The 57671-nt window shown below is 70.7% G+C and carries 49 protein-coding genes and 2 pseudogenes (2 of these 51 cut by a window edge); 18 read left to right on the top strand and 33 right to left on the bottom strand.

The features are described from left to right. The 10 genes in view from OG524_RS21620 to OG524_RS21575 are tightly spaced (at most 27 nt apart) and all read right to left on the bottom strand, a layout consistent with a single transcriptional unit that may run on beyond the window. Positions 1–1085, bottom strand: the 5' portion of a protein-coding gene (locus OG524_RS21620; protein WP_405389196.1) for an NADH-quinone oxidoreductase subunit N. It extends 448 nt beyond the left edge of the window; the window shows 1085 of its 1533 coding nt (coding positions 1–1085); it begins with the start codon at positions 1083–1085; the stop codon falls past the left edge of the window. Continuing rightward, positions 1082–2632 (bottom strand): NuoM family protein, encoded by a 1551-nt coding sequence (locus OG524_RS21615; protein ID WP_405393131.1) that lies wholly within the window; start codon positions 2630–2632, stop codon positions 1082–1084. Before OG524_RS21615 ends, OG524_RS21620 begins: the two co-directional genes overlap by 4 nt. A gap of 27 nt (positions 2633–2659) precedes the next feature. Continuing rightward, positions 2660–4660 carry an NADH-quinone oxidoreductase subunit L gene (locus OG524_RS21610; RefSeq protein WP_405389198.1) on the bottom strand — a complete coding sequence of 667 codons (2001 nt, stop codon included), beginning with the start codon at positions 4658–4660 and terminating at the stop codon, positions 2660–2662. Then, a complete protein-coding gene (gene nuoK / locus OG524_RS21605; RefSeq protein WP_405389199.1) occupies positions 4657–5076 on the bottom strand; it encodes an NADH-quinone oxidoreductase subunit NuoK in 420 nt (139 codons plus the stop codon). Before nuoK (OG524_RS21605) ends, OG524_RS21610 begins: the two co-directional genes overlap by 4 nt. Continuing rightward, positions 5076–5627, bottom strand: coding sequence for an NADH-quinone oxidoreductase subunit J (locus OG524_RS21600; protein ID WP_405389200.1), 552 nt, complete (start codon positions 5625–5627; stop codon positions 5076–5078). The genes nuoK (OG524_RS21605) and OG524_RS21600 overlap by 1 nt, the downstream gene beginning before the upstream one ends. Next, complete coding sequence (locus OG524_RS21595) at positions 5624–6223, bottom strand: NuoI/complex I 23 kDa subunit family protein (protein ID WP_405389201.1); 600 nt, start codon at positions 6221–6223, stop codon at positions 5624–5626. The genes OG524_RS21600 and OG524_RS21595 overlap by 4 nt, the downstream gene beginning before the upstream one ends. Then, positions 6223–7191 carry an NADH-quinone oxidoreductase subunit H gene (locus OG524_RS21590; protein WP_405389202.1) on the bottom strand — a complete coding sequence of 323 codons (969 nt, stop codon included), beginning with the start codon at positions 7189–7191 and terminating at the stop codon, positions 6223–6225. Before OG524_RS21590 ends, OG524_RS21595 begins: the two co-directional genes overlap by 1 nt. Beyond that, positions 7188–9005: an NADH-quinone oxidoreductase subunit C gene (locus OG524_RS21585; protein ID WP_405811529.1), complete on the bottom strand. Its 1818-nt coding sequence runs from the start codon at positions 9003–9005 to the stop codon at positions 7188–7190. Before OG524_RS21585 ends, OG524_RS21590 begins: the two co-directional genes overlap by 4 nt. After that, complete coding sequence (locus OG524_RS21580; protein WP_405389204.1) at positions 9002–9637, bottom strand: NADH-quinone oxidoreductase subunit B; 636 nt, start codon at positions 9635–9637, stop codon at positions 9002–9004. Before OG524_RS21580 ends, OG524_RS21585 begins: the two co-directional genes overlap by 4 nt. Then, entirely contained in the window at positions 9628–10029 is a 402-nt protein-coding gene (locus tag OG524_RS21575) for an NADH-quinone oxidoreductase subunit A (protein WP_405389205.1), read from the bottom strand. Before OG524_RS21575 ends, OG524_RS21580 begins: the two co-directional genes overlap by 10 nt. 169 nt (positions 10030–10198) lie before the next feature. Here OG524_RS21575 and OG524_RS21570 point away from each other — a divergent pair, with 169 nt between their 5' ends. From OG524_RS21570 to OG524_RS21550, 5 genes are all read left to right on the top strand, one after another. After that, complete coding sequence (locus OG524_RS21570; protein ID WP_405389206.1) at positions 10199–11389, top strand: sensor histidine kinase; 1191 nt, start codon at positions 10199–10201, stop codon at positions 11387–11389. A 301-nt stretch (positions 11390–11690) separates the two neighbouring features. Then, the gene (locus OG524_RS21565) at positions 11691–13055 is read left to right on the top strand and encodes a sensor histidine kinase (protein ID WP_405811528.1); all 1365 of its coding nucleotides are present in this window, start codon (positions 11691–11693) and stop codon (positions 13053–13055) included. 294 nt (positions 13056–13349) lie between these two features. Further along, positions 13350–14009: a LuxR C-terminal-related transcriptional regulator gene (locus tag OG524_RS21560; RefSeq protein ID WP_405393132.1), complete on the top strand. Its 660-nt coding sequence runs from the start codon at positions 13350–13352 to the stop codon at positions 14007–14009. Between the two features lie 248 nt (positions 14010–14257). Then, complete coding sequence (locus OG524_RS21555; RefSeq protein ID WP_405389208.1) at positions 14258–16213, top strand: 2-oxoacid:acceptor oxidoreductase subunit alpha; 1956 nt, start codon at positions 14258–14260, stop codon at positions 16211–16213. After that, positions 16206–17264, top strand: a complete 1059-nt coding sequence (locus OG524_RS21550; protein ID WP_405389209.1) for a 2-oxoacid:ferredoxin oxidoreductase subunit beta — start codon at positions 16206–16208, stop codon at positions 17262–17264. Before OG524_RS21555 ends, OG524_RS21550 begins: the two co-directional genes overlap by 8 nt. A gap of 69 nt (positions 17265–17333) precedes the next feature. Here OG524_RS21550 and OG524_RS21545 read toward each other — a convergent pair whose 3' ends face one another. Continuing rightward, positions 17334–17711, bottom strand: coding sequence for a winged helix-turn-helix transcriptional regulator (locus OG524_RS21545; RefSeq protein ID WP_384494085.1), 378 nt, complete (start codon positions 17709–17711; stop codon positions 17334–17336). Positions 17712–17816: 105 nt separating this feature from the next. Here OG524_RS21545 and OG524_RS21540 point away from each other — a divergent pair, with 105 nt between their 5' ends. The 7 genes from OG524_RS21540 to OG524_RS21510 all read left to right on the top strand — a co-directional run bounded on the left by OG524_RS21540 (position 17817) and on the right by OG524_RS21510 (position 24259). Beyond that, on the top strand, positions 17817–18677 hold the full coding sequence (locus OG524_RS21540; RefSeq protein ID WP_405811527.1) for an SDR family oxidoreductase: 861 nt from the start codon (positions 17817–17819) through the stop codon (positions 18675–18677). A gap of 114 nt (positions 18678–18791) precedes the next feature. After that, positions 18792–19844 (top strand): EamA family transporter RarD, encoded by a 1053-nt coding sequence (rarD, locus tag OG524_RS21535; RefSeq protein WP_405389211.1) that lies wholly within the window; start codon positions 18792–18794, stop codon positions 19842–19844. Positions 19845–20169: 325 nt separating this feature from the next. Further along, positions 20170–21759, top strand: coding sequence for an FAD-dependent monooxygenase (locus OG524_RS21530; protein WP_405811526.1), 1590 nt, complete (start codon positions 20170–20172; stop codon positions 21757–21759). 12 nt (positions 21760–21771) lie between these two features. Next, positions 21772–22221 (top strand): hypothetical protein, encoded by a 450-nt coding sequence (locus OG524_RS21525; protein WP_405389213.1) that lies wholly within the window; start codon positions 21772–21774, stop codon positions 22219–22221. An 82-nt stretch (positions 22222–22303) separates the two neighbouring features. Next, entirely contained in the window at positions 22304–22753 is a 450-nt protein-coding gene (locus tag OG524_RS21520) for a VOC family protein (RefSeq protein WP_405389215.1), read from the top strand. A 65-nt stretch (positions 22754–22818) separates the two neighbouring features. Continuing rightward, positions 22819–23628: an HAD family hydrolase gene (locus tag OG524_RS21515; protein WP_405389216.1), complete on the top strand. Its 810-nt coding sequence runs from the start codon at positions 22819–22821 to the stop codon at positions 23626–23628. An 82-nt stretch (positions 23629–23710) separates the two neighbouring features. Beyond that, positions 23711–24259: a flavodoxin family protein gene (locus tag OG524_RS21510; RefSeq protein WP_405811525.1), complete on the top strand. Its 549-nt coding sequence runs from the start codon at positions 23711–23713 to the stop codon at positions 24257–24259. Here the strand turns inward: OG524_RS21510 and OG524_RS21505 are convergent. The 5 genes from OG524_RS21505 to OG524_RS21485 all read right to left on the bottom strand — a co-directional run bounded on the left by OG524_RS21505 (position 24252) and on the right by OG524_RS21485 (position 29517). After that, positions 24252–24872 carry a TetR/AcrR family transcriptional regulator gene (locus tag OG524_RS21505; protein ID WP_405811524.1) on the bottom strand — a complete coding sequence of 207 codons (621 nt, stop codon included), beginning with the start codon at positions 24870–24872 and terminating at the stop codon, positions 24252–24254. The genes OG524_RS21510 and OG524_RS21505 overlap by 8 nt on opposite strands. Before the next feature lie 207 nt (positions 24873–25079). Next, positions 25080–25967: an ABC transporter permease gene (locus tag OG524_RS21500; RefSeq protein WP_405389219.1), complete on the bottom strand. Its 888-nt coding sequence runs from the start codon at positions 25965–25967 to the stop codon at positions 25080–25082. Beyond that, on the bottom strand, positions 25954–26943 hold the full coding sequence (locus OG524_RS21495) for an ABC transporter ATP-binding protein (RefSeq protein ID WP_405811523.1): 990 nt from the start codon (positions 26941–26943) through the stop codon (positions 25954–25956). The genes OG524_RS21500 and OG524_RS21495 overlap by 14 nt, the downstream gene beginning before the upstream one ends. 79 nt (positions 26944–27022) lie before the next feature. After that, complete coding sequence (locus tag OG524_RS21490) at positions 27023–28255, bottom strand: LolA family protein (RefSeq protein ID WP_405389221.1); 1233 nt, start codon at positions 28253–28255, stop codon at positions 27023–27025. Between the two features lie 251 nt (positions 28256–28506). Continuing rightward, positions 28507–29517, bottom strand: a complete 1011-nt coding sequence (locus OG524_RS21485; RefSeq protein WP_405389222.1) for a polyprenyl synthetase family protein — start codon at positions 29515–29517, stop codon at positions 28507–28509. A gap of 339 nt (positions 29518–29856) precedes the next feature. Here OG524_RS21485 and OG524_RS21480 point away from each other — a divergent pair. The 4 genes and pseudogenes from OG524_RS21480 to OG524_RS21465 form a co-directional block, all read left to right on the top strand. Continuing rightward, a pseudogene (locus OG524_RS21480) lies at positions 29857–30276 on the top strand (MFS transporter); the annotation flags it as partial. A gap of 9 nt (positions 30277–30285) precedes the next feature. Next, positions 30286–32280 carry a CocE/NonD family hydrolase gene (locus OG524_RS21475; RefSeq protein ID WP_405389223.1) on the top strand — a complete coding sequence of 665 codons (1995 nt, stop codon included), beginning with the start codon at positions 30286–30288 and terminating at the stop codon, positions 32278–32280. A gap of 125 nt (positions 32281–32405) precedes the next feature. Beyond that, positions 32406–33635, top strand: a complete 1230-nt coding sequence (gene fahA / locus OG524_RS21470) for a fumarylacetoacetase (RefSeq protein ID WP_405811522.1) — start codon at positions 32406–32408, stop codon at positions 33633–33635. Positions 33636–34076: 441 nt separating this feature from the next. Then, positions 34077–34496, top strand: a pseudogene (locus OG524_RS21465) (Uma2 family endonuclease); the annotation flags it as partial. Positions 34497–34519: 23 nt separating this feature from the next. Here OG524_RS21465 and recQ read toward each other — a convergent pair. From recQ to OG524_RS21390, 15 genes are all read right to left on the bottom strand, one after another. Continuing rightward, positions 34520–36556 carry a DNA helicase RecQ gene (gene recQ / locus OG524_RS21460; protein ID WP_405389225.1) on the bottom strand — a complete coding sequence of 679 codons (2037 nt, stop codon included), beginning with the start codon at positions 36554–36556 and terminating at the stop codon, positions 34520–34522. Positions 36557–36690: 134 nt separating this feature from the next. Beyond that, positions 36691–38355: an NADH-quinone oxidoreductase subunit NuoN gene (gene nuoN, locus OG524_RS21455; RefSeq protein WP_405389227.1), complete on the bottom strand. Its 1665-nt coding sequence runs from the start codon at positions 38353–38355 to the stop codon at positions 36691–36693. After that, on the bottom strand, positions 38352–39923 hold the full coding sequence (locus OG524_RS21450; RefSeq protein WP_405389228.1) for an NADH-quinone oxidoreductase subunit M: 1572 nt from the start codon (positions 39921–39923) through the stop codon (positions 38352–38354). Before OG524_RS21450 ends, nuoN begins: the two co-directional genes overlap by 4 nt. Before the next feature lie 4 nt (positions 39924–39927). Continuing rightward, positions 39928–41823: an NADH-quinone oxidoreductase subunit L gene (gene nuoL / locus OG524_RS21445; RefSeq protein WP_405811521.1), complete on the bottom strand. Its 1896-nt coding sequence runs from the start codon at positions 41821–41823 to the stop codon at positions 39928–39930. A gap of 12 nt (positions 41824–41835) precedes the next feature. Next, entirely contained in the window at positions 41836–42135 is a 300-nt protein-coding gene (gene nuoK, locus OG524_RS21440) for an NADH-quinone oxidoreductase subunit NuoK (protein WP_099173920.1), read from the bottom strand. Then, the gene (locus OG524_RS21435) at positions 42132–43064 is read right to left on the bottom strand and encodes an NADH-quinone oxidoreductase subunit J (RefSeq protein WP_405389230.1); all 933 of its coding nucleotides are present in this window, start codon (positions 43062–43064) and stop codon (positions 42132–42134) included. Before OG524_RS21435 ends, nuoK (OG524_RS21440) begins: the two co-directional genes overlap by 4 nt. Continuing rightward, the gene (gene nuoI / locus OG524_RS21430) at positions 43061–43666 is read right to left on the bottom strand and encodes an NADH-quinone oxidoreductase subunit NuoI (protein ID WP_405811520.1); all 606 of its coding nucleotides are present in this window, start codon (positions 43664–43666) and stop codon (positions 43061–43063) included. The genes OG524_RS21435 and nuoI overlap by 4 nt, the downstream gene beginning before the upstream one ends. Next, a complete protein-coding gene (gene nuoH / locus OG524_RS21425; protein ID WP_405389232.1) occupies positions 43659–45059 on the bottom strand; it encodes an NADH-quinone oxidoreductase subunit NuoH in 1401 nt (466 codons plus the stop codon). Before nuoH ends, nuoI begins: the two co-directional genes overlap by 8 nt. Next, positions 45056–47563, bottom strand: coding sequence for an NADH-quinone oxidoreductase subunit G (locus OG524_RS21420; protein WP_405389233.1), 2508 nt, complete (start codon positions 47561–47563; stop codon positions 45056–45058). Before OG524_RS21420 ends, nuoH begins: the two co-directional genes overlap by 4 nt. Next, positions 47560–48933: an NADH-quinone oxidoreductase subunit NuoF gene (nuoF, locus tag OG524_RS21415; RefSeq protein ID WP_405389234.1), complete on the bottom strand. Its 1374-nt coding sequence runs from the start codon at positions 48931–48933 to the stop codon at positions 47560–47562. Before nuoF ends, OG524_RS21420 begins: the two co-directional genes overlap by 4 nt. Further along, positions 48933–49748, bottom strand: a complete 816-nt coding sequence (nuoE, locus tag OG524_RS21410; protein ID WP_405393133.1) for an NADH-quinone oxidoreductase subunit NuoE — start codon at positions 49746–49748, stop codon at positions 48933–48935. Before nuoE ends, nuoF begins: the two co-directional genes overlap by 1 nt. 29 nt (positions 49749–49777) lie before the next feature. Continuing rightward, on the bottom strand, positions 49778–51100 hold the full coding sequence (locus tag OG524_RS21405; protein WP_405389235.1) for an NADH-quinone oxidoreductase subunit D: 1323 nt from the start codon (positions 51098–51100) through the stop codon (positions 49778–49780). After that, on the bottom strand, positions 51100–51816 hold the full coding sequence (locus OG524_RS21400) for an NADH-quinone oxidoreductase subunit C (protein WP_405389236.1): 717 nt from the start codon (positions 51814–51816) through the stop codon (positions 51100–51102). Before OG524_RS21400 ends, OG524_RS21405 begins: the two co-directional genes overlap by 1 nt. Next, positions 51813–52367: an NADH-quinone oxidoreductase subunit B family protein gene (locus OG524_RS21395; protein WP_014154689.1), complete on the bottom strand. Its 555-nt coding sequence runs from the start codon at positions 52365–52367 to the stop codon at positions 51813–51815. Before OG524_RS21395 ends, OG524_RS21400 begins: the two co-directional genes overlap by 4 nt. Before the next feature lie 18 nt (positions 52368–52385). Then, the gene (locus tag OG524_RS21390; RefSeq protein WP_003992243.1) at positions 52386–52745 is read right to left on the bottom strand and encodes an NADH-quinone oxidoreductase subunit A; all 360 of its coding nucleotides are present in this window, start codon (positions 52743–52745) and stop codon (positions 52386–52388) included. Positions 52746–53749: 1004 nt separating this feature from the next. Between OG524_RS21390 and OG524_RS21385 the strand changes: the two genes are divergently transcribed. Then, positions 53750–54571 (top strand): C40 family peptidase, encoded by an 822-nt coding sequence (locus OG524_RS21385; RefSeq protein WP_405389237.1) that lies wholly within the window; start codon positions 53750–53752, stop codon positions 54569–54571. Positions 54572–54659: 88 nt separating this feature from the next. Here the strand turns inward: OG524_RS21385 and mptB are convergent, their stop codons facing one another. Both mptB and OG524_RS21375 read right to left on the bottom strand, forming a co-directional pair. Continuing rightward, the gene (gene mptB, locus OG524_RS21380; protein WP_405811519.1) at positions 54660–56177 is read right to left on the bottom strand and encodes a polyprenol phosphomannose-dependent alpha 1,6 mannosyltransferase MptB; all 1518 of its coding nucleotides are present in this window, start codon (positions 56175–56177) and stop codon (positions 54660–54662) included. A 55-nt stretch (positions 56178–56232) separates the two neighbouring features. After that, the gene (locus OG524_RS21375; protein ID WP_405389239.1) at positions 56233–57516 is read right to left on the bottom strand and encodes a geranylgeranyl reductase family protein; all 1284 of its coding nucleotides are present in this window, start codon (positions 57514–57516) and stop codon (positions 56233–56235) included. A gap of 97 nt (positions 57517–57613) precedes the next feature. Between OG524_RS21375 and OG524_RS21370 the strand changes: the two genes are divergently transcribed. Beyond that, a protein-coding gene (locus OG524_RS21370) for a GNAT family N-acetyltransferase (protein ID WP_405389241.1) crosses the window boundary here: on the top strand, positions 57614–57671 show its beginning. 461 nt of this gene lie beyond the right edge of the window; 58 of the gene's 519 nt are visible here — the first part of the coding sequence; it begins with the start codon at positions 57614–57616; its stop codon lies beyond the right edge, outside the window.

Genomic DNA, 57671 nt, shown 5'->3' with positions numbered 1-57671 from the left:
ACGACGGCGTACATGAGGGCGTAGGCGACCGTGGAGCCGATCTGTTCGTCGCTGGAGTACGCGGCGGCGGCGATCGGGACGAGGAGGTAGCCGGCCTGGCCGACGGACGACCACGCGAGGAGGCGTACGGCGCTGCGCGCGCGGGTGGCGGTCTGCCGGAGCGCGGCGACGTTGCCGACGGTCATGGTGAGGGCGGCGAGGACGGCGAGGGCGGGGCCCCAGACGTCCGCGTACGACGGGAAGCCGATCACCGTGACGAGGATGAGGCCGGAGAAGCCGACCGCCTTGCCGACGACCGAGAGGTAGGCGGCGATGGGGAGCGGGGCTCCGACGTAGGTGTCGGGGACCCAGAAGTGGAAGGGTGCGGCGGCGGTCTTGAACGCGAAGCCGACGAGGGTGAGGGCGACCCCGGCCTTGGCGAGGGTGTCGAACCGGCCGGGTACGTCGTCGAGGTGTGCGGCGATCTCCGTGAGGTGCAGGGTGCCGGTGGTCGCGTAGACGAAGCTGACGCCGAGGAGCATGACGGCGGTGGCGACGACGGAGGAGAGGAAGAACTTCAGGGCCGCTTCGGAGGACCGCCGGTCGCCACGCTTGATGCCGACAAGGGCGAAGGCGGGGAGCGAGGCGACTTCGAGGGCCACGACGAGCGTGGCGAGGTCGCGGGCCGCCGGCAGGAGCGCGGCTCCCGCCGCGGAGCACAACAGCAGGAACCAGAACTCGCCCGCGGGGAGCTTACGCGTGTCGCCGATGGAGAGCAGTGCGGTGAGCAGTGCGCCGCCGAGCACGAGGGCCTGGATGACGAGGGCGAAGTGGTCGGCGGTGTAGCTGCAGGCCTGAACGGGGCCGGTGAGGCAGAAGGTGGAGCGGTCCCCGGCGCGCAGGGGGATGAGGAGGGCGAGCGCGGCGACGAGTCCGGCGACGGCGCCGTAGCCGAGGAGCGGCTTGTGCCGTTCGGCGACGAAGAGGTCGGCGACCAGGATGAGGAGGGCCACCGTGGCGGCGGTGACGGGTGGTGCGATCGCGAGCCAGTCGACGGACTGGACGAGGCTCGCCGCCCCGGTTGCGCTGTCGGCTGCCACGGTCACGACTTGCCTCCTGCGAGGAGCTTCTGCACGGCCGGGTCGGTGAGGCCGAGGAGGACGGCGGGCCAGAGGCCGGCGAGGACGGTGAGGGCTGCGAGGGGGGTCCAGGCGGCGAGTTCGTAGCTCTGGATGTCGGCGACCGGGTGCGGCTCCTCGCGCTTCTCACCCATGCAGACGCGGCGTACGACGATCAGCATGTAGGCGGCGGTGAGCAGGGTGCCGAACGCGCCGATGGACATGAAGGTGAGGAAGGCGGGGCGGCTGAGGCCCTCGGCGGGGTCGAAGGCGCCGAACAGGGTGAGCATCTCGCCCCAGAATCCGGCGAGGCCGGGAAGTCCGAGCGAGGCGATCGCGGCGAAGGCGAGGAGGCCGCCGAGTCGGGGGGTGCGGCCGTAGAGGGCCGCTCCGGTGGCTCCGGCGAGGGTGTCGAGGTCCGCCGTGCCGTAGCGGTCCTTGACGGCGCCCACCAGGAAGAACAGCAGGCCGGTGATGAGGCCGTGGGCGATGTTGGCGAAGAGCGCGCCGTTGACGCCGGTGGGGGTCATGGTCGCGATGCCGAGGAGCACGAAGCCCATGTGGCCGACGGAGGAGTACGCGATGAGGCGCTTGAGGTCGCCCTTGGCGCCGGGGCGGGCGAGGGCGAGGCAGGCCAGGGATCCGTAGATGATGCCGACGACGGCGAACGCGGCGAGGTAGGGCGCGAAGGTCCGCATCCCGTCGGGGGTGATGGGGAGCAGGATGCGGACGAATCCGTACGTCCCCATCTTCAGCATGACGCCGGCGAGGAGTACGGAGCCGACGGTCGGGGCCGCGGTGTGGGCGTCGGGGAGCCAGCTGTGGAGCGGCCACATCGGGGTCTTCACGGCGAGGCCGATCCCGATCGCGAGTACGGCGATGACCTGCACGGACGCGGTGAGGCCACGGCCGTTGTCAGTGGCGAGTGCCACCATGTCGAAGGTGCCGCTCTTCAGTCCGATGAGGAGCAGTCCCAGCAGCATGACGACGGAGCCGAGCAGGGTGTAGAGGATGAACTTCCAGGCGGCGGGCTGCTTCCGGTCGCCGCCCCAGCGTGCGATGAGGAAGTACATCGGGATGAGGACCATCTCGAAGGCGAGGAAGAACAGCAGCAGGTCGAGGACGGCGAAGGTCGCGAGGGTGCCGGACTCCAGGACGAGGACGAGTGCGACGAATGCCTTCGGGGACGGGCCCGCGGGCAGCTTGAAGTAGCTGTAGAGCGCGCAGAGGAAGGTCAGCAGCGCGGTCAGTACGAGAAGGGGGAGCGAGATGCCGTCGGTGCCGAGGTGGATCCGGACGTCGAGTGCCGGGATCCAGCTGATGTCGGTGGTGGCCTGCATTCTCGACGGGTGGTCGTGGTCGAAGCCGGCGGCCAGGACGAGTGCGGCGATGAGCACGGCGCCGGTGACGGTCACGCCGTGGCGGAGCACGGCCTGGTCGGGGTTCCTGCCCTTGAGCCCGGGCGGGGCGGGCAGGAGCGCGGCGACGGCGCCCAGGAGCGGGGCGACGACGATGAACGCCAGAAGGAACTGCATCACGGATGCGCTGATATCGATCACGGTTCACGCCCCGGCGTTGACGTTGGCGAAGACGACGGCGGCGATCGCCAGGACAAGGGTTCCGGCGAGCAGCGCGCCGAGGTAGGTCTGCACGTTGCCGGTCTGGGCGCGGCGGACCGCGGTGCCGAGTCCGCGGGCGAGGCTGCCCGAGCCGCGGACGTACGTGTCGACGACCTCACGGTCCAGGAAGCGGACGAGGCGGGCGGCGGCCTGGACGGGGCTGACGAAGAGCTTCGTGTACAGGGCGTCGAGGTGGAAGCCGGTGACCGCGTGGCGGTGGAGGGGGCCGAGGAGGAGCCGGCCGGGGTCGGACGGGTCGGGGGCGTCCGCGATGGTGCCGTACGCGGCGGTGTGTGACGTCATCGCCTCGACCTCGACGAGGGCGGGTTCGGCGTCGGGGTGGGCGGCGACCGCGCCGACCGGGGGGCGGTCGGCGAGTGCCGCGGTGTGGCGCCAGGCCCCGTAGGTGACGAGTCCGCCGACGAGGCACACGCCGGTGGAGAGGACCGCGGTCGTGAGGGTCGGGGTGAGGCTGTGTCCGTCGAACCAGTCGGTGATGACGCCGGCGGTGAGGCCGAAGGCGATCGTGGGGACGGCGAGGACCCAGAGGACGGAGGTCATCGCGACGGGCTGTTTGCCGTGGTCGGGTGCCTCCGGGCCGCGCCCGCGGAACGCGAGGAGCCAGAGGCGGGTGGCGTAGGCGGCGGTGAGGACCGCAGCGAGGAGTCCGGCGACGAGGATCGTCCAGCCGGCGGCGGCCGGGGCGAGGTCGCGGTCGCCGAGGGCGGTGTGCTCGGCGGCGACGAGGACGGCTTCCTTGGAGAAGAAGCCGGCGAACGGGGGGATCGCGGCGAGTGCCAGGAGGGCGACGGTCATCGTCCAGTAGGCGTCGGGGATCCGCTTGGTGAGGCCGCCCATGCGGGACATGGCGGCGAGTGAGTTGGTTCCCGCGGCGTGGATGACGACGCCGGCCGCCAGGAAGAGCACGGCCTTGAAGGCTCCGTGGGAGATGAGGTGGAAGACGGCGGCCCCGCGGTCGCCGACGGCCAGGGCGCCGGACATGTAGCCGAGCTGGCCGATGGTCGAGTACGCGAGGACGCGTTTGATGTCGTCCTGGGCCAGGGCGGCGAGTCCGGAGCCGATCATCGTGACGGCCGCCATCACGGCGAGGACGACGAGGGCCGCACCGGAGGCGGCGAACACGGGGAGGAGCCGGGCCACGAAGTAGATACCGGCGGCGACCATCGTCGCGGCGTGGATGAGCGCGGAGACGGGGGTCGGGCCGGCCATCGCGTCGGGCAGCCAGGTGTGCAGGGGGAACTGCGCGGATTTTCCGGCGACGCCCGCGAGGAGCAGCAGGGCGATGAGGGTGGGGTGGTCGAGTCCGCCGTTCGTGACGGCGGCCAGGATGCCGGTGATGCGGAATGTGCCGGTGTCGGCGGCGAGGGCGAACAGTCCGATGAGGAAGGGGACGTCGCCGAGCTTGGTGACGAGGAACGCCTTGAGGGAGGCGGCGCGGGCCTCGGGCGTCTCCCAGTAGTGGCCGACGAGGAAGTACGAGCAGATGCCCATGATCTCCCAGCCGACCAGGAGCACCATCAGGTCGCCGGAGTAGACGACGAGCAGCATCGCGGAGGTGAAGAGGGAGACGAGGGCCGCGTACGAGATGTAGCGGGTGTCGTCGCGCAGGTAGGCCGTCGAGTAGATCTGCACGCAGGTGGCGACGAGTCCGACGACGACGGCCACGAGGACGGCGAAGCCGTCGAGGTACAGGGCGAGGTCGATGGGGACCGAGCCGGTGGGGGTGAGCCGGGTCGCGGCGTCGATGGCCGGGCCGCCGCCCTGGCGTACCGCGACGACGACGGCGATGACGGCCGCGGCGAGGGTGGGCAGGACGGCGAGGGGGCGGGCGAAGCCGGGGGCGGTCCTGCCGAGGAGGAGTCCGGCTGCGGCGCCCAGGAAGGGGAGGAGGGGGACGAGGACGGCGAGGGTCGTGGTGGTCACGCGGTGGCCTCTGCCTTCTTTGCCTTCCCTGCCGGAGCAGTGGCCTGGTCTGCGGTGCCGTGGGCGGTGTCTTCGGTGTCCTCGTCGCCGGGGAGCGTTTCGGCCTCGTCGGTCTCCGCGGTGTCGCGGAGGCGGTCGATGTCCGAGCTGCCCCGGTTGCGGTAGACGGAGAGGACGATCGCGAGGCCGATGCCGATCTCGGCTGCGGCAATGGCGATGGTGAAGAGGGTGAGCGCCTGGCCGGAGTGGAGTGCGTCGCGGAGCCAGACGTCGAAGGCGACCAGGTTGAGGTTGACGGCGTTGAGCATCAGCTCGACGGACATCAGGACGAGGATCGCGTTGCGGCGGGCGAGTACGCCGTACAGGCCGGTGCAGAAGAGGAGGGCGGCGAGCACGGCGGGATAGGCGAGGTGCATCAGCTCTTGTCCTCTCGGCCCTTGCGGGACAGGACGATCGCGCCGACGAGGGCGGCGAGCAGCAGGACGGAGAGCGCCTCGAAGGGCAGCACCCAGTGCCGGAAGAGGAATGCGCCGGTGGCTTCAGTGGAGCCCTGGGCAGGCCCGTCCAGGTCGATCCAGGTCGTACGGAAGGCGTCCACGACGACCCAGACGAGGGCGGCCGCCGAGGCGCCGGCCACGCCGAGGGCGATCCATCGGTTCTCCGAGTCGGCGTCCGGGGAACGGCCGATGGGTGCTCTGGTGAGCATCAGCCCGAAGAGGAGGAGGACGACGATGGAACCGACGTAGATCAGGACCTGCACCCAGGCGATGAACTCGGCCGTGAGCAGGAGGTATTCGACGGCCAGACCGCCGAGCGCGACGACGAGCCAGAGGGCCGCGTGCACCAGTTGTCTGGTCGTGACGGTGATGAAAGCCGCGCCGAGGGTGGCGATGCCGACGAGGAGGAAGGCGATCTCGACGCCGGTCGGGGAGAGGAAGCCGGGGTGGCCGGCGGCTGCCAGGGTCATGCCTGTCCTCCCTGTCCGGCGTCGCCTTCGGCGGCCTGTTCCGCGTTCCGTTCCGCTGCCTGTTCGGCGTCCTGGGCCGTCTGGAGCTTCTCCGCCGTCTTGCGGGCGGCCGCGATCTCCTTCGGCTCCTCGGCTCCCGGGTCGAGCGCGGGCGGCTCGGGCACGGTCCACATCCATTCACGGAGCTTGTCGCGCTCATGGGTGAGCTCGTGGATGTCCGTCTCGGCGTACTCGAACTCCGGCGACCAGAACAGCGCGTCGAAGGGGCACACCTCGATGCAGATACCGCAGTACATGCAGAGGGCGAAGTCGATCGCGAAGCGGTCCAGGACGTTGCGGCTGCGCTCGCGGCCACCGGGGGCGGCCGCGGGCGTCGTTTCCTTGTGGGAGTCGATGTAGATGCACCAGTCGGGGCACTCGCGGGCGCAGAGCATGCAGACCGTGCAGTTCTCCTCGAACAGCCCGATGACGCCGCGGGTCCTGGGCGGCAGTTCGGGCTGGACGTCCGGGTACTGGGCGGTGACTGTGCGCTTCGTCATGGTCCGCAGGGTGACGGCGAGGCCCTTGGCCAGGCCTGCGCCGGGGATCGGAGGCACTAGTTGATCGCCACCTTCACGATGCCGGTGAGCGCGATCTGCGCGAGGGCGAGGGGGATGAGCGTGGTCCAGGCGAGCTTCTGCAGCTGGTCCTCGCGCAGTCGGGGATAGGTGACGCGGAGCCAGATGACGACGAAGGCGAGGATGCCTGTCTTGAGCAGGGTCCAGACCCAGCCGAGCCCGTCGGCGCCGAGCGGGCCGTGCCAGCCGCCGAGGAAGAGGACGGTGGTCAGCGCGCACAGGACGACGATCCCGGCGTACTCGGCGAGCAGGAACAGGGCGAACCGGAGGCCCGTGTACTCGGTGTACGCACCGAAGATGATCTCCGAGTCGGCGACCGGCATGTCGAAGGGCGGGCGCTGGAGTTCGGCGAGCCCTGCCACGAAGAAGACGAGGGCGCCGACGATCTGCCAGGGCAGCCACCACCACTCGAAGGCGTTGAGGATGCCGGGAAGCGAGACGGTACCGGCCGCCATGGCCACCGAGGCGGCGGCGAGCAGCATCGGAAGTTCGTACGCGAGCAGTTGCGCGGCGGTACGGAGGCCTCCGAGCAGGGAGAACTTGTTGGCCGAGGCCCAGCCCGCCATCAGCGAGCCGAGCACGCCGACGCCCATGACGGCGAGGACGAAGAAGATGCCCGCGTCGACGACCTGACCGACCGCGCCCTCGCCGGGGCCGATCGGGATGGCGACGATCACGAGGAGGTACGGGAGGAGGGCGACGGCGGGGGCCAGTTGGAAGATACGGCGGTCCGCGTCTGCCGGGACGACGTCTTCCTTCTGTACGAACTTCACCCCGTCCGCGACGAGCTGGGCCCAGCCGTGGAACCCGCCCGCGTACATGGGGCCGAGGCGGCCCTGCATGTGAGCCATCACCTTGTGTTCGGCCTGCCCCACGATCAGCGGGACGACCATGAACACGGCAAAGACGATGAGGAGCCGGAGGGCGACGTCGAGTACGTCGTTCACGCGGTATCGCCTCCGGCGGGACGGTCGGTTCGGGGCGCGGGGTCGGGGGCCGCGTCGGGGGCCGGATCGGCGTCGGGGTCGACCGCAGGGTCTGGCACGGCACCGGGATCGGGCGCGGGGTCCGGCCTGGTATCAGCGCGGGGTGCGGGTGCGGGCGCGGGGTCGGGTGCGGCTTCAAAGTCGGGCGCGGCGTCGGGTGCGGCTTCAAAGTCAGGCGCGGCGTCGGGCGCGGCGTCAGACGCCGAGGCGGGGGCGGGCGCGCCGTCAAAATCGGCCGCAGGGGCCGGATCGGCATCGGCGTCGGGCGCGGCTTCAGAGTCAGGCGCGGCGTCAGACGCCGCGGCGGGGGCGGCCGTGGTTCCGGCGGCGTCCTGGGGCTCCGGTGTCGGTGCGGCCTCGGGCTCGCTTCCGGCTTCCGCCTGCCGTCCTTCGGGCTCGGCGGCCCGGTCCTCGCTCGGCGGGGCAGGCTTCGCGGACGTCGGCTCCTCGGGCCGTGACCCCGACTCCGTTTCGGCGGACCCCGCCTGATGTTCGGCGGGGCGGGACTTCGGCTCGGTGGGCCCTGGCCTCTGCTCGGTGTGCCCTGGCCTCTGCTCCGTGTGCCCGGGCTTCGGCTCGGTGGCCTCAGTCTGCGGCTCGGTTGCGGGGCCGGGTTCCGGGACGGGCGTTGCGGCGCCGCCGCCCGGAGTACCGGCATCACGAGCACCGGCATCACGAGCACCGGAATCCCGGGTGCCGGAATCCCGGGTGCCGGAATCCCGGGTGCCGGAATCCCGGGTGCCGGAATCCCGGGCGCCGGGCTCCGGGGCCGGGGCGCCGGGCTCCGGGGCCGGGGCGCCGGGCTCCGGGGCCGGGGCGCCGTCGAAAGCGGGGCGGGCGTGGTGCCAGGGTGCGTCCGTGCTGCGGACTACGCGAGGCTGCCGCGAGCCCGTGGACGGGGTGTCCGCCGGTGCCCCGGTGGCGGACGCCTCCGCCGGCCGGGACGGCGCGGCGTCGGACTGGGCAGGCGGCGATGCCGGGTCCGTGGTCCGGGAGGCCGAGCCCTGGGACGCGCTGCGGGCGCGGCGCGGCGCGGCGACCGGCGGGGTGGCCGCGGCGTCCGTACCCGCATCCGCCGCCGCGTCCGCCGCGGGCCGCTGGGCCGCCGAGCCCTCGGCCACGCTGCGGGCCCGGCGTACCGGCCGGTCGCCCGCCGCGCGGGCTGCCCTGGCGGGGCGGGCCGGGGCGGGCGGGAGCTGCCCCTTGAGCGGGCCCCACTCGTTCGGGTCGGGCACGCCCGGCGGCAGCATCGTGCGCCGCTTGGGCCCGCCGTGTTCGGACTCGCCCGGTTCCTTCGCGCCCGGCCAGGCCTTGGCGACCCGGGCCGCCAGGACGAAGTCCTTCCGCAGCGGGTGGCCTTCGAAGCCCTCGGGCAGCAGCAGCGGGACCATGTGCGGGTGGCCCTCGAAGCCGATGCCGAACATCTCGTGCGTCTCGCGCTCGTGCCATTCCGCTCCCGCGTACACGCCGATGGCGCTGGGCAGGGTGGCGGCCTCGTGCGGCACGGTCGTGCGGACGAGCAGGCGCCGGACCGTACCGTCGCCCAGCGCCGCGACATGGGCGCAGACGCGGAAGGCGGTGCCCTCGTCGACCGCGCTCAGCCAGTCGAAGTAGCTGCAGCCCAGTGCGTCACGGGCCGTTTCGAGGGCGTCGGTCCAGGCGGCGGCGGGTACGTCGACGGTGAGCAGGTCGTACGCGTACGCGGCGGTGGCGTCCGCGCCGAAGATGTCGGTGACAGCGTCCGGCAGCCGGTCGTAGGTGTCGGCGGCAGTCACTTCGGCTCCTCCCCCGGCGTCTGCGGGGCGGCGACGAGGCCGCTGCGCAGGGCGGCGGCCGAGGGGCGGGCCGTGCCCCCCGTGGCGTACCGGTCGGCGAGCGACTCGCGGGCGATCTTCTCCTGGAGCTTGAGAACGCCCTGGAGCAGCGCCTCCGGCCGGGGCGGGCAGCCGGGTACGTACACGTCGACGGGGATGATCTGGTCGACGCCCTTCGTCACCGAGTACGAGTCCCAGTACGGGCCGCCGCAGTTGGAGCAGGCGCCGAAGGAGATGACGTACTTCGGTTCGGGCATCTGCTCGTACAGCCGCTTCACGGCCGGGGCCATCTTGTCCGTCACCGTGCCGGACACGATCATGAGGTCGGCCTGCCGGGGGCCGGGCGCGAAGGGGATCACGCCGAGCCGGATGAAGTCGTGGCGCGCCATGGAGGCGGCGATGAACTCGATGGCGCAGCAGGCGAGTCCGAAGTTGAAGACCCAGAGGCTGTAGCGGCGGCCCCAGTTGAGGACCACCTTCATCGGTTCGGGCGCGAGCCGGGACAGCACGCCGAGCCTCTGTGGCTCGGGCAGCGTCGTCGGGTCGGGCAGCGAAACGGGGGGTTCGGGGTTCGGCCGGCTCGTCACGCCCATTCGAGGACGCCCTTCTTCCATGCGTAGAGCAGTCCCACGGCCAGGAAGCCGAGGAAGATGAACATCTCCACCAGCGTCGTCGCACCGTATCCGGGCGCCGCGAACACCGTCGCCCACGGGAACAGGAAGATCGAGTCGACGGCGAAGATCACGTACAGGAAGGCGTACACGTAATAGCGAACCTGGGTATGGGCCCAGCCCTCCCCCACGGGGTCCACGCCGCACTCGTACGTGAGGAGTTTCTCCGGCGTCGGGACCACGGGCCTGAGCAGTCGGCCGGCCCCGAAGGCGACGGCGACGAACAGCACGCCGATCACGGCGAGCAGCCCGACGACTGAGTAGCTCTGGAAGTAGTCCGACGCGAGAACGGTCGGTCCCGGCACGTCCGCCACGTCCGCCCCTCGCTCCCTCAGCCTGTTCGACGGTCTGTACGCACGGGAGTCTAGGCCCTGTTAAAGGGAGGGTAAGCAGCCGCGTCACACAACTGGTGGGGTTATCCCTACTTCGCCCCCACCCATGAACCCCATGGCGTGGGCGCCCCCGGCCCGGCAGGCTTGCCGTATGACCATGAGCCCCGCCATGCCGGACAACGACCTCCCCCCACGCGCCCGCTTCGCTTTCGACGGGTGGACGTGGAAGGAGATCGCCTATCTCCTGGCCAACCTCCCGATGGCGATCGCCGGCTTCGTCTACGCCGTGTTCCTCGTCGGTGTGGGTGTGGGGCTTTCGGTCACCGTGGTCGGACTGCCGCTGCTCGCCCTCGGGCTGCAGGGGGCCCGGGGTCTGGGCCGGGCCGAGCGGGGCCGGGCGCGGGGCATGCTCGGGGTGCGGATCGACGAGCCGAGCCCGATGGCGCTCAGCCGCCGGGACGCGGGCTTCTTCGCCTGGCTGTGGTCGGCGCTGAAGGACCCGGTGGCCTGGCGGGCGTTGCTGTATTCGTTCATGCGGCTGCCGTGGGGCGTGGTGACGTTCGCCGTGACGATGGTGAGCCTGTTCGTGCTCTGGCCGGTGCTCCCCTTCATCGCGCGGGGGCTGACGAACGCGGACCGTGCGATGGCGCGCGGGCTGCTGTCGCCCTCGGACGAGCTGGAACGCAGGATCGCGGAGCTGGAGTCGGACCGGGGTGTGGTCGTGGACACGGCCGCCGCCGACCTGCGCCGCATCGAACGCGACCTCCACGACGGCGCACAGGCCCGCCTCGTCGCCCTCGCCATGGGCCTCGGTCTGGCGAAGGAAAAACTCACCGCCGACCCCGAAGCCGCCGCCCGCATGGTCGACGAAGCCCACGGAGAGGTCAAAGTCGCCCTCCAGGAACTCCGCGACCTCGCCCGAGGCATCCACCCCGCCGTCCTCACCGACCGAGGACTCGACGCCGCACTCTCCGCCATCGCCTCCCGCTGCACCGTCCCCGTCAACGTCTCCGTCGACCTCGGCTCAAGGCCCGCACAGGCCATCGAAGGCATCGCGTACTTCACCGTCTCGGAACTCCTCCAGAACGTCAGCAAGCACAGCCGTGCCCGGTCGGCCTCGGTCGAGGTCTGGCGCTCGGGGGACCGGCTGCTGATCCAGGTCCAGGACGACGGGGCCGGCGGTGCGCGGCTGGACGGCGGTACGGGTATGGCGGGGCTGGCGGAGCGGCTGGGGGCGGTCGACGGACTGTTCGTCCTGGACTCCCCGGAGGGCGGGCCCACCATGGTCACCGCGGAACTGCCCTGGCGGGACCGTACGGACGCCACGGTGAAGCCCGCCTGACCCTCGGCCACGTACGGGCCCCGAGGCCCGGCAGGTCCCGCAGGCGCCCGGGAGACCCCGCAGGCCCGGCAGGTCCCGCAGGCCCCGGGGAGACCCCGCAGACCCCGCAGGCCCGGCAGGCCCCCCGGGAGACCCCGCAGGCCCGGAAGACCCCCAGGTCCCCGGGGTGGGGAAAACCCCCGGCCGGATACGGAGACCGCCCTCATGGTGCGGCGCCGCCCGGCACAGCAGTCTTGAGCTATCAGCCGAAGTACAGGCCCGCGGGGAGTTCCCGCTCGGAAGAATCGGACGGACGCCACTCATGGCCACGGCATACGGACCGGACACGCGGGACCATCACAGGACCGGTGCCGGATCGGGCGACCACTCGCCGGCACCGCGGACGAAGCACTTCCTCCCGGCAGCGCTCCGCGCGCCCGTCGAGGCACGGACCTGGCGCGAGCTGGGCTACCTGCTCCTGAGCCTGCCGATCAGCGTGGTGCTGTTCAGCTTCGCGGTGACGATGACGTCGCTGGGGCTGGGCATGCTCATCACCTTCCTCGGTATTCCGATACTCGCCGCCGGACTCGTCATGTGCCGCGGGTTCGGCGTGCTGGAGCGGGGCCGCGCGCGCGGGCTGCTGAAGCTCGACGTACCGGACCCGGAGCCGTTGCGCGGGAAGACGGGCGGCCTGATGTCCTGGGTCGGGGCCGTGCTGAAGAGCGGGGCGTCCTGGCGTCATCTGCTGTACGCGCTGCTGCACTTCCCGTGGGCCGTGTTCGCCTTCTGCGTCGCGCTGACGTTCTGGTCGTACGGATGGGCGGCGTTCACCTACCCGCTGTGGCACTGGGTCTTCCCGGTGTACGCGGGGATCGACGGCATCCAGCTGTACGGGGACCGTACGCAGCAGGTCTACCTCGACTCGCCCTTCGAGCTGGCGGTGACCTGCGCCGCCGGCCTGGGGATCGTCCTGGTCACGCCGTGGATCATCCGTGGGCTGGCGTCCGTCGACCGGCTGATGGTCGCCGGTCTGCTGGGTCCCTCCCGGCTGGCGACCCGGGTCTCCGAGCTGGAGTCGGACCGGGGTGTGGTCGTGGACACGGCCGCCGCCGACCTGCGCCGCATCGAACGCGACCTCCACGACGGCGCACAGGCCCGCCTCGTCGCCCTCGCCATGGATCTGGGCCTGGCGAAGGAAAAACTCACCGACGACCCCGAAGCCGCCGCCCGCATGGTCGACGAAGCCCACGGAGAGGTCAAAGTCGCCCTCCAGGAACTCCGCGACCTCGCCCGAGGCATCCACCCCGCCGTCCTCACCGACCGAGGACTCGACGCCGCACTCTCCGCCATCGCCTCCCGCTGCACCGTCCCCGTCAACGTCTCCGTCGACCTCGGCTCAAGGCCCGCACAGGCCATCGAAGGCATCGCGTACTTCACCGTCTCGGAACTCCTCCAGAACGTCAGCAAGCACGCCCGGGCAACCCGCGCCTCGGTCGACGTGTGGCGTACCGCGGACCGGCTGATGCTCCAGGTGACCGACAACGGACACGGCGGGGCGGACATCTCGTCGGGCAGCGGCCTGGCCGGGCTGACCGAACGCCTGGACGCGGTGGACGGGCTCCTCCTCGTCGACTCCCCCGCGGGCGGTCCGACGACGGTCACCGCCGAACTGCCCTGGCGGGGCTGAGCCGCCCGGCCGGCACCCACGAGCCACCCGGCCCGCACACACGAGCCAACGGCCCCGCACCCACGGGCCACCGACAGCAGCGCCCCGGACGCCCTCACGGCGTCCGGGGCGCTGCCGAGCGCGTGGGTGCGCCGACGCCCGCAATCACCGGCGAGGGCGGGCCGGCGGGAAGGTCCGCGGTACAGCCCATCCGGGCGCCGGATCCTGGGATGCTGGACGGCGTAGGAGCGGCGCGTACAGCGGCGTACACGAGCAACACCGACAGTGGGGGACAACAGCGTCGTGGAGGACAGAGTGCGGGTCGTCATCGCCGAGGATTCGGTACTGCTCCGGGAGGGACTCACCCGGTTGCTGACCGATCTCGGGCACGACGTCGTGGCGGGGGTCGGGGACGCCGAGGCGCTGATCAAGACGGTGAGCGACCTCGCGGCGCAGGACGCGCTGCCCGACGTGGTGGTCGCCGATGTGCGGATGCCGCCGACCCACACCGACGAGGGGGTGCGGGCCGCGGTGCGGCTGCGGAAGGACCATCCGGACATCGGGGTGCTGGTGCTTTCGCAGTACGTCGAGGAGCAGTACGCCACCGAGCTGCTGGCCGGCAGCAGCCGGGGCGTGGGCTACCTGCTCAAGGACCGGGTCGCCGAGGTCAGGGAGTTCGTGGACGCCGTCGTACGGGTGGCGCAGGGCGGCACGGCGCTGGACCCCGAGGTCGTGGCGCAGCTGCTGGGCCGCAGCCGCAAGCAGGACGTGCTGGCGGGGCTCACGCCGCGCGAGCGTGAGGTCCTCGGTCTGATGGCGGAGGGCCGCACGAATTCGGCCGTGGCCAAACAGCTGGTGGTCAGCGACGGAGCGGTGGAAAAGCACGTCAGCAACATCTTCCAGAAACTGGGACTTTCCCCCAGTGACGGGGATCACCGGCGTGTTCTGGCTGTTCTCACCTATCTCAACTCGTGAAAGTCGCATGATCTAGCGGCAGTACAGCGAAAACCCAGGCCTACAACGAAAGGATGAGCACCGAGGGGTGTTCGTCCGACGGCTTGGGGGGTCCGTGACCATGGCAAAGCGTGACGAACCGATGTCTCGAAAACGCGTCCACCATATGATCGGTCCAAGGAAGGCGACCCTTACAGAAGTAGGGTGGGGCCTGGACCGCCGGCGGGCCGGCCGGTCCCGAGCCGCCGCCCCGAGGGAGGTCCAGTTCAGTGACCAGCCAGGTCAGTAGCCCAGCCGGAAAGACCGACGAGCCCAGCGAGGCTGTCGTCGGGGAGCAACGCGCCCCCCAGTCCGATCGAACGGGTGCCACTGAGAAGGAAATCCGCCGTCTGGACCGGGTGATCATCCGTTTCGCGGGTGACTCCGGCGACGGGATGCAGCTGACGGGTGACCGGTTCACGTCGGAGACGGCGTCGTTCGGGAACGACCTGTCGACCCTGCCGAACTTCCCGGCCGAGATCCGGGCGCCTGCCGGGACACTGCCGGGCGTGTCGTCGTTCCAGCTGCATTTCGCGGATCACGACATCCTGACGCCGGGCGACGCGCCGAATGTGCTGGTCGCGATGAATCCCGCCGCACTGAAGGCCAATATCGAGGATGTTCCGCGCGGGGCCGACATCATCGTGAACACCGACGAGTTCACGAAGCGTCCGATGGCGAAAGTCGGATATGAGACGTCGCCCCTGGAGGACGGGTCTCTCGAGGCCTACAATGTGCATCCCGTTCCGTTGACGACGTTGACGATCGAGGCTTTGAAGGAGTTCGGTCTTTCCCGTAAGGAGGCCGAGCGGTCGAAGAATATGTTCGCGCTCGGCCTGTTGTCCTGGATGTACAACCGACCGACCGAGGGTACGGAGAAGTTTCTTCGGTCCAAGTTCGCGAAGAAGCCGGTCATCGCCGAGGCGAATGTGGCGGCTTTCCGGGCGGGCTGGAATTTCGGGGAGACCACGGAGGACTTCGCGGTCTCCTACGAAGTCGCTCCTGCGTCGCAGGCGTTCCCGACGGGTACGTACCGCAACATCTCCGGGAATCTCGCATTGTCGTACGGGCTGATCGCGGCCGGTCAGCAGGCGGATCTCCCGCTTTACCTGGGTTCGTATCCGATCACTCCGGCGTCCGACATCCTGCACGAACTGTCCCGGCACAAGAACTTCGGTGTGCGGACGTTCCAGGCGGAGGACGAGATCGCGGGGATCGGGGCCGCGCTGGGCGCCGCGTTCGGCGGTTCCCTCGCGGTGACGACGACGTCGGGCCCGGGGGTGGCGCTGAAGTCGGAGACGATCGGCCTCGCCGTCTCCCTGGAGCTGCCGCTGCTGATCATCGACATCCAGCGGGGCGGCCCTTCCACGGGTCTGCCCACCAAGACCGAGCAGGCAGATCTACTTCAGGCCATGTTCGGCCGCAACGGTGAGGCACCGGTTCCGATCGTCGCGCCGAGGACTCCGGCGGACTGCTTCGACGCGGCCCTGGACGCGGCCCGTATCGCGCTGACGTACCGGACCCCGGTGTTCCTGCTGTCGGACGGGTACCTGGCGAACGGTTCGGAGCCGTGGCGGATCCCGGAGGCGGACAGTCTGCCCGACCTCCGGACGCAGTTCGCGACCGGGCCGAATCATGAACTCGCCGACGGCACCGAGGTGTTCTGGCCGTACAAGCGCGATCCGGAGACCCTGGCCCGCCCCTGGGCCGTACCGGGCACGCCCGGTCTGGAGCACCGGATCGGGGGGATCGAGAAGCAGGACGGCACGGGGAACATCTCCTACGACCCGGCCAACCACGACTTCATGGTCCGCACCCGGCAGGCCAAGATCGACGGCGTCACGGTGCCCGACGTCGAGGTCGACGACCCGGCCGGCGCGAGGACGCTGGTCCTGGGCTGGGGTTCGACGTACGGGCCGATCACCGCGGCCGTCCGCCGGCTGCGGGCGTCCGGCGAGACGATCGCGCAGGCACACCTGCGCCATCTCAACCCGTTCCCGAAGAACCTCGGCGAGGTGCTGGGAAGTTACGACAAGGTCGTCGTCCCGGAGATGAACCTCGGGCAGCTGGCCACCCTGCTGAGGGCCAGGTACCTCGTCGACGCGCAGAGCTACAACCAGGTCAACGGAATGCCCTTCAAGGCCGAGCAGCTCGCCACAGTCCTCAAGGAGGCCATCGATGCCTGACACCAACGAACTCCTCCACCTGGTCCCCAAGGCCGAGGGCAAGCAGTCCATGAAGGACTTCAAGTCCGACCAGGAGGTGCGCTGGTGCCCGGGCTGCGGTGACTACGCGGTCCTCGCGGCGGTGCAGGGCTTCATGCCCGAGCTGGGGCTGGCCAAGGAGAACATCGCGTTCGTCTCCGGCATCGGCTGCTCGTCCCGTTTCCCGTACTACATGAACACCTACGGGATGCACTCGATCCACGGGCGCGCCCCCTCCATCGCGACCGGTCTCGCCACCTCGCGGCGCGACCTGAGCGTGTGGGTCGTCACCGGGGACGGTGATGCGCTCTCCATCGGCGGGAACCACCTGATCCACGCCCTGCGCCGCAACGTGAACCTCAAGATCCTCCTCTTCAACAACAGGATCTACGGTCTGACGAAGGGCCAGTACAGCCCCACGTCGGAGCTCGGGAAGATCACCAAGTCGACGCCGATGGGTTCCCTCGACGCCCCCTTCAACCCGGTCTCCCTGGCGCTCGGCGCGGAGGCGTCCTTCGTGGCCCGCACGGTGGACTCCGACCGCAAGCACCTCACCGGGGTGCTGCGGGCCGCCGCGGACCATCCGGGCACCGCGCTGGTCGAGATCTACCAGAACTGCAACATCTTCAACGACGGTGCCTTCGAGGCCCTCAAGGACAAGGAGAGGGCCGAGGAGGCGGTCATCCGTCTCGAACACGGCCAGCCCATCCGCTTCGGGGCCGAGGGGTCCAAGGGTGTCGTCCGCGATCCGGTCACGGGTGATCTGAACGTCGTCGCGGTGACCGAGGAGAACCAGTCCCGGATCCTCGTCCACGACGCGCACAACCCGAGCCCGACCACGGCTTTCGCCCTGTCCCGCCTGGCCGACCCCGACACGCTGCACCACACCCCCATCGGGGTTCTGCGCAGTGTGGAGCGCCCCGTCTACGACACCCTGATGTCCGACCAGCTCGATTCCGCCATCGAGCAGCACGGCAAGGGCGATCTGAGCACCCTCCTCTCCGGCAGCGACACCTGGACCGTCGTCGGCTGACCGCCCTCACCCGGGCACGCGAGAGTCCGGGGCACGTAGTACGACGAGGCCCGGAGCCGACCCGAACGGTCAGCTCCGGGCTTCGTCGTACGCCTCGCGGGCCGCCTGCACGGCGTCCACGCGCCGCTCGGTCCAGCGGGCCAGCCCCCAGACCTGGTCGGCGGCCTCCTTGCCGAGCGGGGTGAGCGAGTAGTCCACCCGGGGCGGGATCACGGGCTTCGCGTCGCGGTGCACGAAGCCGTCGCGCTCCAGGGTCTGCAGGGTCTGGGCCAGCATCTTCTCGCTGACCCCGCCGACCTCGCGGCGCAGCTCGCTGAAGCGGTACGAGCGCTCCAGCAGCGCGGCCAGCACGAGGACGCCCCATCGGCTGGTGACGTGTTCCAGCACCAGCCGTGAAGGGCACATCGGCTGGTTCACACTCGCGGTCCGCTCCACACTTACGCTCATGCCAGTACCTTACTTCAAAGTGGGTACTTTCGTTTGGTTAGTGCCGTCTTTACAGTGAGTGGAGAGAGTCCGTACGAGGATCAGCGCACCCAGAAGGAGAACCCCATGAGCATCGTTGTCACCGGAGCCACCGGCGAGCTCGGCAGTCTCGTCGTCGAGCAGCTGCTCGCCACGGTCCCGGCGGACCGGATCGCCGCGGTCGTCCGTGACAAGGAGAAGGCCGCCGGCCTCGCCGCCCGGGGTGTCGAGATCCGCGTCGCCGACTACGACAGCCCCCAGACCCTGTCCGAGGCCTTCCGGGCCGGCGACCGGGTCCTGTTCGTCTCCGGCAGCGAGCCCGGCAGGCGGGTGCCGCAGCACACCGCCGTGATCGAGGCGGCCAGGGCCGCCGGTGTCGCGCAGCTCGCCTACACGGGCGTACTGGGCGGTCCGGACGCGGACTTCCGGCTGGCCGCCGACCACAAGGTGACCGAGCAGCTGATCCTGGACTCCGGAATCCCCCACACCTTCCTGCGCAACGGCTGGTACACCGAGAACTACACGGCGAACCTGGCCCCCGTCCTGGAGCACGGGGCCGTCGTCTCGAACGCGGGCGACGGGCGTGTCGCCTCCGCCGCCCGGGCCGACTACGCGGCGGCCGCCGTCGCCGTGCTGACCGGCGAGGGTCACCTCGGCGCGGCGTACGAGCTGAGCGGTGACGTCGCCTGGTCCCTGACCGAGTACGCAGCCGCGGTCTCCGCCGCGACCGGCAAGGAGATCGTGTACACCGAGATCCCGGGCGCCGCGCACCAGGAGATCCTGGCCGGAGCGGGTGTGCCCGAGGGCTTCGCCGCGATCCTGGTCGACGTCGACGAGGCGATCAGGCGCGGGCTGCTCGCGGGCACGAGCGGCGACCTGGCCCGGCTGATCGGCCGGCCGACGACGCCGCTGGCGGAGACGGTGGCCGCCGCGGTGGCCTCGGCGTGACGCGGAACTGACCTTGTCACGACCGTTTCCGTGAGACGGCTATGACACGGGCCCGTTCCGGCGCTACCGTCGTGCGGTCGGCCGATCGCCGACGCGGGAGCGCCGGGAGGGCCCGTGAAGGGAAAGAACGAGCAGCGGGCTGGCCTGCTGTACGGAATGGGCGCGTACGGGATGTGGGGTCTGGTGCCCCTCTTCTGGCCGCTGCTGAAGCCGTCCGGAGCGGTGGAGATCCTCGCGCACCGGATGGTCTGGTCGCTGGGCGTCGTCGGGATCGCCCTGCTGTTCCTGCGCCGCTGGGCCTGGGTGCGCGAGCTGGCGGGGCAGCCGCGGAAGCTCGGCCTGATCGCGATCGCCGCGACCGTCATATCGGTCAACTGGTGCCTCTACATCTGGGCCGTCAACAACGGCCATGTGGTCGAGGCCTCGCTCGGCTACTTCATCAATCCGCTGGTCACTATCGCCATGGGCGTCCTGCTGCTCGGCGAGCGGCTGCGGCCCGTGCAGTGGGCCGCGGTGGCGACCGGTTTCGCCGCGGTGCTCGTGCTGGCGATCGGCTACGGGCAGCCGCCGTGGGTCTCGCTGGTGCTGGCGTTCTCGTTCGCGACGTACGGCCTGGTGAAGAAGAAGGTCAACATGGGCGGCCTGGAGTCCCTGGCCGCCGAGACCGCCGTCCTGTTCCTGCCCGCGCTCGGCTTCCTGCTGTGGCTCGGGGCGAGCGGCGACGCGACATTCCTGGCCGGGGGTGCGGGGCACGGGGTCCTGCTGGCCTCGACGGGCCTCGTCACCGCGGTCCCGCTCGTCTGCTTCGGCGCGGCGGCGATCCGGGTCCCGTTGTCCGTCCTGGGCCTGCTGCAGTACCTGGCGCCGGTCTTCCAGTTCGGGCTCGGCATCCTGTACTTCCACGAGGCCATGCCGCCCGAGCGCTGGGCCGGCTTCGCCCTGGTCTGGATGGCGCTGATGATGCTGACCTGGGACGCGCTGCGGACGGCACGGCGTACGCGGGCCGAGGCACTGCGCCTCGCGGTCCTGGCGGCGGAGGCTGGAGCACCGGTGGGCACGGGTTCCGCTTCGGCACCGGCCACGGCGGCCGGCGACGACGTGACGGCGGGCCCGGCCGCCGGGCCGGGCACCGGCCCGGCGGCCACGGAGCGGACCCCGGCTCCCTGACCGGGGCCCCTCCGCCCCGCACGTCAGCTCCCGGCCCCCGCGGCGGCCCGGGGCTCCCCGGTGGTCTCCGGGACAGCGGCACCGCCGGAGCCGTCGGCCTTGAGCCGGTCCGCGCGCAGGCCCGGCGCGGTGAATCAGCGCACCGAGCACCACCGTCCGCTCCCTGGTCACCTGGACCGAGGAGCACCAGGGTGAGAGCGCGGCAGCCCGTGCCGGTTACGACGCGCGCGCCTCCCAGGAGGACCACCGAATATTACCCAGTTGCTTTTATGACTCAGTTGCTTTTTCCTGGTGGGCCAGGGACGATGTGACCCGAGGAGCAGGCATGACCGACGTACTGATCGTGGGCGCGGGCCCGACCGGACTGACCCTGGCCTGCGATCTCGCCCGGCGCGGTGTCGCCGTGCGGATCGTGGACAGGTCGCCGGAGTTTCCGCGCAGCTCCCGGTCGAAGGGCCCCAACGCCCGCTCGCTGGAGGTCCTGGAGGACCTGGGTGTCGTCGACGCGGTGCTGGCGGCGGGATCGGCGCCGCTGCCGATGCGCAAGTACCGGGACGGCCTGCCGATCGCCGACGCGGACCCGTACGCGGACTCCTCGCCGACCCCGGACGCACCCTACGACCGCGGCCGGCTGATCGCCCAGTGGCGGCTGGAGGAGGTCCTGCGGGACCGTCTCGCCGGGTACGGGGGGCGCGTGGAACTCGGGGCCGAGGTGGTGGGGCTCACCGAGGACGGCGCCGGGGTGACCGTGGACCTCGCCGACGGGTCGCGGGCCGCGGCCCGTTACGTGGTCGGCTGCGACGGCGCCCACAGCTCCGTACGGAAGCTGCTCGGCATCCCGTTCGACGGGGAGACGGACGAGGAGCAGGTGATGGTCTGCGGTGACGTCGAGATCACCGGCGGACCGGACCGCGGCTTCTGGCACCAGTGGTTCGACGAGGACGGGGCCGTCATGCTCTGCCCCATCCCCGGAACCCGGTCGGGCTGGTGGTTCCAGTCCGGCCCGGAGCGGGACGCCGAGGGCCGTCCCGCCGCGCCCTCCCTCGAAGGCTTCCGACGCCTCTTCGCCCGGCACACCCGGCTGCCCGCCGGCGACCTCACCCGGGCCACGCTGCTGTCGACGTACCGCGTCAACGTGCGCATGGTGGACCGCTACCGGGTGGGCCGGGTGTTCCTGGCGGGGGACGCCGCGCACGTGCACGCGATCGCGGGCGGCCTCGGCATGAACACCGGCATCCAGGACGCCTACAACCTGGGCTGGAAGCTCGCCCAGGTGGTGGCGGGCCGGGCGGAGCCCGGGCTGCTCGACACGTACGAGGAGGAGCGGCTGCCGGTCGCCGCCTGGACGCTGGAGCTCACGTCGGACCGGCTGCGGGCGACGCTGGCCGCGATCCGCGAGCCGGGCGGCGGGCTGGACACCGCGATCACCACGGAGACGGCGGGGCTCGACCGCGGCTACCGGTGGAGCTCCCTGGCCGCTCCCGGGCCCGGCGACGGCCTGCGGTCCGGCGACCGGGCGCCCGACGCCCCGTGCCGCGAGGCGGTCACCGGCGCGCCCACCCGCCTCTTCCACGTCCTCGCCGGACCTCACATCACCGTGCTCGGCTTCGGGGCGGGAACGGAGCGGACCCTGCGGGAGGCGGCGGCCTCCCACCGGGACACCGTCCGCACGTGCCGGGTGTACGGCCCCGGAGCCCCGGAGGGCGAGACCGCGGCCCCGTACGCGCTGCACGACCACGAGGGGCACGCGCGGGCGGCGTACGGCGTGGGCGCGGACACCCTGGTCGTGATCCGCCCCGACAACCACGTGGGGCTGGTGGCCGGGGCGGAGGACGGCTCCGCGGTGCTGCGGTACCTGGACGGGCTGGACCGGGTGGGTGTGGCATGCATGGTGGACGGCACACGCAAAGGCTGATTGAGTGCCCGGATGGGGACGGTTCTGGGGGACATGAGGCACGTTCAGTGGCATGAGCTGCGCCATGCCCATGGTTCCGCGTCCCAGGTCCCCGGCATGCTGTCACGGATCGCCTGGGGCGACAGCGAGTCCGCCGAGGACGCGCTGAGCGACCTGGAGCAGTGGATAGGCGCCATGGCGGTGTTCGACTCGACGGTCGCCACGGTGCCGTTCCTGTGGGAGCTCGCCGCCGTGGAGACGGTGAAGGACCGTATCGGCGTGCTCGGCCTGCTGCGCACGATCCTGGCCCACGGGCACGCGCACGAGCCCGAGTGGACGCGGGACGCCCACCAGGCGGTCCTGGCGGGCCGGGAGACGGCCCTGCGACTGGCCGGGGACGGCGACCCGGCGGTGCGCCGGTCGGCCCAGGAGCTGCTGGCGGCCCTCGACACCCACACCTGCGGGACCTGCCCGCCCGGATAGGGCGCGCCCCGGTACAGGAATCGGCCCCGCTCCCGGCGCGCCCGTTGCCACCGGAGCCGTACGACCGCTATGAACGGTCCCCATGACCCTGCACTGGAAGCTCGTCATCGACGCCGCCGACCCCCACGCCCAGGCCGACTTCTGGGCCGAGACCCTCGGCTACCTGGTCGAGGACAACAGCGCCCTGATCGAGGAACTGCTCGGCGTCGGCGCCGCACCCGAGTCCGCCACGGTCGAGTCCCACGGCCGCCGCGCCTGGCGCGACCTCGTCGCCGTGCGGCATCCGGACGATCCGTACGAGGAGAAGAGCGGGACGGGCCTCGGGCGGCGTCTGCTCTTCCAGCGCGTGCCGGAGCCGAAGACGGTGAAGAACCGCCTCCACGTGGACGTGCACACGCCCCCCGGACAGCGCGACACGGAGGTGGCCCGGCTGGTGGGGCTGGGTGCGGGCGTGCTGCGCACCGTCGACGAACCAGGCGGGTCGTGGCAGGTCCTGCTGGACCCGGAGGGCAACGAATTCTGCGTCCACTGACGGGGGTGACCGTCCGCGCAGGTCAGCGGCGTACGGACGGAAGCCGATCTCCCTAGGCTTGCCCCATGCCGACGCCACCCGCATACTCCCTCGTCGCCACGGACCTCGACGGGACCCTGCTGCGTCCCGACGACACCGTGAGCCCTCGCTCCCGTGCCGCCCTCGCCCGCGCCGAATCCGCCGGTGCGCGGCACCTCATCGTCACGGGGCGGGCGGTGCCCGGCATACGGGCGCTGCTCACGGACCTCGGCTACGCGGGCCCCGTGGTCTGCGGCCAGGGCGCCCAGGTGTACGACGCCGGGTCGGCCCGCATGCTGAGCTCGGTGACGCTCGACCGCGAGCTGGCCGACACCGCGCTCGGCAAGATCGAGGCGGAGGTCGGCCAGGTGTTCGCGGCGGTGGACCAGGACGGCGCCGAGGGCCGGACCCTGATCGAGCCGGGCTACCGGATGCCGCACCCCTCGCTCCCCGCGCAGCGGACCGGCCGTCGTGCCGAGCTGTGGGCGGCGCCGATCATCAAGGTCCTGGTTCGCCACCCGGAGCTGACGGACGACGAGCTGGCCGCCGCCGCGCGCGGGGCCGTGGGCGAGCTGGCGTCCGTCACGATGGCGGGCCCCGGCACGGTCGAGCTGGCGCCGCACGGCGTGGACAAGGGCACCGGACTCGCCCTGGCGGCGGAGCTGCTCGGCTTCGCACCGGCGGACACGCTGGCGTTCGGCGACATGCCCAACGACCTGCCGATGTTCCGGCGTTCGGGCCACCGGGTGGCGATGGCCAACGCCCATGCCGAGCTGCGGGCGGCGGCGGACGAGATCACGCTCTCGAACCAGGACGACGGCGTCGCGGTGGTACTGGAGCGACTGTTCGGCCGATAATCCCCTCCCGCCGATTACCTGCGTGTGCACATAATGCAGGCGCAGGTAATTGCCGTACGCCTCCAACTGGGGAGATCACATCATGGCCACGCGCAGCTTCCTCTTCGTGCTCGGCAGCAGCCGTGCCGACGGCAACACCGAGACGCTCGCCCGGCTCGCCGCCGAACAGCTGCCGGCCGGGGACGGGCAGCGATGGCTGGACCTGCGGGATCTGCCGCTGCCCGACTTCGAGGACCTGCGGCACGGGGACGGCGGCCACCCGGCCCCCACCGGGCACGCCGCGACCCTGCTGGAGGCGACGCTCGGCGCGACCGACGTCGTCATCGCCTCGCCGCTGTACTGGTACGCGGTGTCCACCTCCACCAAGCGCTATCTGGACCACTGGTCGGGCTGGCTTGAGGTGCCCGGCATCGACTTCGAGCAGCGGATGGCAGGGAAGACGCTGTGGGGCGTCACGGCTCTCGCGGACCGCGATCCGGCGGTGGCCGAACCCCTCGCCGGGACGCTGCGGATCTCCGCGCGGTATCTGAAGATGCGGTGGGGCGGGGTGCTGCTGGGCAACGGCAGCAAGCCCGGTGACGTCCTGTCCGACACCGGAGCGGTGTCCCGGGCCAAGACCTTCTTCAACTGATCCCGTCGCGGGGGGCCGGCGGCCCCACGGCCCCGGCTCCCAGCGACCGCAGGACGTGGTCCACCAGGGAGGCGACCGTCTCCTCGTCCTGGGCCGGCTTGCGCAGCACATGGCGGTAGTAGACGGGCCCGTAGAGCATCTCCACCGCCAGCGGGAGATCGGCGGCGGCCGGAATCTGGCCCTGCTCCTGGGCGGCGCGCAGTCGCGCCACCGCGAGCTCGACGCGCGGGCCGACGAGCCGGTCCCTGACGGCCGTCGCGAGGTCGTCGTCGTGGTGCATCTCGGAGAGGATGCCGGCATAGGCGGGGCCGTAGGGCGCGGTGGACATCAGCCGCACCGCACCGTTGATGTGGGTGCGCAGGTCGGCCGCGATGTCGCCGGTGTCCCCGAACGGAGTGGCTCCGACGAGCGCCTCCGTGAAGGCCTCCAGGAGCACGGCCCCTTTCGACGGCCACCAGCGGTAGATCGTCTTCTTGCTCACACCGGCGCGCGCCGCGATGGCCTCGACGGTGACCCGGCCGTACCCCTTCTCCGTACACAGCTCCAGGGCGGCGTCCAGCGTGGCCCGTCGTGATCGCTCGCTGCGGCGCAGGGTACTCGGCGATGTGATCATTCGGTGAGCATAGGGGGATTCCGGCCACGGCTTGTTGACAGTCCGTCGCCATAAGTCGAACAATGACGAGGCAGAAACGGAACGTACCGTATCGTGACGTTCCGTGCTGTACACCGTTCGTGCCGTTCGTGCCGCGACGAGCCGATCGGGGGACGGCTCGACCGGCCGACGGCACGGACGGTCCCTGACGAGCCGGCCCGCACGGATTCAGACCGTGATGTCCTTCGCCGTGAACCGCGCCCAGGCCGCCGAGCCGAACACCGCCGCGTACACCGCCTGCAGACCGAGGTTCTTGGCCATCTCGTCCCAGTAGACCGGCTCGCGCAGCAGGTCCGTGAAGGACAGCCAGTAGTGCGGGAAGAGATACGGGTGGATCCCTGCCGGCTGCGGCATCGTGTCCAGGATCTGCACGGTGATCAGCACGCCCACGGTGGCGGCCATCGCCGCGATCCCGCTGTTGGTGAGTGTCGAGACGAACAGCCCCAGCGCCGCGAACCCGGTCAGGGAAGCCGCCACCACCACCGCGATCAGTCCGGCCCGCAGGAGTCCCTCCCCGAAGCCGATCCGGGTCCCCGAGATGGTGGTGACCTCGCCGACGGGGAAGAGCAGCGCCCCCACCGCGAGCGCCGAGACCGCCACGACCAGTGTCGCCACCAGGCAGAACACCAGCACGGACGCGTACTTCACGAGCAGCAGCCTGGTGCGGCCCGCCGGGGCGACCAGGAGGTAGCGCAGGGTTCCGCCGCTCGCCTCACCGGCGACGGAGTCGCCCGCGACGACGCCGACGGCCATCGGGAGGAAGACGGGAAGCGTCGCGGAGAGCGCGGCGAAGACCAGGAAGAGGCCGTTGTGGGTGATCTGGGCGAGGAACGCGGGGCCGCCTCCCCCGCCTGGTCCGGCCGTCGAGCCGTCGCCCGTCTCGATCCGCACGGCGATCCCGACGAGCACGGGCACGGCGGCCAGCACCCCGAGCAGGGCCAGGGTGCGTCCCCGGCGGAGCGTGGTGGTCAGTTCGGAGCGGAGGATCCCGAGCGTCCACCGCGCACGGCGCGGTACGCGGGGCGCTGCCGCCGCGACGGATTCAGCCTGCGACATCGAATCCCTCCCCGGTGAGTGCGACGAAGGCGTCCTCCAGCGAGGCCCGTTCGACGCCGAAGGCGCGTACGCGGACTCCGCCGCGCACCAGGGCCGCGTTGAGGTCGGCGAGCTCCACCCCGCCCGGCGGCGCGTCGGCGCTCACCCGGTCCCCGTCGGTCATCAGACCGGTCGCCCCGTGCTCACCGAGGATGCGGGCGGCGGTGCCGGGGTCGGGTGTGGTGACGGCGAGCCGGCCGCGGGTGCCCGCCGCGAGGTCCGCGACCGGGCCCTGGGTGAGGAGCCGGCCGCGCGCCATCACCGCGGCGTGGGTGCAGACCTGTTCGATCTCGTCGAGCAGGTGGGAGGAGAGGAACACGGTCGTCCCCTCGGCCGCGAGCTCCCGGATCAGGGAGCGGATCTCGCGCATGCCCTGCGGGTCGAGGCCGTTGGTCGGCTCGTCCAGGACGAGCAGTCTGCGCGGCCGGAGGAGCGCGGCGGCGAGACCGAGGCGTTGTTTCATGCCCAGCGAGTACGCCTTGGCCTTCTTGCCCGCCGCGGCGGCGAGGCCCACCCGCTCCAGGGCGCTGTCGACGCGTGCGCGGCGGGTGCGCGGATCGGCCGCCGCGTCGGCCGAGTCGTAGCGCACGAGGTTGTCCCGGCCGGTCAGGAACCCGTAGGGGGCGGGGCCTTCGATCAGCGCGCCGACGTGCGGGAGGACCGTGCGGACGGCGGAGGGCATCGGACTGCCGAGGACGCGTGCGGTGCCGGCCGTCGGGTCGATGAGGCCCAGAAGCATCCGGATGGTGGTGGTCTTGCCCGAACCGTTGGGGCCGAGGAAACCGAAGACGCTGCCGCCGGGGACGCTCAGGTCGAGCCCGTCGACGGCCAACTGGCCGCCGCGGTAGCGCTTGGTGAGGCCACGGGTCTCGATCGCGGCCGCGCCCGGTGCCCCTTCGGGTCCCGCCTTCCGGGTCCCGGCCACTGTGTCGGTCATGGGCACTCGTCCTCTCCCGGCCGTGTACGCGACGCCCCGCCGTACGGAGGGTACGGCGGGGCGGTGTGCACGGCGTGTACTACTTGGCGGTGTCGGCGGCCTTCACCAGCGCGTCCTTGGTGACCGCACCGATGTAGACCTTGCCGTCGTCCGTCATCAGCGCGTTGACCAGGCGGGTCTTGAAGACCGTGCCCGAGCCGAAGTCGCCGGTGACCTTGTCGCCGAGGGCGTCCAGGAACTGCTGCGCCTCGGCGGGCACATCGCCGGAGCCCTCCGCGGGGAGCCCCGAGCCGCCCGGCACGTCGATCTCGGCGATCGTCGTCCAGCCCTCGCCGATGACGTTGAGGCCCTGGAAGTCCTCCAGCGCGGAGAGGTCCTGCTGCGCCTTGTCCGTGGCTCCGTCCTTCTTCGCCTCGGCCTCCAGCTCGTCGGCCTCGGTCACCTTCGCGCCCTTGGGCGGGGTGAAGGAGAAGGACGACGTGTCGGGCCTGGAGAAGTCGACCTTGGTGAAGCCCGCGTCGACGACGGCCTTGCCGCCGCCGCTCGGGGCCAGGGTGAACTTCAGCGGCACACCGTTCTCGGCGTCCACCGCGACCCGGATCGAGCCGACCGTGGAACCGGACTGCTTGGGCTTGATCAGCAGCTGGTACGCGTCGCGTCCGGCCACCTGCGCCGTGCCGTCGACCGTGACGGACGTGGTGTCGCCCGCCAGGGCGAGCGCCTGCTCGGCCAGCTCCTTCGGCGTGGTCGGTACGCCCTCGGGCGCCGTGCGCTCCTTGGCCTTGCCGCCCTTCGGCGCGGCCTCGTCGGACTGCGCGTGGTACGCCTCGTTGCTCGCGCTGTCGTACGCCCAGACCTCGTCGCCGTTGTGGATCAGGCTGTACTCGGAGCCTTCGCCGAGGATCGACAGGCGCTGCTTGTCGGGGCCGTCGGCCGCCACGCGGAGCGTGTGCGTACCGGAGGTGAGCTCCATCAGCTTGGCGTCGGGTGCGGCGCTCGACGTGCTGTCGCTCGCCCCGGCGCCGGGTACGAGGGAGTCCGTGAGCCCGCCGAAGGACGGGATGCCGAGGTCGGTGCTGATCTTCACCGTGCCGGAGAGCTGCTGCTCGTCCGATGCGGCGATCTTCTCGATGAGTTCCTGCGCCGTGATCTTCGGCAGCTGGGGGTCGCCGGAGTCGGCGAGCGCCGGGACGAGTCCGATCGTCGCCGCCGCCACCCCCGCCACCGCGACGGGGACGATGTAGCGCGCCGCCTTGCGACGGACCACGGCCGTGGCCTCGCCGGTGGTCTCTGCGCTGTGGTTCGGTGCCATGTGTGCCCTACCTCCGTGGTCGGCGGCTGCCATCCCGTTGCACTCGTCCACTCCCTGCCGCCATTCTCACCCGATGTGGTCAGGAGTGGTTGTTCTCCATCTGACCAAATCGAACGGCTTCAGGCGTCAGCCCGCGGGAGCAACTGCGCCTACCCCTCCGGTATGACACGGAGGGGCGGGGAGCCGGTCATCCAGTAGGGGACGGCGGTTTCGCGGTGTCGGCCGTCCACCACGGGCCGGCCGGACGGGCGTCAGCCCGCGCGGTGCACCACGGCGTCGCACAGCTCTTCGAGCGCGGCCTTCGCGTAGCACTCGGGCAGCGGAGCCAGGGTCGCCCGCGCCTCCTGCGCGTAGCGGATGGTGTCCTGCCGCGCCTGCTCCAGCGCCGGGTGGACGCGCAGCCTGCGCAGCACCTCCGCGAGCCGGTCGTCGTCGCCGAGGTCGCCGTCCAGGAGCTCGACGAGCTCCAGGTCGTCCGGCGCGCCCCCGGCTTCCGCGAGCGCGCGGAGACGGAGGACCGGCAGCGTGGGGATGCCCTCGCGCAGGTCGGTGCCGGGTGTCTTGCCGGACTCGTGGGAGTCGGAGGCGATGTCGAGCACGTCGTCGGCGAGCTGGAAGGCGATGCCGAGCCGCTCCCCGTACTGGGTGAGGATGTCGACGACGGGCTCGTCGGCGCCGGCCATCAGGGCGCCGAAGCGTCCGGAGACGGCGACCAGTGAGCCGGTCTTGCCGCCGAGCACGTCCATGTAGTGGTCAACCGGGTCGCGGCCGTCGCGCGGGCCCGCGGTCTCCAGGATCTGGCCGGTGACCAGGCGTTCGAACGCCTCGGCCTGGATGCGTACGGCCTCGGGGCCGAGGTCGGCCAGGATGTGCGAGGCGCGGGCGAAGAGGAAGTCACCCGTCAGGACGGCGACGGAGTTGCCCCAGCGGGTGTTCGCGCTGTCCACCCCGCGGCGTACGTCCGCCTCGTCCATCACGTCGTCGTGGTACAGCGTGGCCAGGTGCGTCAGCTCGACGACCACGGCCGAGGGGACGACTCCCGGGGCGTCGGGGTCGCCGAACTGGGCCGCCAGCATCACCAGCAGCGGACGGAACCGCTTGCCCCCCGCGCTGACGAGGTGCTGGGCGGCCTCCGTGATGAACGGGACCTCGCTTTTCGTGGCGTCCAGCAGCCCCGCCTCGACAGCGGCCAAGCCGGCCTGGACATCGGCCTCAAGCGCCTGGTCCCGCACGCGCAGTCCGAACGGCCCGACGACGGTCACGAGGGGATCTCCTGTCTGCTGACGATCACACGGAATGTCGATGTGTCGTTGTCCTCACGTGAGTCAGCGTATCCGGTCCGGTTTGGATCACCGTGGGCGCCTTCCCGCCACCGCCGATATGTTCGGGATCAGCTCATACGATCAGGAGTTGCCGCTTTGTCCCCTGCCACGTCCGCCACCGAGCCGGCCGGCCCGCCTCCCGGCGACGACCATGCCTTCTTCGGCCAGCCACGGGGCCTGATGACCCTGTCCGGCCTGGAGGTCCGGGAGCGGTTCTCGTTCCTCGGGATGCAGGCCATCCTGGTCCTCTTCTTCGCCGACACGGTCGCGAACGGCGGCATGGGCCCGCGCCAGCCGCACTCCTCGAACAAGATCGCGATCGGGGTGATCCTCGGCGGTCTGTCCTTCCTCCTGATGGTCATCCCGACCTCCGGGCACGCCGACGACACCTACCGGATGGCCGCCTGGTGGATCGTCGGCTCCTACCTGCTCCTCGGGCTCGGAGACATCCTGCTGGAGACCTCCGGCATGTCCGCCACCACGAAGCTCGCGCCCAGGGCGTTCGCCAGCCAGACGATGGCCCTGTGGTTCCTGTCCCTGGCCCTCGCCAACGGCATCCAGGCACAGATCGTGAAGCTGTACGGCGAGGTCCCCAACCCCGCCTACTTCGGTGTCAATGGCGCCATCGCGGTGGCGGCCGGTGTGGCCGTCATCGCCGCCGCTCCCTGGCTCAAGCGCACCATGCACCCCGTCCACTGAGGTATCGCCATGCAGATCCGCACCGAGTTCCCGTACGAGACGACCCACGAGGACCTCTACATCCCCCTCGCGGACGGCACCCAGCTGTACGCCCGGATCTGGCGGCCGGTCACCGACGAACCGGTGCCCGCGCTGCTGGAGTACCTGCCGTACCGGCTGAGCGACTGGACGGCGCCGCGCGACTGGCAGCGCCACCCCTGGTACGCGGGCCACGGCTACGCCTCCGTGCGGGTCGATGTGCGCGGGCACGGCAACAGCGAGGGCATGCCGGGCGACGAGTACGACGCGACGGAGCTCGCGGACGGGGTCGCCGTGGTGCACTGGCTCGCCCAGCAGGAGTGGTGCTCGGGCCGGGTCGGCATGTTCGGCATCTCGTGGGGCGGCTTCAACTCGCTCCAGATCGCCGCCCTGGCCCCGGAGCCGCTGAAGGCGATCGTCACCGTCTGCTCGGCCGACGACCGCTACGACAACGACGTCCACTACATGGGCGGCTCCGTCCTCGCGGTCGACATGCACGCCTGGGCCTCCACCATGCTGGCCTTCGTCTCCCGCCCGCCGGACCCGGCGGACGTCGGCGACGACTGGAAGGACATGTGGCTGGAGCGGCTCGAAGCCGTCGATCCGTTCATCCACACGTGGCTGTCGCACCAGACCCGTGACGACTACTGGAAGCACGGCAGCGTCTGCGAGGACTACGGCGCCGTCAAGGCGAACGTCCTGGCGGTCGGCGGCTGGCACGACCCGTACCGCGACACCGTCCTGCGGCTCGTCGAGCACCTGGACCCCGGGCAGGTGCGCGGGCTGATCGGGCCCTGGTCGCACCAGTACCCGGACCGGGGGCTGCCCCCGGGTCCCGCGATCGGCTTCCTCCAGGAGACGCTGCGCTGGTGGGACCAGCACCTCAAGAACAAGGACACCGGGGTGATGAACGAGCCCCTGCTGCGGTCCTGGATCAGCGGCTCGCACCGTCCCGCCACGGTCTACGAGACGCTGCCCGGCCGCTGGGTCGGTGACGCGCAGTGGCCGTCGCAGAACGTCGCGCCGGTGGCGTACGCCCTCCAGGGCGGTCCGCAGATCGTCCGCTCGCCGCAGCAGACGGGGCTGGACGCGGGCCGCTTCTTCCCGTTCGGCAACGACGCCGATCTGCCCCCGGACCAGCGTGACGAGGACGCCAGGTCGGTGTGCTTCGAGTTCCCCGTCGCCGACGCCCCGATCGAGATCCTCGGCAGGCCCCGGGTGAAGCTCCGCATCCGGATGGACGTGCCGCGCGGCCAGGCGATCGCCCGGCTGTGCGACGTGTCCCCGGACGGTGCCTCGACCCTGGTGACCCGGGGCGTCCTGAACCTGTCGGCGCGGCACGGCCGGGACCGGTCGGAGGACTGGCCGGTCGGGGAGACCGAGGACGTGACGTTCGAGCTGAACGGCATCGGGCACACCTTCCCGCCCGGCCACCGGATCAGGCTCGCCGTCTCGTCCTCGTACTGGCCCTGGATCTGGCCGCAGGCCGGCTCGGACGGCTTCACGCTCGACGCGGACGGCAGCCTCGTCGAACTCCCGGTGCGCCGGCACACGGAGGACCCGGCGATCACCTTCGGCGAACCCGAGCAGTCGGAGCCGCTCGGGGTGGTCTTCCCGGTCACACTCGACGAGCAGCGCCCGGAGCGTCTCGTGGTCCGCGACGTCGCCAAGGGCGAATGGCGCCTGGAGGTCGACCCGCGTTACGGCGGTACGCGGGTCTACCCGGACGGGCTCGAATTCACCGAGGACGCCGTGGAGACCTACACGATCCAGGAGGACGACCCGCTGTCGGCGCGGGCCCGCTCCGACTGGACGATCCGGCTGCACCGGCCGGAGATGTCCTGGGACGTGCGGGTGGAGACGCGTTCGGAACTGTCCGCGGACGCCGACGACTTCATCACGTCCAACGAGGTCGTGTGCAAGGACGGCGACGAGATCGTCTTCCACCGGACCTGGGAGAAGAGGATCCCGCGGACGGCCGGGTGACGGGCCCGGGCAAGGGGAATACGGCGTACCTTTCCGGGCATTACGCATGCTTGAGGCACTGCCGCGGGGTGGCGCCGCCGACGTAACGTGTCCCTCAAGCGACCTGGAAAGCGAGGCAGCAACAGATGCCCGAGCAGAGCAGCCCGCTCGATCTGGCCGAGGGCGACCCCTTCGGTCCGCACCACCTTCCGTACGGTGTGTTCTCCACCCCCGAGCACCCGGACGACCGCAGGGTCGGTGTCCGCGTCGGCAGCCATGTGCTGGACGCCGGAGCCGCGGCGCACGCGCTCGGTTCTCCCTACGCCCAACTGCTGGCGCAGCCCGACCTGACGGCGCTCCTGGCCGCCGGCCGGACCGCCTGGCGGGACGTGCGGCGGGCGCTCACCGCGTGGGTGACCGTCCCGGCGCACCGCGCGGACATAGAGCCCCTGCTGCACCCGGTCGACGCGGTGACGCTGCACCTGCCGTACCCGGTCGCGGACTACGTCGACTTCTACGCCAGTGAGCACCACGCCACCAACGTCGGACGGATCTTCCGGCCGGACGGTGCCGCGCTCACCCCCAACTGGAAGCACCTGCCCATCGGTTACCACGGACGGGCGGGCACGGTCGTCGTCTCCGGCACGGACGTGGTGCGCCCGTCCGGGCAGCGCAAGGCTCCCACCGACCCGGCCCCCGTCTTCGGGCCCTCGGTGAAGCTGGACATCGAGGCCGAGGTCGGCTTCGTCGTCGGTGTCCCGTCGCGGCAGGGCTCCCCCGTCGCGCTCGCCGACTTCCGTGAGCACGTCTTCGGCCTGTGCCTGCTGAACGACTGGTCGGCCCGGGACATCCAGGCCTGGGAGTACGTGCCGCTCGGCCCGTTCCTCGGCAAGTCCTTCGCCACCTCCGTATCGGCGTGGGTGACCCCGCTGGAGGCCCTGGACGCGGCCCGTACGGCACCGCCCGTCCGGGACGTCGAGCCGCTCCCCTATCTGGACGACGCGGACGACGAGGAGCCCGGCGGTTTCGACATCCGGATCTCGGTCGCGATCAACGGGCAGGTGGTCTCCGAGCCCCCGTTCTCCTCCATGTACTGGACGGCTGCCCAGCAGTTGGCGCAGATGACGGTGAACGGCGCCTCGCTGCGCACGGGCGACCTGTACGGCTCCGGCACGGTCAGTGGCGCGGAGCCCGGCGAGCGCGGCTCCCTGCTCGAACTCACCTGGAACGGCCGCGATCCGCTGGACCTGCCCGAGGGCAGGCGGACGTTCCTGGAGGACGGCGACACGGTGACGCTGTCCGCCTGGACACCCGGGCCGCACGGGACGCGGGTCGGGCTCGGTGAGGTCACGGGACGGATCGTGCCCGCGCCGTGACCGGCCGGCCGACGCTTCCGGAGGAGCTGCTGCTGCTCGCCCTGGACCCGGTGCGGGGATAGCTCCTGTGCCGGGGCCGGCATCTGGAGTGAGGCACGGCCGGGGCCGTCCTGGCCGAGCTGGAGCTCCGGGGGCGGATCACCGAGGAGCGCGGCCGGGTGCGCGTGGTGAATCCGCTGGATCCGCCCTACCCGCTCCTCGCGGTGTTCCTGCGCAGCCTGCCGCCTCCGGGCAAGCGCCGGTTCGGCTCGGGCGTGTCCGCCGGGCGCTGGATCCGCCGGCCCGGACGGCATGCCGAGGACCTCTGCATGGACGCTCTGATGAAGCACGGCACCCTGCTCAGGGGGACTCGCCGCGTCCTCGGCCTGCTGCCGTACCACTGCCGTCTCCCGGGCCCCGACGGCCTCTCGGCGCACATACGGGGTCGTACGGCCGCAGTCGGCGCCGCCCGAACTGGAGGTCGTGCGCGAGTTCACCATCGACATCGACCGCTACAACCGGCCCGAACCCGACGTCATCGTCGTCGACGGCGAGATCCTCCAGAACCCGGACCAGACCCGCTTCCCCGCCGAATCCGTCCAGCTGGCCATCGAGGTCGTCTCGCCGGAGTCACGCTCACGGGACCGGGAGACAGACCGGGAGACCAAGCCGGTGAAGTACGCCCGGGTGAAGATCCCGCACTTCTGGAGGGTGGAGAACCACGACGGCCGTGCCGTGGTCTACGTCTTCGAGCTGGAGCCGGCCACCGGGGCCTACACCTCCACCGGGATCTTCCACGACCGGATGAAGGTCTCCGTCCCCTTCGAGGTCGATCTCGACCTCACAGCCATCACCCCGCGCCGCCGGGCGACGCCGGAGTAGACCCGTCGCCGCCCGTCACGCGCTCACTCGAACTCGGGCGGTTCCTCGTCCCAGCCGAAGTGCGTGTCCGTGTCCTGCTCCGCCCGTGCGGCCCGCGCCGGTCGGGCCGGCTCGGCGGTCCGGGCGGCTTCCTGCCTCGGCGGGACCACGGCGGGCCGGGACGCCGGTTCCTGCGGGACGGGGGCAGGGTCCGCGTCGGAGGTGCCCGGCACCGCGTCTCCCAGGCCGGCCAGCACCTCCAGGACGCCCTCGCCGTACGTCGCCAGCTTCTTCTCGCCCAGGCCGCTGATCCCGCCCAGCTCCGCGAGCGAACCGGGGCGCAGGGCGGCGATCTCCCGCAGCGTCGCGTCGTGGAAGATCACGTACGCCGGGAGGCCCAGCTCCTTCGCCTGGGCACCGCGCCAGGTGCGCAGCGCCTCGAAGACCGGGACGGCCTCCGCCGGGAGGTCGGCCACTGCGGCGGCCGACTTGCCCTTGCGCTCGCCCCTCGCCGACTTGGCCGTCGGCCTCTTCGGCTCCTTGCGCAGCAGTACCTCGCGCTCCCGGCCGAGCACGGAACCGCTCTCCTCGGTCAGCACGAGCGTGCCGTACTCCCCCTCGACCGCGAGCAGTCCCTGGGCCAGCAGCTGGCGCACCACGCCGCGCCATTCCGCCTCGGCCAGCTCCTCGCCGATGCCGAACACCGACAGCTGGTCGTGGTCGAACTGGATGATCTTCGCGGTCTTGCGGCCCAGCAGGATGTCGATGATCTGGCCGGCCCCGAACTTCTGCCCGCGCTCCCGCTTCAGCCGGACGACGGTGGACAGCAGCTTCTGCGCGACCACCGTGCCGTCCCAGGTCTCGGGCGGGGTGAGGCAGGTGTCGCAGTTGCCGCAGGTCTCCGCGCCGGGCTCCTGACCGAAGTACGTCAGGAGCTGGGCGCGGCGGCACTGGACGGTCTCGCAGAGCGCCAGCATCGAGTCGAGGTGCGAGGCGGCCCGGCGCCGGAACGCCTCGTCGCCCTCGCCGCCCTGGATCAGCTTGCGCTGCTGGACGACGTCCTGGAGTCCGTACGCCATCCAGGCCGTGGAGGGCGCACCGTCACGGCCCGCGCGGCCGGTCTCCTGGTAGTAGCCCTCGACGGACTTCGGCAGGTCGAGGTGGGCGACGAAGCGCACGTCGGGCTTGTCGATGCCCATGCCGAACGCGATGGTCGCGACGACGACCAGGCCCTCCTCGCGCAGGAAGCGCGACTGGTGCAAGGCGCGCGTCGCCGCGTCCAGGCCCGCGTGGTACGGCACGGCCTCGATGCCGTTGCGGCTGAGGTACTCGGCGGTCTTCTCCGTCGAATTGCGGGAGAGGCAGTAGACGATGCCGGCGTCCCCCGCGTGCTCCTCCTTGAGGAAGGTGAGGAGCTGCTTCTTCGGGTCGGACTTCCCCACGACGCGGTACTGGATGTTGGGCCGGTCGAAGCTGGCCACGAAGTGCCTGGCCTCGGGCATGCCCAGGCGCTGGGTGATCTCCTGGTGCGTGGCGTCGGTCGCCGTGGCCGTGAGCGCGATCCGGGGTACGTCGGGCCAGCGCTCGCCCAGGACGGACAGCGCCAGGTAGTCGGGGCGGAAGTCGTGGCCCCACTGCGCGACGCAGTGCGCCTCGTCGATCGCGAAGACGGAGATCTCGCCGCGGGCGAGCAGCGCGAGGGTGGAGTCCAGGCGCAGGCGCTCCGGCGCCAGGTACAGCAGGTCGAGCTCGCCCGCCACGAACTGGGCCTCCATCGAGCGACGCTCGTCGAAGTCCTGCGTGGAGTTCATGAAACCGGCCCGGACACCGAGCGCCCGCAGGGCGTCGACCTGGTCCTGCATGAGCGCGATCAGCGGGGAGATCACGATGCCGGTGCCCGGCCTGACCAGGGCGGGGATCTGGTAGCAGAGGGACTTGCCGCCGCCGGTGGGCATGAGCACGACGGCGTCGCCGCCGGCGACCACGTGCTCGATCACCGCGCCCTGCTCGCCGCGGAACGCCTCGTACCCGAACACCCGGTGCAGCGTCTGCTGCGCGGCGCTCTCGGTCGTCACACTCATCGTTCCCGTCCGCCCGTCCGTACCGTCCGTGTCGCTGTCCAACCGTCCACAGCAACCATAGGCGCCGCGTACGACAACGCCGGACGGGCTTGACTTCCAGGGCCCGTCCGGCGTCTTCGTGGTGCCGGCGTGCGTTACCGCACGAACACTCCCGCCTGGTTCGCCAGGTCCAGGAAGTACTGCGGGGCCAGGCCCAGCACCAGGGTGACCGCGACACCGACCGCGATCGTGGTCATCGTCAGCGGGGACGGGACGGCGACCGTGGGGCCGTCCGCCTTCGGCTCGCTGAAGAACATCAGGACGATGACGCGGATGTAGAAGAACGCGGCGATGGCCGACGAGATCACACCGACCACGACCAGGCCACCCGCACCGCTGTCCGCCGCCGCCTTGAAGACGGCGAACTTGCCGGAGAAGCCCGAGGTGAGCGGGATGCCGGCGAAGGACAGCAGGAACACGGCGAAGACGGCCGCCGTGAGCGGGGAGCGCCGGCCGAGCCCGGCCCACTTCGACAGGTGCGTCGCCTCGCCGCCCGCGTCGCGCACCAGGGTGACGACGGCGAAGGCGCCGACGGTCACGAAGGAGTACACGCCCAGGTAGAAGAGGACGGACGAGACGCCATCCGGGCTGGCCGCGATGACACCCGCGAGGATGAAGCCCGCGTGCGCGATCGAGGAGTAGGCCAGCAGCCGCTTGATGTCGGTCTGGGTGATCGCGACGATCGCCCCGCCCAGCATCGTGACGATCGCGACGCCCCACATGACCGGCCGCAGGTCCCAGGTGAGGCCCGGCAGCACCACGTACAGCAGGCGCAGCAGCGCGCCGAACGCGGCGACCTTCGTGGCCGCGGCCATGAAGCCGGTGACCGGGGTGGGTGCGCCCTGGTAGACGTCCGGGGTCCACATGTGGAACGGGACCGCGCCGACCTTGAAGAGCAGGCCCATGAGGATCATCGCGCCGCCGATCAGCAGCAGCGCGTCGTTGCCCATGGTGCCGGCGAGGGCCGGGTCGATCTCCTGGACGGTGCCGTCGACGACGTTCGCGATCCCGGCGTACGAGACGGTGCCCGCGTAGCCGTAGAGCAGGGCGATACCGAAGAGCAGGAACGCCGAGGAGAAGGCGCCGAGGAGGAAGTACTTCACCGCGGCCTCCTGCGACATCAGCCGCTTGCGGCGGGCTACGGCGCACAGGAGGTAGAGCGGGAGGGAGAAGACCTCCAGCGCGATGAAGAGCGTCAGCAGGTCGTTGGCGGCCGGGAAGACGAGCATGCCCGCCACGGAGAAGAGGACCAGCGGGAAGACCTCGGTCGTGGTGAAGCCGGCCTTGACGGCCGCCTTCTCGCTGTCGCTGCCGGGGACCGCACCTGCCTGGGCGGCGAAGGAGTCCACGCGGTTGCCGTGCGCGGCCGGGTCCAGGCGCCGTTCGGCGAACGTGAACACGGAGACGACGGAGACGAGCAGGATGGTGCCCTGCAGGAACAGGGCGGGTCCGTCGACGGCGACGGCGCCCATCGCGGCGATCTGCGCGTTCTTCCCGGCGTACCCGCCGGCCGCCAGCGCCACGACCGCGGCGAACGCGGCGGCGAGCGCGACGACCGTCAGATACACCTGCGTGGTGTACCGGGCCCGGCGCGGGACGAACGCCTCCACCAGGATGCCGAGGACGGCGGCGCCGATCACGATCAGGACGGGCGCCAGTTGGGCGTACTCGATGGTCGGCGCGGTGAACTTGTCGCCCGGTGCGGCCGTCGTCACCTCGCCCGCCCTCGTCCACAGGCTGTGGACAGCTGTTGCGCTCACTTGGCGGCCTCCACCTCGGGCTGGGGGTCCTTCTTCTGTACGTCGTGCATGGTGTGCTGCACCGCCGGGTTGACGACATCCGTGAGCGGCTTCGGGAAGACACCCAGGAAGATCAGCAGGGCGATCAGCGGGAGGGCCACCGCCAGCTCACGGATCTTGAGGTCGGGCATGCCCCCGATCCCCTCCCTGACCGGTCCGGTCATCGTCCGCTGGTAGAGGACGAGGACGTAGAGCGCGGCGAGCACGATGCCGAGGGTGGCGATGACGCCGGCCACCGGATACGCGCTGAACGCGCCGACCAGGACCAGGAACTCACTGACGAACGGGGCGAGGCCGGGCAGTGAGAGCGTGGCCAGACCGCCGATCAGGAACGTCCCCGCCAGCACCGGCGCCACCTTCTGCACCCCGCCGTAGTCGGCGATGAGGCGCGAGCCGCGCCGGGTGATCAGGAATCCGGCGACCAGCATCAGCGCGGCCGTCGAGAGCCCGTGGTTGACCATGTAGAGCGTGGCACCCGACTGGCCCTGGCTGGTCATCGCGAAGATGCCGAGCACGATGAAGCCGAAGTGCGAGATCGACGCGTAGGCGATGAGCCGCTTGATGTCGCGCTGGCCTACGGCGAGCAGTGCCCCGTAGATGATGGAGATCAGCGCCAGGACGAGGATCACCGGCGTGGCCCACTTGCTGGCCTCCGGGAACAGCTGGAGGCAGAAGCGGAGCATCGCGAAGGTGCCGACCTTGTCGACGACCGCGGTGATCAGGACGGCGACCGGAGTGGTCGCCTCCCCCATCGCGTTGGGCAGCCAGGTGTGCAGCGGCCACAGCGGGGCCTTCACCGCGAAGGCGAAGAAGAACCCGAGGAACAGCCACCGTTCGGTGCTGCTCGCCATCTCCAGTGAGCCGTTGGCCCGGGCCTCGGCGATCTCGGAGAGCGAGAAGCTGCCCGCGACCACGTAGAGCCCGATGACGGCGGCCAGCATGATGAGCCCGCCGGCCAGGTTGTAGAGGAGGAACTTCACGGCCGCGTAGCTGCGCTGGGCCGCCGCGTTCTCGTCGGTGCCCGCGTGCGCCCGGTCCCCGAAGCCGCCGATGAGGAAGTACATCGGGATGAGCATGGCTTCGAAGAGGATGTAGAAGAGGAAGACGTCGGTGGCCTCGAAGGAGAGGATCACCATCGCTTCGACCATCAGGATCAGCGCGAAGAAGCCCTGGGTGGGCCGCCACCGGGAGGAGTTCGTCTCCAGGGGGTCGGCGTCGTGCCAGCCGGCCAGGATGACGAAGGGGATCAGCAGCGCGGTGAGCGCGAGGAGCGCCACCCCGATGCCGTCGACCCCCAGCTCGTACCGCACGCCGAAGTCCTTGATCCAGGCGTGCGATTCGGTCAGCTGGTAGCGGTCGCCGCCGGGTTCGAAGCGGGCGAACACGATGCCCGCGAGGACGAGCGTGCCGAGCGAGACGATCAGCGCGAGCCATTTGGCCGCGGTGCGCTGTGCGGCGGGGACGGCGGCGGTGGCGATCGCGCCGATCGCCGGGAGCGCCGCCGTCGCTGTCAGGAGGGGAAAGGACATGTGATCAGACCGCCCTCATCAGCAGGGTTGCGGCGATGAGGACCGCCGCACCGCCGAACATCGAGACCGCGTAGGAGCGGGCATAGCCGTTCTGCAGCTTGCGCAGCCGGCCGGAGAGCCCGCCCATCGAGGCGGCCGTGCCGTTGACGACGCCGTCGACCAGGGTGTGGTCGACGTAGACCAGGGAGCGGGTGAGGTGTTCGCCGCCGCGGACCAGGACCACGTGGTTGAAGTCGTCCTGGAGGAGGTCACGGCGGGCGGCCCTGGTGAGCAGCGAGCCGCGCGGGGCGACGACGGGGACGGGCTTGCGCCCGTACATGGACCAGGCGACGGCGACACCGATGACGAGCACCACCATGGTGGCGGCGGTGACGGTGGTCGCGCTGACCGGGGCGTGTCCGTGGTCGTGTCCGGTGACGGGCTCCAGCCAGTGCATGAACCGGTCACCGATGGAGAAGAAGCCTCCGGCGAAGACCGACCCGAAGGCCAGCACGATCATCGGGATCGTCATCGACTTCGGTGACTCGTGCGGGTGCGGCTCGTGGCCCTCCGCGTCCGGCTGCCAGCGCTTCTCGCCGAAGAACGTCAGCAGCATCACGCGCGTCATGTAGAACGCGGTGATCGCGGCGCCCAGCAGGGTGACGGAGCCGAGGACCCAGCCCTCGGTGCCGCCCTTGGCGAAGGCCGCCTCGATGATCATGTCCTTGGAGAAGAAGCCGGACAGACCCGGGAAGCCGATGATCGCGAGGTAGCCGAGGCCGAAGGTGACGAAGGTGACCGGCATGAACTTCCGCAGGCCGCCGTACTTCCGCATGTCGACCTCGTCGTTCATGCCGTGCATGACCGAACCGGCGCCGAGGAAGAGACCGGCCTTGAAGAAGCCGTGCGTCACCAGGTGCATGATCGCGAAGACGTAGCCGATGGGGCCGAGGCCCGCGGCCAGGATCATGTAGCCGATCTGCGACATCGTCGACCCGGCGAGGGCCTTCTTGATGTCGTCCTTCGCGCAACCGACGATCGCACCGAAGAGGAGCGTGACCGCACCGACGACCACGACGACCAGCTGCGCGTCGGGCGCGCCGTTGAAGATCGCGCCGGAGCGGACGATGAGGTAGACGCCCGCGGTCACCATGGTGGCGGCGTGGATGAGGGCCGAGACCGGGGTCGGGCCCTCCATCGCGTCACCGAGCCAGGACTGCAGCGGCACCTGGGCCGACTTGCCGCAGGCCGCGAGGAGCAGCATCAGGCCGATCGCCGTGAGCTTGCCCTCGCTCGTGTCCCCGGTCGCCTCGAACACCGGGCCGAAGGCGAAGGTGCCGAAGGTGGTGAACATCAGCATGATCGCGATGGACAGGCCCATGTCGCCGACCCGGTTGACCAGGAAGGCCTTCTTCGCGGCGGTGGCCGCGCTGGGCTTGTGCTGCCAGAAGCCGATGAGCAGGTACGACGCCAGACCGACGCCCTCCCACCCGACGTACAGCAGCAGGTAGTTGTCCGCGATGACCAGGACGAGCATCGCCGCGAGGAACAGGTTCAGATAGCCGAAGAAGCGGCGTCGGCGCTCGTCGTGCTCCATGTAGCCGATCGAGTAGATGTGGATCAGCGTGCCCACACCCGTGATCAGCAGGACGAACGTCATCGACAGCTGGTCGAGCTGGAAGGCCACATCGGCCTGGAATCCCTCGACGGGAATCCAGCTGTACAGCTTCTGGTGCAGCGTGCGGTCGTCCGCGCCCCTGCCCAGCATGTCGACGAACAGCACGACACCGACGACGAAGGACGCGGCGGCGAACAGGGTGCCGATCCAGTGGCCGGCCCGGTCGAGCCGGCGGCCACCGCACAGCAGGACCACCGCTCCGAGCAGGGGCGCCGCTACCAGCAGCGCAATCAGGTTTTCCACGATTCCGACCCCTTACAGCTTCATCAGGCTGGCGTCGTCGACCGAGGCCGAGTGGCGGGAGCGGAACAGCGACACGATGATCGCGAGCCCGATGACGACCTCCGCGGCGGCGACGACCATCGTGAAGAAGGCGATGATCTGGCCGTCGAGGTTGCCGTGCATCCGGGAGAACGCGACGAGCGTGAGGTTGCAGGCGTTGAGCATCAGCTCGATGCACATGAACACCACGATCGCGTTCCGCCTGATCAGCACACCGGAGGCGCCGATCGTGAACAAAAGGGCCGCGAGGTAGAGGTAGTTGACCGGATTCACTTGGCGACCTCCTCCCCTTCTTCTGCGAGGTCCGTCTTCGCGCTGCCGTTCTTCGCGAGGCCGTTGTTCGCGCTGCCGTTCTTCGCGCTGCCGTTGTTCTGCTTCGGGAGGGCGTTGTCCGGGCGGTCACGGCCCAGCCGCTCCCCGGAGCGCTGTTCCAGCGCCCTGAGGTCGGCGAGCGACTCGTCGGACACGTCCCGGACCTGGCCGCGCCGGCGCAGCGTCTGCATGACGGTGAGCTCGGACGCGGTGCCGTCCGGGAGCAGTCCGGCGATGTCCACGGCGTTGTGCCGTGCGTAGACACCGGGGGCGGGCAGCGGCGGCACGTGGCTGCTGCGCACCCGCTCCTGCGACATCTCCCGCTGTGTCTTGGCGCGTTCGGTGCGCTCGCGGTGCGTGAGCAGCATCGCGCCGACGGTGGCCGTGATGAGCAGGGCGCCCGTGATCTCGAACGCGAAGACGTACTTGGTGAAGATCAGGTTGGCCAGGCCCTCGACGTTGCCGCCGTGCACGGCGTTCGCCGCGCCCAGGCCGTTGAAGGTGCTCAGCGAGGCCTGGCCGATGCCGGCGATCAGGAGGATGCCGAAGCCGAGGCCGCAGGCGGCGGCCAGCCAGCGCTGGCCCTTGAGGGTCTCCTTGAGGGAGTCCGCCGCGGTGACGCCGACGAGCATGACCACGAAGAGGAAAAGCATCATGATCGCGCCGGTGTAGACGACGATCTGGACGATGCCGAGGAAGTAGGCGCCGTTGGCGAGGTAGAAGACCGCCAGCACGATCATGGTGCCGGCGAGCGACAGTGCGCTGTGCACCGCCTTCTTCATCAGGACCGTGGCGAGCGCGCCGATCACGGCGACGGTGCCGAGCAGCCAGAACTGGACGGCTTCGCCGGTCGAGGTGAGCGTGGCCGCTGCGGCCAGACCGGAGGTCATGCGTCCACCTCCTTGTCCGACTCGCCCTTGGACACGGCCGTCTGGCGCTCCGTACCGGGCGCGGCCTCGGTGACCAGGCCCCGGTAGTAGTCCTGTTCGTCCATGCCCGGGAAGATCGCGTGCGGGCTGTCGACCATGCCTTCCTCCAGCCCCGCGAGCAGCTCGTCCTTGGTGTAGATCAGGCTCTCGCGGGTGGTGTTGGCGAGCTCGAAGTCGTTCGTCATGGTCAGTGCCCGGGTGGGGCACGCCTCGATGCAGAGCCCGCACAGGATGCAGCGCGCGTAGTTGATCTGGTAGACGCGGCCGTAGCGCTCCCCCGGGGAGTAGCGCTCCTCGTCGGTGTTGTCCGCGCCCTCCACGTAGATGGCGTCCGCCGGGCACGCCCAGGCGCACAGCTCGCAGCCGATGCACTTCTCCAGGCCGTCCGGATGACGGTTGAGCTGGTGCCGGCCGTGGAAGCGCGGCGCCGTCACCTTCTGCGTCTCCGGGTACTGCTCGGTCAGCCGCTTCTTGAACATGGCCTTGAAGGTCACGCCGAAGCCGGCCACGGGATTGAGGAACTTCTCCCCTGAGGGCTCTGTGGGCTCCGAGGGCTCAGACACCGTCAGCCTCCTTTCCGTCACTCGACTCGTCACTCTGAGTATCCGGCCCGCCACTGACAACGAGCTCCCGCTCGCGTCGTGGCCTGCGGCGCGGCACCGGCGGCAGGGTCTGGCCCGGCAGCGGTGGCACCGGGAATCCGCCCGCCATCGGATCGAACGCCGGCTCGGGTCCGGCCTCCGCCTCGACGGCCTTGGCCTTCCGGTCCCGGAAGATGTCGGCGACGAAGGAGATCAGCAGGATCGCGATGACGGCCCCGGCGACGTACAGCACGATCTTCGAGAAGTCGTACCCCTCGTTGCGCAGCGCCCTGACCGTGGCGACCAGCATCAGCCAGACCACGGAGACCGGGATCAGGACCTTCCAGCCGAGCTTCATCAGCTGGTCGTAGCGGACCCTGGGCAGGGTGCCGCGCAGCCAGATGAAGAAGAACAGCAGCAGCTGGACCTTGATGACGAACCAGAGCATCGGCCACCAGCCGTGGTTCGCGCCCTCCCAGAAGGTGCTGATCGGGTACGGAGCCCGCCAGCCTCCCAGGAACAGGGTCACGGAGACCGCGGAGACGGTGACCATGTTGACGTACTCGGCGAGCATGAACATCGCGAACTTGATCGAGGAGTACTCGGTGTTGAAGCCGCCGACCAGGTCGCCCTCGGACTCCGGCATGTCGAACGGGGCCCGGTTGGTCTCCCCGACCATCGTGACGACGTAGATGATGAAGGAGACCGGCAGCAGGATGATGAACCAGCGGTCCTCCTGCGCCTCCACGATCTTCGAGGTCGACATCGACCCGGAGTAGAGGAACACCGAGGCGAACGCGGCACCCATGGCGATCTCGTAGCTGATCATCTGGGCGCACGAGCGCAGACCGCCCAGGAGCGGGTACGTCGATCCGGAGGACCAGCCGGCCAGCACGATGCCGTAGATGCCGACGGAGGCGATCGCGAGGATGTACAGCATCGCGATCGGCAGGTCGGTCAGCTGCATCGTCGTGCGCTGGCCGAAGATCGAGACCTCGTTGCCGGACGGGCCGAAGGGGATCACCGCGATCGCCATGAAGGCGGGGGCCGCGGCGATGATCGGCGCCAGGACGTAGACGACCTTGTCGGCCCGCTTGACGACGACGTCTTCCTTCAGCATCAGCTTGATGCCGTCGGCGAGCGACTGGAGCATGCCCCAGGGGCCGTGCCGGTTCGGGCCGATGCGCAGCTGCATCCAGGCGACGACCTTGCGCTCCCACACGATGGAGAAGAGCACGGTCACCATCAGGAACGCGAAGCAGAACACCGCCTTGACGGCGACGAGCCACCAGGGGTCGGTGCCGAACATCGAGAGATCCTCGGCGGCGAGGACGGCACTGTGCGGTGCCGTCGCGAGTGGGACGAGGCCAGTCACGCCCGTACCTCCGATGCGACGTCGTGGGATCCGGGGGCCGCGGGGCCGATCCGGACCAGCGCGCCGGGGGCCGCTCCCGTGTCGGCCGGGACGCCCCGGCCCACGGAGTTGAGCGGCACCCACACGACGCGGTCCGGCATGTCGGTGACCGCCAGCGGGAGTTCGGTGGTGCCGGCGGGGCCGGTGACGGCAAGGAGGTCGCCGTCCTTCACCCCGGCCTCGGCCGCCGTGGTGGCGGACAGCCGGGCGACGGCCGCGTGCCGGGTGCCGGCCAGTGCCTCGTCGCCCTCCTGCAGCCGGCCGCGGTCGAGCAGCATCCGGTGGCCCGCGAGGACCGCCTCGCCGTCTCCGGCCCGGGGCACCGGCCGGGACGTCGCCCGCGGGTCCTCGGCGTGGGTGCCCTGCCAGCCGCCGAGCCGGTCCAGCTCGCGGCGGGCCGCCCGCAGGTCGGGCAGGGCGAGGTGCACGTCCAGCGCGTCGGCCAGCATGTGCAGCACCCGTGCGTCGGTCGGGCAGAGCGTGCGCGGCAGCTGCTCGGGCTTGAGCGCGGCCTCGAACATCCGCGCCCTGCCTTCCCAGTTGAGGAAGGTGCCGGGCTTCTCCGCGACGGCGGCGACGGGCAGGACGACGTCGGCGCGCTCGGTGACGGCGCCGGGGCGCAGTTCCAGCGAGACCAGGAAGCCGACCTCGTCGAGCGCCTGGACGGCGCGGGCCGGGTCGGGCAGGTCCTCGGGGTCGACGCCCGCGACGAGCAGCGCGGCCAGCTCGCCGGTGGCCGCGGCCTCCACGATCTGGCCGGTGTCGCGGCCGAAGCGGGACGGGAGTTCGGCGACGCCCCAGACGGACGCCACCTCCTCCCTGGCCCGCGGGTCGGTGGCCGGACGGCCGCCGGGCAGCAGCGACGGGAGCGCGCCCGCCTCCAGGGCGCCGCGCTCACCGGCCCGCCGCGGGATCCACACGAGGGTGGCTCCGGTCGCGGCGGCGGTCCGTACGACGGCGGTGAGCGCGCCGGGAACTCCGGCGAGCCGTTCGCCGACGACGATCAGGGCGCCCTCGCCGCGCAGCGCCTCGGCCGCCACGGCTCCTTCGCCCTCCAGACCGACTCCGCCCGCGAGGGCGTCCAGCCACTCGGTCTCGGTGCCGGGCGCGGCGGGAAGCAGTGTGCCGCCCGCCTTCTCCAGGCCCCGGCTGGTGTGCGAGGCGAGCGCGAACGTCCGCTGCCCGTGCTTGCGGTGGGCCTTGCGCAGCCGCAGGAAGACGCCGGGCGCCTCCTCCTCGGACTCGAAGCCCGCCAGCAGGACCGCCGGGGCCTTCTCCAGCGAGGTGTACGTGACCCCGCCGCCGTCCAGGTCGCGTCCGCGTCCGGCCACCCGGGCGGCCAGGAAGTCGGCTTCCTCGCCGCTGTGGATCCGGGCGCGGAAGTCGATGTCGTTGGTGCCGAGGGCGATCCGCGCGAACTTGCTGTACGCGTAGGCGTCCTCGACGGTGAGCCGGCCGCCGGTGAGGACACCGGCCCTGCCGCGGGCGGCCGAGAGACCGGTTGCCGCTGCCGCCAGTGCCTCGGGCCAGCTCGCCGGTTCGAGCACCCCGTCCGCGTTGCGTACGAGCGGAGTGGTGAGCCGGTCGCGCTGCTGGGCGTAGCGGAAGCCGAAGCGGCCCTTGTCGCAGAGCCACTCCTCGTTGACCTCGGGGTCGTTGGAGGCGAGCCGCCGCATGACCTTGCCGCGCCGGTGGTCGGTGCGGGTCGCGCAGCCGCCCGCGCAGTGCTCGCACACCGACGGCGTCGACACCAGGTCGAAGGGCCGGGAGCGGAAGCGGTACGCCGCCGAGGTGAGCGCTCCGACCGGGCAGATCTGGATGGTGTTGCCGGAGAAGTACGACTCGAAGGGGTCGCCCTGACCGGTGCCGACCTGCTGGAGGGCGCCGCGCTCGATGAGTTCGATCATCGGGTCGCCGGCCACCTGGTTGGAGAACCGGGTGCAGCGTGCGCAGAGCACGCACCGCTCGCGGTCCAGCAGCACCTGGGTGGAGATCGGGACGGGCTTCTCGAAGGTGCGCTTCTTCCCGTCGAAGCGGGAGTCGGCGCCGCCGTGCGACATCGCCTGGTTCTGCAGGGGGCACTCGCCGCCCTTGTCGCAGACCGGGCAGTCCAGCGGGTGGTTGATGAGCAGGAGCTCCATCACCCCCTTCTGGGCCTTCTCCGCGACGGGCGAGGTGATCTGCGACTTCACGACCATGCCGTCGGTGCACGTGATGGTGCAGGACGCCATCGGCTTGCGCTGGCCCTCGACCTCGACGATGCACTGCCGGCAGGCACCGGCCGGGTCGAGGAGCGGGTGGTCGCAGAAGCGCGGGATCTCGATGCCGAGGAGTTCGGCGGCGCGGATGACCAGGGTGCCCTTGGGGACACTGATCTCGATGCCGTCGATGGTCAGCGTGACCAGGTCCTCGGGCGGGATGGCCGCCTCGCCGCCCCCGGAGGGCGCACTCGTGGTGACTGTCATGCGTTCACCCCCCGGTGAGCGTTCTTGTCGTCTTTGTCGTCGGCCCAGACGGTCGACCTGGCGGGATCGAAGGGGCAGCCCTTGCCCGTGATGTGCTGCTCGTACTCCTCGCGGAAGTACTTCAGCGAGGAGAAGATCGGCGAGGCGGCGCCGTCACCGAGGGCGCAGAAGGACTTGCCGTTGATGTTGTCGGCGATGTCGTTCAGCTTGTCGAGGTCGGCCATCTCGCCCTTGCCGGCCTCGATGTCGCGGAGCAGCTGGACGAGCCAGTAGGTGCCCTCACGGCATGGCGTGCACTTGCCGCAGGACTCGTGGGCGTAGAACTCGGTCCAGCGGGTGACGGCCCGCACCACGCAGGTGGTCTCGTCGAAGCACTGCAGCGCCTTGGTGCCGAGCATGGATCCGGCGGCGCCGACGCCCTCGTAGTCCAGCGGGACGTCGAGGTGCTCCTCGGTGAACATCGGGGTGGAGGAGCCGCCGGGGGTCCAGAACTTGAGGCGGTGGCCCGCCCGGATGCCGCCGCTCATGTCGAGCAGCTGGCGCAGGGTGATGCCGAGCGGGGCCTCGTACTGGCCGGGGCTGGTGACGTGCCCGCTGAGCGAATACAGCGTGAAGCCCGGGGACTTCTCGCTGCCCATCGACTTGAACCAGTCCTTGCCCTTGTTCAGGATCGCGGGAACCGAGGCGATGGACTCGACGTTGTTCACCACAGTGGGGCAGGCGTACAGACCGGCGACCGCGGGGAAGGGGGGACGCAGCCGGGGCTGGCCGCGGCGTCCTTCGAGCGAGTCGAGCAGCGCGGTCTCCTCACCGCAGATGTACGCACCGGCACCGGCGTGCACGGTGAGTTCCAGGTCGAGCCCGGGGCCGAGGGCGTCCTTCCCCAGGTACCCGGCCTCGTACGCCTCGCGCACGGCCTCGTGCAGCCGCCGCAGTACGGGGACGACTTCGCCGCGCAGATAGATGAAGGCGTGGGACGAGCGGATCGCGTAGCAGGCGATCACGATGCCCTCGATGAGGCTGTGCGGGTTCGCGAAGAGGAGCGGGATGTCCTTGCAGGTACCCGGCTCCGACTCGTCGGCGTTGACGACCAGGTAGTGCGGCTTGCCGTCGCCCTGCGGGATGAACTGCCATTTCATCCCGGTGGGGAAGCCGGCGCCACCACGTCCGCGCAGACCGGAGTCCTTGACGTACGCGATGAGGTCGTCCGGCGACATGGCCAGCGCCTTGCGCAGTCCCTCGTAGCCGTCGTGGCGACGGTAGGTGTCCAGCGTCCAGGACTCCGGCTCGTCCCAGAAGGCGGAGAGGACGGGGGCCAGGAGCTTCTCCGGGCTGGTCCCGTTGTTGTCGATCTCGGCTGCCAAGGTCATCACTCCCCCTCCTCGGCTGCGGGCCCGGCCGGGTGCTCCGGGTCGGAGGCCGAGGTCTGCTGCGGCGCGTCATGCGAGCTGAGGTGCTCGGCACCCTTCTGCGGACGGTCGCGCGGGGCCTCACCCCGGGGTGCGACCACGCGGGCGTGCGGAACGGCCTCGCCCTTGGCGAGCTTCAGCCCGATCAGGGAGGCGGCGCCCGCGCCGCCGGTGGCCTCGACCGCGCCGGGGCGCTCGTCGGGGAAGCCGGCCAGGATGCGGGCCGTGTCCTTGTACGTGCACAGGGGCGCGCCGCGGGTGGGTTCGACGGTCCGGCCGGCGATCAGGTCGTCGACGAGCCGCGTCGCGCTCTCCGGCGTCTGGTTGTCGAAGAACTCCCAGTTGACCATCACGACGGGCGCGAAGTCGCAGGCCGCGTTGCACTCGATGTGTTCGAGGGTGACCTTGCCGTCCTCGGTCGTCTCGTCGTTGCCGACGCCGAGGTGTTCCTTGAGCCGGTCGAAGATGGCGTCGCCGCCCATGACCGCGCACAGGGTGTTGGTGCAGACCCCGACCTGGTAGTCGCCGCTCGGCCGGCGCCGGTACATCGTGTAGAAGGTGGCGACCGCGGTGACCTCGGCGGTGGTGAGGCCGAGGAGTTCGGCACAGAACGCCATACCCGTGCGGGAGACGTACCCCTCCTCCGACTGCACCAGGTGCAGCAGCGGCAGCAGCGCGGAGCGGCTGCCGGGGTAGCGGGCGATCACCTCCTTCGCGTCCGCTTCGAGCCGGGCGCGTACGTCGGCCGGGTAGGCGGGGGCGGGGAGCTGCGGCATCCCCAGGCTGACTTCTCGACTGGATGCGGTCACCGGTCGACGCCTCCCATCACGGGGTCGATGGACGCGACGGCGACGATGACGTCGGCGACCTGGCCGCCCTCGCACATCGCCGCCATGGCCTGCAGGTTGGTGAAGGACGGGTCGCGGAAGTGGACCCGGTAGGGGCGGGTACCGCCGTCCGAGACGATGTGCACGCCGAGCTCGCCCCTGGGCGACTCTATGGCGGTGTACGTCTGTCCGGCCGGGACCCGGAAGCCCTCGGTCACCAGCTTGAAGTGGTGGATCAGGGCCTCCATGGAGGTGCCCATGATCTTCTTGATGTGGTCGAGCGAGTTTCCGAGGCCGTCGGGTCCGAGCGCGAGCTGCGCGGGCCAGGCGATCTTCTTGTCGGCGACCATGACCGGACCCGGCTCCAGCCGGTCCAGGCACTGCTCGATGATCCTGAGCGACTGGCGCATCTCCTCCAGGCGGATGAGGAAGCGGCCGTAGGAGTCGCAGGTGTCCGCGGTGGGCACGTCGAACTCGTAGTTCTCGTAGCCGCAGTACGGGTCGGTCTTGCGCAGGTCGTGCGGGAGTCCGGCGGAGCGCAGGACCGGGCCGGTGGCGCCGAGCGCCATGCAGCCGGCCAGGTCGAGGTATCCGACGCCCTGCATGCGGGCCTTGAAGATCGGGTTGCCGGTGGCGAGCTTGTCGTACTCCGGCAGGTTCTTCTTCATGGTCTTCACGAACTCGCGGATCCGGTCGACCGCGCCCGGGGGCAGGTCCTGGGCGAGTCCGCCGGGCCGGATGAACGCATGGTTCATCCGGAGGCCGGTGATCAGCTCGAAGAGATCGAGAATCAGTTCACGATCGCGGAAGCCGTAGATCATGATCGTCGTCGCGCCGAGCTCCATGCCGCCGGTGGCGACGCACACCAGGTGCGAGGAGATCCGGTTGAGCTCCATCAGCAGGACGCGCAGGACGCCGGCCCGGTCGGGGATCTGGTCCTCGATGCCGAGGAGCTTCTCGACCCCGAGGCAGTACGCCGCCTCGTTGGAGAGCGGGGTCAGGTAGTCCATGCGCGTGACGAAGGTGGTGCCCTGCGTCCAGTTCCGGAATTCGATGTTCTTCTCGATGCCGGTGTGGAGGTAGCCGATGCCGCAGCGGGCCTCCGTGACGGTCTCGCCGTCGATCTCCAGGATCAGCCTCAGCACGCCGTGCGTGGACGGGTGCTGGGGGCCCATGTTGACGATGATGCGTTCGTCGTCCGCCTTCGCGGCGGACTCGACGACCTCGTCCCAGTCGCCGCCGGTGACTGTATATACAGTCCCCTCGGTCGTGGAGCGCGGTGTTGCACGGGGAGTGGTCATCAGCTGTACGACCTCCGCTGGTCCGGAGCCGGGATCTGGGCGCCCTTGTACTCGACGGGGATGCCGCCGAGCGGGTAGTCCTTGCGCTGCGGGAAGCCCTGCCAGTCGTCCGGCATCATGATCCGCGTCAGGGCGGGGTGCCCGTCGAAGATCAGCCCGAAGAAGTCGTAGGTCTCGCGCTCGTGCCAGTCGTTGGTCGGATAGACCTCGACGAGGGACGGGACGTGCGGATCACTGTCGGGGGCGGACACCTCCAGGCGGATCAGCCGCCCGTGGGTGAGCGACCGCAGGTGGTAGACCGCGTGCAGCTCGCGGCCCTTGTCCCCGAGGAAGTGCACGCCGCTGACGCCCGTACACAGCTCGAAGCGCAGGGCCGGGTCGTCGCGGAGGGTGCGGGCGACCTGGAGCAGGTGCTCGCGGGCGATGTGGAAGGTGAGTTCGTCACGGTCGACGACCGTCTTCTCGATGGCGTTGGCGGGGAGCAGGTCCTGTTCCTCCAGGGCCCCTTCCAGCTCGTCGGCCACTTCGTCGAACCAGCCGCCGTACGGTCGGGACGAGGCGCCCGGCAGGGTCACGGTGCGGACGAGTCCGCCGTAGCCCGAGGTGTCGCCGCCGTTGTCGGCGCCGAACATCCCCTTGCGTACGCCGATGACCTCACCGGAGTCGTCGCGCGGGACGGGCACCTGGCCGCTGTTGCTGTCGGGTTCGTCGCTCATCGCAGCAGCCCCTTCATCTCGATCAGGGGAAGTGCCTTGAGGGCCGCCTCCTCCGCCTCGCGGGCGGCTTCCTCTGCGTTGACCCCGAGCTTGGAGCCCTGGATCTTCTGGTGGAGCTTGAGGATCGCGTCGATCAGCATCTCGGGACGCGGCGGGCATCCCGGCAAATAGATGTCGACCGGGACAATATGATCAACACCCTGCACAATGGCGTAATTGTTGAACATACCGCCCGACGATGCGCAAACCCCCATGGAGATGACCCACTTGGGGCTCGGCATCTGGTCGTAGACCTGCCTCAGAACGGGCGCCATCTTCTGGCTGACCCGTCCCGCGACGATCATCAGATCCGCCTGCCGCGGCGAGCCACGGAAGACCTCCATCCCGAAACGGGCCAGGTCGTAGCGCCCGGCTCCGGTCGTCATCATCTCGATGGCGCAGCAGGCGAGGCCGAAAGTGGCGGGGAAGACGGACGACTTCCGCACCCACCCGGCGGCCTGCTCGACAGTGGTCAGCACAAAGCCGCTCGGCAGCTTCTCTTCGAGTCCCATGGTGTGCCCCTCAGCCCCTCAGTCCCATTCCAAGCCGCCCCGGCGCCACACATACGCGTAGGCGACGAAGACGGTGAGCACGAAGAGCAGCATCTCCACGAGCCCGAAGATCCCCAGGGCGTCGAAGGTGACCGCCCAGGGATAGAGGAAGACGATCTCGATGTCGAAGACGATGAACAGCATCGCCGTCAGGTAGTACTTGATGGGGAAGCGGCCGCCTCCGGCTGGAGTGGGGGTGGGTTCGATACCGCACTCGTACGCTTCGAGCTTTGCTCGGTTGTACCGCTTAGGGCCGATAAGCGTGGCCATGACCACGGAGAAGATCGCAAACCCTGCCCCGAGGGCGCCGAGCACGAGGATGGGCGCGTAGGCATTCACGCTCCTCGCTCCTTCCAGTCGTCCTTGACCGTTGGACCGCATCGGGCGACCGGCTCGCCACCTCACCAAGATCGTGCACATGTGAGGCAGTTCACAAGCCCGACTGCCCCGCATCCTATGCCCGCCATCCTGTGATCTGCGACACGGGGTACAGCAACACCTTTGTGATCTCCACCACCTGACGAACGATCATGAAGTCGGATGAGCGGTGATCTTCGCACGCGAAGCGGCCGAGTGGTTACGAGACGTGACATCTGGCGGCGTTACCGCTGGTCAAGGGCGTGCGGCACTATCAATCGACAGCCAGTACAAGCAAATTGGCGGTGGACATCGCGCGGGTGATATAGGAATCGGCCGCAAGTGACCCCACCCGGACGAGGGGTTCCGGGGTACCGATGTGGACAATGTGCACACATTCACGAACTTCCGGACGCAGGCCGCACGGAGGGGTGCCCCGGGCGGACCTCACTCCGGGACGAGCGGATGACGGGGCGACGGGGCGACGGGGCGACGGGGCGACAGGACGGTGGGACGGCGGAGCGGACCGGCACGCCGGCCGAACCGCCGGCCGGCGTCGACCGGCACCGGCCGCCCGCCGATCACTCACCGGCCACCCGCCCGCCCCCCACCGACCGGCCGCCGAACAAACGGACATGACTCGCCAATAGGTCATGGGGTCGCATCAGGCCACCTCCCCGCACACCCGCCCGGGACACGGGTGCGCGGTTACCCCTCCCGGGAGAGTCATGCTGTGACCTGCATCACTCCACATACGCTTCAAGTAAAGCGAGCTTGGCCATCCGCGTGAACGGATGGTAGGCGCCGGGCAATTCGGGCGAATTACTAAAACACCGTGATCACAGCCTTGATAGCGGTTGCCCGTTTTGCCCGTTAAGGCGTCAATAAAGGCCTCAGATAAGCGGATTCACAGATTCCGAACGTAACTGTGTCGCAACACACGTTTCTTGACGGGTACCCCCACGGCCCTGATAGCGCTAGTACCCATGTCCCACACCGCTCACATACCCAGCCACCGGAAGCCCCGCCAGAGTGCCTCGAAGACGGCACTGCGGGCCGGAGTTGCCGGTGGCGTCCTCAGCACCATCGCGGTCGCAGGTGCCGCCGGTCCGGCCCAGGCCGAGCCGGTGACCCAGACCATCGAGATGCCCACCATCACGGCCGGGCTCTCCACGACTGTCGCCGCGTCCGCCCAGGCGACGCAGCAGGTCGCTCTCGACCTGGAGACGCAGGCGCACGAGGACGCCGCGGCTGCCGTCGCCGCGAAGACGGCCAAGAAGACCAAGGCCGAGGCGGTCCGCAAGGCCGAGGCCGAGAAGAAGGCCGAGGCTGCCGCGAAGGCGAAGGCGGAGGCCGCCGAGCGTGCCTCCCGCACCGCCGAGCGCACCACGCTGAGCGCCTCCTCGGGCTCGTCGGGCTCCTCCTCGTCGCCGTCGTACTCCTCGAACGCCACGGGCTCCGCGGCGTCCGTGGTCGCGTTCGCACAGTCGCAGGTCGGCGACGCGTACGTGTCCGGTGGCACCGGCCCCAACTCGTGGGACTGCTCCGGTCTGGTCCAGGCCGCGTTCCGCACGGTGGGCGTCGACCTGCCGCGCGTCTCGCAGAGCCAGTCGACGGCCGGCACCCAGGTCTCGCTGAACAACCTTCAGCCGGGCGACATCCTGTACTGGGGCGGTGCGGGCAGCGCGTACCACGTCGGGATCTACGTGGGCGGCGGCCAGTTCGTCGGTGCGCAGAACTCCAGCACCGGTGTGGTGCAGAAGTCCCTGGACTACGACCCGCCGTCGGGTGCGGTCCGCGTTCTCTGATTCACAAAGCACGCCGGACGCTTCGGCACGGCCGAGGGCCGTCACTCCCCCGCTCGGGAGTGACGGCCCTTTCGCCTCCCGCGCCGGGTCAGTGCGTCCCGGTCCACACATCGGCCTCCGTACCCGTACCCGTACCCGCGTCCGCTCCCGTATCCGTGCCCACGTGCTCCGGCCGGCGCGGCCCCGGCACCCGGACCGCGTCCGGCACCGCCGCGTCACGGCGCAGGAGCAGGAAGCCGACCGCGCACGTGAGTCCGGCCAGCACGAAGCCGTACGGGGGTGTGGAGCCCGAGGGTTGCGTCTCGTGGACGAGCCCCGCCGACAGCACCGTCACCACGTTCCGGACGCGGCCGTCGCACGCGGTGGCCGCGATCACCGCGGTCCCCCACAGCAGGTACCACGGCTGCACCATCGGGGAGAGGGCCACCAGCGCCAGCAGCGCCAGGCCCAGGGCGTGGACCGGTTCCGTACGGCCGGTCCAGGAACGCCGGGCGAGGACTGCGATCAGTACGAGGGCGACCAGCAGCCCCAGGTTCTGCACGGCGGACCTGACCGGATCCGGATCGGTTCCGAAGAGCAGGCGCAGCAGATGTCCGAGCCCCAGCCCGAGGTCGCTGCTGACCGACAGCGCGGTGTGGATACGCCCCGCGACGCCCTGGGTCCCCAGCCAGCCGAAGCCCGTGCCGCCGAGGAGCGTCGCGAGGACGGCGACCGCCCCGGCGGCCAGTCCGGGCAGCAGACCCTTCGCCACCCGTCGTACGAGCGGGCCGGTCGCCGCCCGGCCCACGACGACGCCCACGAACAGCAGGGCCAACGCCGCGGGGGACTTGACCATCGCCGCGAGTCCGATGAGCACCGCGCCGGTGATCCACCGGCCGCGCAGGGCAAGCACCACGCCCGCCAGCATCAGGCCGGCCATCAGTCCGTCGTTGTGGATGCCGCCCACCACGTGCATGAGCAGCAGCGGGTTGAGCGCCCCCAGCCAGAGCGCGGCGCTCCCGCTACGGCCGTGCTCGCGGGCGAGCTGCAGCAGTGCCCACGCGATCAGCGCCAGCGCGCCCAGGGCGATGATCCGCAGACCCAGCACGGCGGGCACGATCGTGCCGCCCGTCACCCAGGCCACGCCTTTCGCGAGGACCAGGAAGAACGGTCCGTACGGCGCCGGGGTTTCGGTCCAGTGGCCGCCGACGCTCGCGGCGGCGTCACCGCCGGGCCCCGCGGGGTCCAGGACCGACGGCCCCACGCTGTAGACGTCGTGGCCTTCGAGGACCATCGCGCCCTGGGCGATGTAGCTGTAGACGTCGGCGCTGTAGAGCGGCGGCGCCAGGACGAACGGTGCCGCCCACCAGACGAGGGTGACGAGGCTGTGGCGGACGGAGGCGCCCGCCCTGCCGTACAGCCACCAGGAGACGACGAGCAGCGTCAGGCCGCCGTACGCCAGTGCGTAGCCCGCGGCGGTCGCAGCGGGCCCGTGCGGGACCCACAGGCCCCACGGGTCATGGGCCGGCAGGGTGCCGACGGCCCAGCCTCCCGCCACTGCCGCCGCCGCGCCTGCCGTGCCCAGTCGGCGGTATGCGCCGACGTCCCATGTCCCCGTTGCCCGCATGGTCCGCAACCTATCGCAGCGGATGCGGACCGGCGCACGGTCCCCGAGGCCCCCGTCAGGCCTTCGGGGCCACCTTGGAGAGCCCGTTGATGATGCGGTCCATCGCGTCGCCGCCCGTCGGGTCGGTGAGGTTGGCGAGCATCTTCAGCGTGAACTTCATCAGGAGGGGGTGGGTCAGACCGCGCTGCGTCGCGATCTTCATGACCTTCGGGTTGCCGATCATCTTCACGAAGGCGCGGCCCAGCGTGTAGTAGCCGCCGTAGGTGTCCTTGAGAATCTTCGGGTAGTGGTGCAGGGCCAGTTCGCGCTGGGCCGGGGTCGCGCGGGCGTGGGCCTGGACGATGACGTCCGCGGCGATCTGGCCCGACTCCATGGCGTACGCGATGCCTTCGCCGTTGAACGGGTTGACGAGGCCGCCCGCGTCACCGACGAGCAGCAGGCCCTTGGTGTAGTGCGGCTGGCGGTTGAAGGCCATCGGGAGGGCGGCGCCGCGGATCGGCGCCGTCATGTTCTCCGGGGTGTAGCCCCAGTCCTCCGGCATGGAGGCGCACCACGCCTTGAGGACCTCGCGCCAGTCGAGCTCCTTGAAGGCGGAGGAGGAGTTCAGGATGCCGAGGCCGACGTTGGAGGTGCCGTCGCCCATGCCGAAGATCCAGCCGTAGCCGGGCAGCAGCCGGTCCTCGGCGCCGCGGCGGTCCCACAGCTCCAGCCAGGACTCCAGGTAGTCGTCGTCGTGGCGGGGCGACGTGAAGTACGTGCGGACCGCGACCCCCATGGGGCGGTCCTCGCGGCGGTGCAGGCCCATGTGGACGGAGAGCCGGGTGGAGTTGCCGTCGGCGGCGACGACGAGCGGGGCGTGGAAGGTGACCGGGGTCTTCTCCTCGCCGAGCTTGGCGTGGACGCCGGTGATGCGGCCGGTGCGCTCGTCCTTGATCGGCTCGCCGACGTTGCAGCGCTCGTACAGCCGGGCGCCCGCCTTCTGCGCCTGGCGGGCCAGCTGCTCGTCGAAGTCGTCGCGCTTGCGGACCAGTCCGTAGTCCGGGTACGAGGCGAGATCCGGCCAGTCGAGCTGGAGGCGGACGCCGCCGCCGATGATGCGCAGGCCCTTGTTGCGCAGCCAGCCGGCCTCTTCGGAGATGTCGATGCCCATGGAGACGAGCTGCTTGGTGGCGCGCGGGGTGAGACCGTCGCCGCAGACCTTCTCCCGCGGGAATGCCGTCTTCTCCAGGAGGAGGACGTCGAGTCCGGCCTTGGCGAGGTGGTACGCGGTCGTGGAGCCGGCTGGACCCGCCCCGACGACGATCACGTCCGCGCTGTGTTCGGAGAGGGGCTCGGTCACGGTCGGATCTCCCGAAGACTCGAATTCGCGTGCCGCGCGGCACATGTCGCGTGCAGTCTATGGGTGCCTGCTGATCATCCTCCCGAAGGGCTCCCCGATGCCGACCGTGCCTTCCCCGACCCCGTCCGTACATCTGCGCGTCCCGACCGACGAGG

The sequence above is a fragment of the Streptomyces sp. NBC_01520 genome (assembly GCF_045040375.1).
GTDB lineage: Bacteria > Actinomycetota > Actinomycetes > Streptomycetales > Streptomycetaceae > Streptomyces.
The sequence above is the reverse complement of the archived record's forward strand: the minus strand, read 5'-3'. Positions and strand labels throughout refer to the sequence as shown.

What these genes read in the sequence shown, in the direction of transcription:
- mptB (WP_405811519.1), bottom strand. Translation starts at nt 56,177, where the DNA reads ATGCGGGCAACGGGGACATGGGACGTCGGCGCATACCGCCGACTGGGC.
- OG524_RS21525 (WP_405389213.1), top strand. Translation starts at nt 21,772, where the DNA reads ATGGGGACGGTTCTGGGGGACATGAGGCACGTTCAGTGGCATGAGCTG.
- OG524_RS21570 (WP_405389206.1), top strand. Translation starts at nt 10,199, where the DNA reads ATGACCATGAGCCCCGCCATGCCGGACAACGACCTCCCCCCACGCGCC.
- nuoE (WP_405393133.1), bottom strand. Translation starts at nt 49,748, where the DNA reads ATGCCGCAGCTCCCCGCCCCCGCCTACCCGGCCGACGTACGCGCCCGG.
- OG524_RS21520 (WP_405389215.1), top strand. Translation starts at nt 22,304, where the DNA reads ATGACCCTGCACTGGAAGCTCGTCATCGACGCCGCCGACCCCCACGCC.
- OG524_RS21450 (WP_405389228.1), bottom strand. Translation starts at nt 39,923, where the DNA reads ATGTCCTTTCCCCTCCTGACAGCGACGGCGGCGCTCCCGGCGATCGGC.
- OG524_RS21490 (WP_405389221.1), bottom strand. Translation starts at nt 28,255, where the DNA reads ATGGCACCGAACCACAGCGCAGAGACCACCGGCGAGGCCACGGCCGTG.
- nuoK (WP_405389199.1), bottom strand. Translation starts at nt 5,076, where the DNA reads ATGCACCTCGCCTATCCCGCCGTGCTCGCCGCCCTCCTCTTCTGCACC.
- OG524_RS21600 (WP_405389200.1), bottom strand. Translation starts at nt 5,627, where the DNA reads ATGACCCTGGCAGCCGCCGGCCACCCCGGCTTCCTCTCCCCGACCGGC.
- OG524_RS21505 (WP_405811524.1), bottom strand. Translation starts at nt 24,872, where the DNA reads ATGATCACATCGCCGAGTACCCTGCGCCGCAGCGAGCGATCACGACGG.
- OG524_RS21385 (WP_405389237.1), top strand. Translation starts at nt 53,750, where the DNA reads ATGTCCCACACCGCTCACATACCCAGCCACCGGAAGCCCCGCCAGAGT.
- OG524_RS21495 (WP_405811523.1), bottom strand. Translation starts at nt 26,943, where the DNA reads ATGACCGACACAGTGGCCGGGACCCGGAAGGCGGGACCCGAAGGGGCA.
- OG524_RS21615 (WP_405393131.1), bottom strand. Translation starts at nt 2,632, where the DNA reads ATGCAGTTCCTTCTGGCGTTCATCGTCGTCGCCCCGCTCCTGGGCGCC.
- OG524_RS21530 (WP_405811526.1), top strand. Translation starts at nt 20,170, where the DNA reads ATGACCGACGTACTGATCGTGGGCGCGGGCCCGACCGGACTGACCCTG.
- recQ (WP_405389225.1), bottom strand. Translation starts at nt 36,556, where the DNA reads ATGAGTGTGACGACCGAGAGCGCCGCGCAGCAGACGCTGCACCGGGTG.
- OG524_RS21475 (WP_405389223.1), top strand. Translation starts at nt 30,286, where the DNA reads ATGCAGATCCGCACCGAGTTCCCGTACGAGACGACCCACGAGGACCTC.
- fahA (WP_405811522.1), top strand. Translation starts at nt 32,406, where the DNA reads ATGCCCGAGCAGAGCAGCCCGCTCGATCTGGCCGAGGGCGACCCCTTC.
- OG524_RS21540 (WP_405811527.1), top strand. Translation starts at nt 17,817, where the DNA reads ATGAGCATCGTTGTCACCGGAGCCACCGGCGAGCTCGGCAGTCTCGTC.
- OG524_RS21580 (WP_405389204.1), bottom strand. Translation starts at nt 9,637, where the DNA reads ATGGGCGTGACGAGCCGGCCGAACCCCGAACCCCCCGTTTCGCTGCCC.
- OG524_RS21400 (WP_405389236.1), bottom strand. Translation starts at nt 51,816, where the DNA reads ATGAGCGACGAACCCGACAGCAACAGCGGCCAGGTGCCCGTCCCGCGC.
- OG524_RS21395 (WP_014154689.1), bottom strand. Translation starts at nt 52,367, where the DNA reads ATGGGACTCGAAGAGAAGCTGCCGAGCGGCTTTGTGCTGACCACTGTC.
- OG524_RS21435 (WP_405389230.1), bottom strand. Translation starts at nt 43,064, where the DNA reads ATGACCTCCGGTCTGGCCGCAGCGGCCACGCTCACCTCGACCGGCGAA.
- OG524_RS21545 (WP_384494085.1), bottom strand. Translation starts at nt 17,711, where the DNA reads ATGAGCGTAAGTGTGGAGCGGACCGCGAGTGTGAACCAGCCGATGTGC.
- OG524_RS21550 (WP_405389209.1), top strand. Translation starts at nt 16,206, where the DNA reads ATGCCTGACACCAACGAACTCCTCCACCTGGTCCCCAAGGCCGAGGGC.
- OG524_RS21510 (WP_405811525.1), top strand. Translation starts at nt 23,711, where the DNA reads ATGGCCACGCGCAGCTTCCTCTTCGTGCTCGGCAGCAGCCGTGCCGAC.
- OG524_RS21515 (WP_405389216.1), top strand. Translation starts at nt 22,819, where the DNA reads ATGCCGACGCCACCCGCATACTCCCTCGTCGCCACGGACCTCGACGGG.
- nuoF (WP_405389234.1), bottom strand. Translation starts at nt 48,933, where the DNA reads ATGACCTTGGCAGCCGAGATCGACAACAACGGGACCAGCCCGGAGAAG.
- OG524_RS21405 (WP_405389235.1), bottom strand. Translation starts at nt 51,100, where the DNA reads ATGACCACTCCCCGTGCAACACCGCGCTCCACGACCGAGGGGACTGTA.
- OG524_RS21420 (WP_405389233.1), bottom strand. Translation starts at nt 47,563, where the DNA reads ATGACAGTCACCACGAGTGCGCCCTCCGGGGGCGGCGAGGCGGCCATC.
- OG524_RS21565 (WP_405811528.1), top strand. Translation starts at nt 11,691, where the DNA reads ATGGCCACGGCATACGGACCGGACACGCGGGACCATCACAGGACCGGT.
- OG524_RS21500 (WP_405389219.1), bottom strand. Translation starts at nt 25,967, where the DNA reads ATGTCGCAGGCTGAATCCGTCGCGGCGGCAGCGCCCCGCGTACCGCGC.